Genomic DNA, 57,671 nt, shown 5'->3' with positions numbered 1-57,671 from the left:
AGGAAGGAGGCCGCTGCCTGCTCAAAGCTGATGCTGTCCGGCAGAATTACCAGCCGATCTTCCGCTACATTGTGCAGCTCACTGTAGGCACCCAGCGCGGCCTGGCAATACACCAGGCGATCGCCCGGCTTGAAACGCGAAGCCGCGCTGCCCACTGTTTTCACGATGCCTGCCGCTTCAGTGCCCAGGCCGGACGGCAGCGAGGAGACCGGATACAATCCGCTGCGCACATAGGTATCGATATAGTTAATACCAATCGCCTTGTTCTCCACCTGAACTTCATGGTCGGCGGGATCGGCTAGCGTGTAATCGACCCATTGCAACACTTCCGGGCCGCCGTGCTGGTTGAACTGAATTCGCTTTGCCATTCTGACTCCTGTGATTGTTCATCCTGGGACGGTATACTTGCGCGTCCCTTTCACGATCGGTAATGCATTCACTATGGCAGGAAATAAACCCACCAACAAATCGAACGAACCCCGCGATCGGCTGCTCGAAGGCGTGAAAATGCCGCCGCACTCTCTCGAAGCGGAGCAGTCGGTGCTCGGTGGGTTGATGCTGGATAACGAACGCTGGGATAACGTCTCCGAGCGCGTGGTAGCGGCAGACTTCTTCAACCGTTCGCACCGCATGATTTTTTCCGAAATGCAGCGCCTGCTGGAAGCCGGTCAGCCTATTGATCTGATCACCCTGTCAGAGTCGCTGGAAACGCGCGGTGAGCTGGAGATGGCGGGCGGCTTTGCCTATCTGGCCGAGCTGGCAAAAAATACCCCAAGTGCGGCAAACCTCGGTGCTTATGCCGACATCGTGCGTGAACGTGCGGTGGTGCGTCAGATGATTTCGGTGGCCAATCAGATCGCTGACGCCGGTTACGATCCGCAGGGCCGCAGCAGCGAAGAGCTGCTGGATTTTGCCGAATTTAATGTCTTTAAAATTGCCGAACAGCGCGCCAATAAGGATGAAGGCCCGCAAAATATCGAGCAGATCCTCGAAGCGACCGTATCGCGCATTGAAGCGCTGGTGTCAACGCCGCACGATGGCGTGACTGGCGTCGATACTGGCTATCAGGATCTCAACAAGAAAACCGCCGGTCTGCAGGGCTCAGATCTGATCATTGTCGCGGCGCGTCCGTCGATGGGTAAAACCACTTTCGCCATGAATCTGTGCGAAAACGCCGCCATGCTGACAGACAAACCGGTGCTGATTTTCAGTCTGGAGATGCCCAGCGAACAGCTGATGATGCGTATGCTGGCCTCGCTGTCGCGCGTTGATCAGACGCGTATCCGTACCGGTCAGCTGGAGGATGAAGACTGGGCGCGCATCTCGGCCACCATGGGCATCCTGTTAGAAAAGAAGAACATGTTCATTGATGACTCGTCCGGCCTGACGCCGACCGAAGTGCGTTCACGCGCGCGCCGCGTGTTCCGTGAAAACGGCGGCCTGAGCATGATCATGATCGACTACCTGCAGCTGATGCGCGTACCGGCGCTCTCTGACAACCGTACGCTGGAGATCGCCGAGATCTCACGCTCGCTTAAAGCGCTGGCGAAAGAGCTCAATGTACCGGTGGTGGCGCTGTCGCAGCTTAACCGCTCGCTGGAGCAGCGCGCCGATAAGCGTCCGGTTAACTCGGATCTGCGTGAATCGGGGTCGATCGAGCAGGATGCTGACCTGATCATGTTCATCTATCGTGACGAGGTGTATCACGAAAACAGCGATCTGAAAGGCATCGCCGAGATCATCATCGGTAAACAGCGTAACGGCCCGATCGGCACAGTACGTCTGACGTTCAACGGCCAGTGGTCACGCTTTGATAACTACGCCGGACCGCAATACGACGACGAATAATCGCGCTTCCGCAGCTGCATGCACGATTTGTGCATGCATTTCACGTCATCAGAAAATAGTGTTGGACAACCTCGTCAATTATCAGGTTATCTGTAGCAAAGCGAATCCTATAACGCTGTGGACACAGAATGACTCAGGTAGACGATTACCACCTTAAGATATTGACACTACTACAATCTAACGGCCGCCTTACCAACCAGGAACTCAGTGATTTAGTCGGACTTTCGGCGTCGCAATGTTCACGCCGGCGCATTAATCTCGAACAGGCAAATCTTATCCTCGGCTATCACGCGCGGCTCTCGCCGGATGCGGTAGGGCTGGGCATGGTCGGCTTGATCGAGGTGCGGCTTAAAAATCACACGCCCGATTACGAAGAGAGTTTTCACCGCATGGTGGAGCAGGAAGCGGCGATCGTTGACGCGTTCAAAACCACCGGTGACGCCGACTATCTGTTAAAAGTCGCGGTGGCCGATTTAGCGGCTCTGAGCGCGCTGATCAGTCAGCTCGTCGCTGGCCATCAAAGCGTGGCCCACGTGAAAACTTCGGTGGTACTCAACCGTTTAAAAGAGAACGGCTTGATGATGATCCCCGAGCACAAAGTGCGCCAAAAGAGTGCGTAATGTGCCAGTATGGTGCAACCTTCTGCCATTATTTGCGTAAAACGCGCACCAGAAACCGAATTTGTGCATGAATCGATTATTTTACGGTAGATTGATGCACATAAACCTGCAATAAAGCGCCTTAGTTATCAATTGGATAATCGCTGGCACCTATCGGCGGCGACAGGAAGCCGCCGATGTGGTGCGTTTTTTGCAACTGAACGCCATCATTTGCAAAGAGATCGCGCCATGGATAACGCTGTACAACCTTCCCGCATTCCCCACACCCGTGTAGAAGATGCGCTGGCTATCGTGCTTGGTACGCTGATGATGTCGTTTGGCGTCATTTTGCTGAAACAGGCGGGCGCGCTGACCGGCGGTACGGCGGGCGTGGCTTTTCTCATCAGCTATCTGTCACCGCTCTCGTTCGGCAGCGCCTTCTTTCTGATTAACCTGCCGTTTTACTGGCTGGCCATTCGTCGCATGGGCTGGGAATTTACCCTGAAAACCTTCTGTGCGGTGGGGCTGGTATCGCTGTTCACTCATCTTCATCCGCTGTTTATCCATTTTTCTGCGCTAAATCCGTTTTATGCGACATTGTTCGGTAACGTGGTGATGGGGATTGGGTTTATAGTGTTGTTTCGTCACAAAGCCAGCCTCGGTGGTATCAATATTCTGGCGCTCTGGCTGCAGGATCGCTCTGGTCTGCGCGCCGGCAAACTGCAAATGGCGCTGGATACCTGCGTGGTACTGGCCTCGCTGTTGGTGGTATCGCTGCCGATGCTGCTGGCCTCCATCGCCGGCGCGGTGATGCTCAATCTCATCATCGCCATGAATCACCGTCCCGGCCGCTATTTTGTTTGATGACGTCGACCCACACATTTATGAATAATCATGGATATCTGCACCGTGTTTCAAAACGTTGATGCCTATGCTGGCGATCCGATTCTGTCGCTGATGGAAACCTTCAAACAGGACCCGCGTGACCACAAGGTGAATCTGAGCATCGGCCTCTATTACAACGAAGCCGGCATCATTCCTCAGCTGCAGGCCGTGGCCGCCGCGGAAGAGCGTTTGCAGGCGCAGCCACATCAGGCTTCGCTCTATCTGCCAATGGAAGGGCTGGGTCCGTATCGTAACGCCATTACGCCGCTGCTGTTTGGTAAAGAGCACCCGATGCTGCAGGCGGGACGCATTGCTTCCATCCAGACGCTGGGCGGCTCCGGCGCGCTGAAAGTGGGCGCAGATTTCCTGAAGCGTTACTTCCCGGACGCCAGCGTATGGGTAAGCGATCCGACATGGGAAAACCATGTGGCGATCTTTAACGGTGCCGGTTTTAACGTTAACACCTACCCGTGGTACGACGACGCCACCAACGGCGTGAAGTTCGACGCCTTCATCGCCAAACTGAAAACGCTGCCGAAGCAATCCATCGTGTTGCTGCATCCGTGCTGCCACAACCCGACCGGTGCGGATCTGACTAACGCGCAGTGGGATCAAACCGTTGAGGTCCTGAAAGCGCAGGAGCTGATTCCGTTCCTCGATATTGCCTACCAGGGCTTTGGTGCCGGCATGGAAGAGGACGCTTACGCGATTCGCGTGATTGCCGCGGCGGGCCTGCCGGCGCTGGTAAGCAACTCCTTCTCGAAAATCTTCTCGCTGTACGGTGAGCGCGTTGGCGGCCTGTCGATCGTCTGCGACAGCGCAGAAGAGTCAGCACGCGTGCTGGGTCAGCTGAAAGCGACCGTACGTCGCAACTACTCCAGCCCGCCGAACTTCGGTGCTCAGGTGGTTTCCTGCGTGCTGAACGACGAAGCGCTGCTGAACAACTGGCTGGCGGAAGTGGAAGCGATGCGCCTGCGCATCATCGAAATGCGCCAGGTGCTGGTCAATGTACTGAACAGTAAACTGCCCGGCAAAAACTTTGATTATCTGCTGAAGCAGCGTGGCATGTTCAGCTATACTGGCCTGAGCGCGCAGCAGGTGGACCGCCTGCGCGAAGAGTTCGGCGTGTACCTGATCGCCAGCGGCCGCATGTGTGTCGCCGGTCTCAACAGTCGCAACGTCAATCAGGTAGCTGAGGCGTTTGCTGCCATAATGTAACCGACGCAGTGCCTGTCAGCCGCGCTGCTGGCAGGCACCCGTTTCAGTCATCCACGGATTGGCTGTTCCCGCTGTACTTCCACCCGCACCCTGCTTTTTCACGCTTTTCCTAGCCGGCCATGCTGGCTGGCGGCCGCATTCCTGCTGGGTATAACACCTTAGCCCCGGGTAATCGGGACGGGTCTTATGTGTTCCTGTTAGTGAGGGCGCTATTTTTTGCCGGCGCGCTTTGGCGCACTGCCAGAGCGCTCGCCAATCACAATAAGGAACCGCCCATGAGCTATTTCCTTTCCGCACTGAAACCCCTCTGCATTGCCATGACGCTGGCGCTCGCACTGCCTGCTGCGGCCGTTGAGCTGACGCGTGATAATGGCGCGCCGGTCGGTGATAACCAGAATTCACAAACTGCCGGTGCTAATGGCCCGGTGCTGTTACAGGACGTGCAGCTGATTCAAAAGCTGCAGCGCTTTGATCGTGAACGTATTCCGGAGCGTGTCGTACACGCGCGCGGCACCGGTGCGCATGGTGAATTTCGCGCCAGCAAAGATATCAGCGATCTGACTATCGCTGAGGTGTTTAAACCGGGAACGGTGACGCCGGTCTTTGTGCGCTTCTCCAACGTGGTGCACAGCAAGCATTCGCCGGAAACGCTGCGCGATCCGCGTGGTTTTGCCACCAAATTCTATACCAGCCAGGGCAACTGGGACTTGGTTGGCAACAATCTGCCGGTGTTCTTCATCCGCGATGCGATCAAGTTCCCTGATATGGTGCACGCGTTTAAACCGGATCCGCGCACTAACCTCGATAACGATGCGCGCACCTTCGACTTCTTCTCCCACGTACCGGAAGCCACGCACGCGCTCACCATGCTGTTCTCCAACATGGGCACGCCGGCGACCTATCGCGAAATGGACGGTAACAGCGTGCACGCCTACAAGTTTGTGAACAGCAAAGGCGAAGTGCACTACGTGAAGTTTTACTGGAAAACGTTGCAGGGCGAACGCAACCTCGATCCTGCTGAATCGGCAGCGATCCAGGGCCGCAGCTACAGCCACATGACAGAAGATCTGGTGGCGGTGATTAACCGCAAAGCGTTTCCGAAGTGGGATCTCTACATTCAGACCATTAAAGCCAGCGAAGTGGATAAGTTCGATTTCAATCCGCTCGACTCCACCAAAATCTGGCCGAATGTGCCCGAGGTGAAAATCGGGCAGATGGTGCTGAATCGCAACGTCGACAACTTCTTCCAGCAAACCGAGCAGGTGGCGATGGCACCGTCCAATCTGGTGCCGGGCATTGAGTCGTCTGAAGATCGCCTGCTGCAGGGCCGCCTGTTCTCCTATGCTGATACCCAGCTGTACCGCGTGGGCGCTAACGGCCTCAGCCTGCCGGTGAACGCGCCGCGCGTACCGGTCAGCAACGGCAATCAGGATGGCCTGATGGACAGCGGTAACGCCGATAACAAGGGCGTTAATTACCAGCCAAGCCGCATCTATCCGCGTGAAGAGCTGCAAAGCGCGCGTTACAGCCATACGCCGCTTAGCGGCAGTACGCAGCAGGCGATGATCGCCAAACCGCAGAATTTCTGCCAGGCAGGGGAACTGTATCGTTCCTTTAACGCGAAAGAGCGTGGCGATCTGATCACCTCGCTCGGCGGCGCGCTAAAAGCGCCGACGCGCAAAGCCGGCTGGCGATGCTCTCCTTTTTTATATAAGGCCGATAGCGAGTACGGCACGCGTCTGGCGGCGGTAACGCAGGATGATATCACCACGGTAAAAGCGCTGGCTGACAAGCTGAGCGACTGATACGCCGGCGGCAGAGCAAGCGCTCTGCCGCTTTTTCCCGCTGAAGGGTTTACCTTTCGCCGACATGCTGCACACTTAAGTAAACGGTTTAACCTAGGAATGTGGCATGTGGCAGCAACAAACTCTCACGCTGAGCGCGAAGGCGCGCGGCTTTCATCTGATCACCGACGAGATTGTCGGCCAGCTTAATGGCTTAACGGATCTGCGTATCGGCCAGCTGCATCTGCTGTTGCAGCACACCTCAGCGTCGCTAACGCTCAATGAAAATTGCGATCCTACGGTGCGCAGCGACATGGAGCAGCACTTTCTGAAGCACGTTCCAGAGGATGCGCCCTACCAGCACGACTATGAAGGCGCTGACAACATGCCCGCGCACATCAAATCGTCACTGCTTGGCGTATCGCTGCTGATCCCGGTCAGCCGCGGCAGACTCCTACTCGGCACTTGGCAGGGTATCTGGCTGGGCGAACATCGGGTACACGGCGGCGCGCGGCGCATCGTCGCCACCTTACAAGGGGAATAAAACATGAACACGTCGGATTTACTGACCTACTGCATGAGCAAACCGGGCGCTTCACAAAGTTATAAAGATGAGTGGGACGCAACCCAGGTGAAAAGCGATGGCGTGCTGTTTGCCATGGTGCATGACGTTGAAGGGCGACCGGCGTTGTCGCTGAAGACCTCGCCCGCGCTGGCGGAGTTGTTGCGCGATGAACACCACGATGTGTTTCTCAGTGAACATCTCAATAAGTCGCACTGGAGCCACGCTGTGGCTGGATGGATCGCTAAAAGATTCGCAGATTTACTATCTGGTTAATGCATCGTGGCAACAGGCTGACGCCACGCGCGCGGCGGGCGTCAGCCATGATGATGAGACGCGCTGATTAAGCCGCAGACTCTTCACGCAGGGTGTTGATATCAATCACGAAGCGATACTTCACGTCGTTTTTCAGCATGCGCTCGTAGGCGTCGTTGATTTGGTTCATGGCGATCAGCTCGATATCCGAAGTGATACCGTGCTTGCCGCAGAAATCCAGCATCTTCTGGGTTTCGGCGATACCGCCAATCAGTGAACCGGCAATGCTGCGACGCTTGAGGATCAGGTTAAACACCTGTGGCGCCGGGTGATCGTGCTCCGGAGCGCCGACCAGCGTCATGTTGCCGTCGCGCTTCAGCAGGGCGATAAACGGGTTAAGATCGTGCTGCGCGGCGACGGTATTTAAGATGAAGCCGAAGTTGTTGGTATGTTGTGCCATCTGGTCAGCATCTTTCGAAATCACCACTTCGTCAGCACCGAGGCGTTTGCCATCTTCAATTTTTGACGGTGAAGTGGTGAACAGCACCACGTGCGCTCCCATAGCATGCGCGATCTTCACGCCCATATGGCCGAGGCCGCCCAGACCAACGATACCGACTTTTTTGCCGGGACCGACATTCCAGTGACGCAGCGGTGAATAGGTGGTGATACCGGCGCACAGCAGAGGCGCAACGCCTGCCAGTTCGAGGTTTTCCGGTACGCGCAGCACAAAGCTTTCATCAACCACCATGCTGGTGGAGTAGCCGCCGTAGGTGATGGCGCCGGTTTCACGATCCTGGCCGTTGTAAGTGCCAACAAAGCCGTTTTCATAGTACTGCTCGAGTCCTTCCTGACAGCTTGGGCAGCTGCGGCAGGAGTCGACTATACAGCCGACGCCGACTAAATCGCCCACTTTATATTTGTGCGTGTGCGCGCCAACGGCGGTGACGCGACCAACAATTTCATGACCTAGCACCACCGGGTATACGGTGGTGCGCCATTCGTTGCGCGCCTGGTGCAGGTCCGACAGTACAACACTTCAATCTGCACATCATGAGCGCGCAGTTCGCGCGGCTTACAATCGAACGGGGCGAGTTTGGCTTTCGCGTCCTGTGCGGCATAGGCATGCGTAATATTCATGGTGTCTCCAGTCAGATGTGTCGTGGGTATTTTTTGCGAGGGGTCCGTTCAGTGATGACACTGAAGGACAGAGGCGCGTCAGCGGCGCCAAAAGGAACGCAGTAAGAATAGTCAGCGGGACGCGATGCGTATATGCCTGAAGTTGTCTGTTTCTTGCCTGTTTCTGCATTTGCTAAGGCATTCAGACAATTGCACCGGCTTGCGAGCAACCGGAGCGGTGAGCCGTGGAGAAATCAGAAAAAACGCGGCGCAACAGCGGGTGCGCCGCGTTAAACCTACTTTTTCAGCATCGGCTTGAGGAAGCGTGCAGTATGCGATTTTTCGCACTGTGCAACGGTTTCCGGCGTGCCGGCCACCAGGATTTCACCACCGCCGCTGCCGCCTTCCGGACCGAGATCCACAATCCAGTCTGCGGTTTTGATCACGTCGAGGTTGTGCTCAATCACCACAATAGTATTGCCCTGATCGCGCAGCTGATGCAGCACTTCCAGCAGCTGCTGGATGTCGGCAAAATGCAGGCCGGTGGTCGGTTCATCGAGAATGTACAGCGTCTGACCGGTACCGCGCTTCGACAGCTCACGCGCCAGTTTAACCCGCTGCGCTTCACCGCCGGACAGCGTGGTTGCCGACTGGCCAAGACGAATGTACGACAGGCCGACATCAATCAGCGTCTGCAGCTTACGCGCCAGCGCAGGTACCGCATCAAAGAACTCATGCGCCTCTTCGATGGTCATCTCCAGCACTTCGTGAATGCTCTTGCCTTTGTATTTAATCTCCAGCGTTTCGCGGTTATAGCGTTTGCCTTTGCACTGATCGCACGGCACATAAATGTCCGGCAGGAAGTGCATTTCGACCTTAATCACGCCGTCGCCCTGACAGGCTTCACAGCGCCCGCCGCGCACGTTAAAGCTGAAGCGGCCCGGATTGTAGCCGCGCGAACGCGCTTCCGGCACGCCGGCAAATAGTTCACGCACCGGCGTAAAAATACCGGTGTAGGTGGCCGGGTTTGAGCGCGGCGTCCGGCCGATCGGGCTCTGATCGATGTCGATCACTTTATCGAAATGCTCCAGCCCGGCGATCTCGCGATACGGCGCAGCTTCACCGCTGGTGGCACCATTCAGCTGGCGCTGCGCAATCGGGAACAGCGTATCGTTAATCAGCGTTGATTTGCCGGAACCGGACACGCCGGTGATACAGGTAAACAGCCCAACCGGAACCGTCAGCGTGACATCCTTCAGGTTGTTACCGCGCACGCCGCTCAGTTTCAGTACTTTGGACGGATCGCCTTTCACCCGCTCTGCCGGCACCGCGATTTCACGCTTGCCGCTGAGGAACTGACCGGTGAGAGAATCTTCGTGCGCCACGATGGCATGCACATCGCCCTCGGCTACCACCTGGCCGCCGTGCACGCCAGCGCCCGGACCGATATCGATAATATGGTCAGCGGCGCGAATCGCGTCTTCATCGTGCTCAACCACGATCACGGTATTACCGAGATCGCGCAGGTGAATCAGCGTCGACAGCAGGCGCTCGTTGTCGCGCTGATGCAGACCGATGGACGGTTCATCCAGTACGTACATGACGCCAACCAGACCGGCACCAATCTGGCTCGCCAGACGAATACGCTGTGCTTCACCGCCGGACAGCGTTTCCGCTGAACGCGACATCGACAGATAATTCAGGCCGACGTTAACCAGGAAGCTCAGGCGGTCGCCAATTTCCTTCAGCACTTTCTCGGCGATTTTGGCGCGCTGGCCGCTCAGCTTCAGATTGCGGAAGAAGTCCATGGCGTGGCCGATGCTCATATCCGAGATGGTCGGCAGGTTGGTGTCTTCCACAAACACATGGCGCGCTTCACGACGCAGGCGCGTACCTTCACAGCTGGCGCAGGCGCGGTTGCTGATAAATTTCGCCAGCTCTTCGCGTACCGCGTTGGATTCCGTCTCTTTGTAGCGGCGCTCCATGTTATGCAGCACGCCTTCGAACGGATGACGACGCACCGAGGTATCGCCACGATCGTTGATATATTTGAACTCAATGTTCTCTTTGCCGGAGCCGTACAGAATTACCTCGCGCGCTTTGTCGCTCAGGCTATTGAACGGGGCTTCGACATCGAAATCCAGATGTTCCGCCAGTGAGCGCAGCATCTGGAAATAGTAGAAGTTACGGCGATCCCAGCCGCGAATGGCGCCACCGGCCAGCGACAGCTCCGGATTTTGTACCACGCGATCGGGATCGAAATATTGCTGAACGCCGAGGCCGTCACAGGTCGGGCAGGCACCGGCCGGGTTGTTGAACGAGAACAGACGCGGCTCCAGCTCACGCATGCTGTAACCGCACACCGGGCAGGCAAAGTTGGCCGAAAACAGCATCTCTTCGGTATCGGGATCGTCCATATCCGCGACGATCGCCGTGCCGCCACTCAGTTCCAGCATCGTTTCAAAGGATTCGGCCAGACGCGTCGCCAGATCGTCACGCACGCGGAAACGATCGATCACCACTTCAATGGTGTGTTTCTTCTGCAGCTCCAGCTTCGGCGGATCCGACAGATCGCACACTTCGCCATCGATACGTGCGCGGATGTAGCCCTGCGCCGCCAGATTTTCCAGCGTTTTGGTGTGCTCGCCTTTGCGATCTTTTACCACCGGCGCCAGCAGCATCAGGCGCCGACCCTCTTCCTGCGCTAGGACCTGATCGACCATCTGGCTGACGGTTTGCGCCGCCAGCGTGACGTTATGATCCGGACAGCGCGGCTCACCCACGCGGGCAAACAGCAGACGCAGGTAGTCATGAATTTCAGTGATGGTGCCGACGGTCGAGCGCGGGTTGTGCGACGTCGATTTCTGCTCAATGGAAATGGCAGGCGACAGCCCCTCGATGTGGTCTACGTCCGGTTTCTCCATTAAGGAAAGAAACTGGCGCGCATAGGCAGAAAGCGATTCAACATAGCGGCGCTGGCCTTCGGCATACAGCGTATCAAACGCCAGCGAAGACTTACCGGAACCCGACAGACCGGTCACTACAATGAGCTTGTCGCGTGGGATAATCAGGTTGATATTCTTCAAATTATGGGTGCGAGCACCGCGCACTTCAATCTTATCCATTCACCTTTCCCGGATTAGGCAACGCTCGCCATGCCTTGCCAGCACGACCAGCAGAAACGCATCATTATGGCACAAAAAATAAACTGAATAAATATCCAGTGTTTGTTGCTATCCTGTCACGGTCGAAAAACTGGAATCCCGCTTGAAAGTGGGAAGCGTCATTGTGACGTGATACAATTTTTCGCTTAGACTTTTAGCATCAACTCATCGGGAGACAGAAACATGGCCAGTCGTGGCGTAAACAAAGTGATTCTTATCGGGAATCTGGGTCAGGATCCGGAAGTGCGCTACATGCCGAATGGTGGCGCGGTAGCCAACATTACGCTGGCCACGTCAGAGAGCTGGCGCGACAAGCAAACCGGTGAAAACAAAGAGATCACCGAGTGGCACCGCGTCGTGCTGTTCGGCAAGCTGGCTGAAGTCGCCGGCGAATATTTGCGTAAAGGTTTGCAGGTCTACATTGAAGGCCAGCTGCGCACCCGTAAATGGCAGGACCAGAGCGGCCAAGACAAATATACCACCGAAGTGGTGGTTAACGTGGGCGGCACCATGCAGATGCTGGGTGGCCGTCAGCAGGGCGGCCAGGGCGGCGGCAACAATAACGGCTGGGGCCAGCCGCAGCAGCCGCAGGGTGGGAGTAACCAGTTCAGCGGCGGCGCGCAGCAGCGTCCACAGCAGCAGAACGCACCGGCGAACAACGAACCACCAATGGATTTCGACGACGATATCCCGTTCTGATTGGCGTACCGATCAACTCTCTATCCAGCCCTCGCCTGTGCGAGGGCTCCATTTCAAAAGCTATTGTCCAACAAAACTTTCTCTCTGCACGTTCATACAACGACGTTAATGCGCGCGCCACTCCCGCAGTAATTCTTCCGTGGTTTTAACCCGCACCGGATTGCCCGGCATGATCAAATCCGCCCATACTTCGTTGTGCTGATTAATAAGCTGCTGCGCCGACACATAAGTGCGATCGGCGGTGGTGTGGGCGTCGGCCGCCACGGTGATGTGATAGCCAAGGCTGGCCCCGACTTTGATGGTGGTATCGACACAATAATCGGTGGTGCAGCCGCAAATGACGAAGCTTTCAATCTGATGCTGTTCAAGCTGCGCCGCGAGCCCGGTTTGCCAGAAGCTGTCGCAGGCGGTTTTGGTGATGTAAAGCGCGTCGGCGGGTTGTTCCAGTTCGGCGACCATTTGCCAGTCTGCGGAGTCGACGGCTAAATCCGGCCCACTATGCTGAATAAAAATGACCTGATCGGCGGCGGCCATCAGCTGATTAATGCGCGCGCAGCGTCCGGCGCGGTCGTAACGCGGCGTTGCCAGCACGCCATTTTGCATATCCACTACCATTACCACCCGTTGTGCCATTGTCGCCTCCTTTATAGGTCAGGCCCCAGTGTCGCGCTGAAGGGTAGGCGCGTAAAGCGATTGGGCTTTGCTTTTTTTGTGCGCGCCGCGCATGCTTACTGCCTGATAGCGTATGGAGGTGTGTGGTGACGGTGGTTCCCGAAGTCTTTCCCTGTGAGCAGGATCGTACGCAGTTTCAGCACTTTGCTGAGCTGCCGGGCATTGAGCTTTATCAGGCGCACATCTCCCGCTACGCTTTTGAGCCCCATATCCACGAAGCCTTCGGGATTGGCACTATCGAATCCGGCGCGCAGCGCTTTCGCTACCGCGGCACGAATTATGTCGCGCCGGTGCATTCGCTGGTGATGATTAATCCCGACGAACTGCACACCGGTGAATCGGCCTGCGCCGAAGGCTGGCGTTATCGCATGATCTATATCGATCCGGCGGAGATGGATCGGCTGACCGGCGATCGCAACTGGTGGTTCAGCGATGCGCTGCGCACCGATGCGCGCCTAGCGCAACCTTTCTCCCACGCGCTGGCACAGATGTGGCAGGCGCAAAGTGCGCTGGAGCGGCAGGGCGCGCTGCTGGATCTGCTGGAGTGGCTGCGTCCGCTGGCGTAGCAGGGCGTAGCGCGGCCGCGCGAAGGCGCCCACCGGTTTGATGTGGTAAAAGCCTGGCTGCGCGATAACCTGGCAGAGCCGGTGCGGCTGGTATCGCTGTCGCCGTGGCATTTTCTGCGCAGTTTCAAACAACACTTTCACGTCACTCCCCATCAAATGCTGATGGCCTTCCGCCTGTTCGAAGCCAAGCAGCGGCTGGCGCAGGGCGAGAGCGCCGCGAGCGTGGCGGCGGCGGTTGGCCTCACCGACCAGGCGCATCTGACGCGGGCGTTTGCCCATCGCTACGGTATCACGCCGGGACGCTATCAAAAGCAGGTGTTCAGCGGACGTTAACCGCAATCTGCTACAAGCCTTTCATCTTTTCCTGCGCCACACTGTGGCGGATTAAAGATAAAGGAAAGGTGTATGTTTGCAGGAATAGTGTTTGCCCTCGCGGCGGGGCTGATGTGGGGCATGATTTTTGTCGGGCCGCTGCTGATACCCGATTATCCGGGCATGTTGCAATCGGCGGGTCGCTATGTTGCCTTTGGCCTGGTGGTGCTGCCGCTGGCGTGGCTCAGCCGCCGTCGGCTAAAACAGCTGACGCGCCCGGACTGGACGGAGGCGGTGAAGCTGTCGCTGGTGGGCAATCTGCTCTATTACGCCTGCCTTGCCAGCGCGATTCAGCGCACCGGCGCACCGGTCTCCACCATGATCATCGGCACGCTGCCGGTGGTGATCACCGTCACCGCTAACCTCTGTTACGGCCATCTCGAAGGGCGCCTGCCATGGCGCCGGCTGATGCCCGCGCTGGTAATCATTGCTGCCGGTCTGGGCTGCGTCAACGCGGCGGAACTGCACGGGCAGGGGCCGGCATTTGATCTCTGGGACTACCTGAGTGGCCTGCTGCTGGCGGTGCTGGCAGTGGTGTGCTGGACATGGTATCCGCTGCGCAATGCGCGCTGGCTGCGCGAACATCCCCAGCATAAACCGTCGAGCTGGGCCACCGCGCAGGGGCTGGTGACATTGCCGCTGGCGCTGGTGTTTTATGGGCTGGTGAGCCTGCAGATTCACTGGCAGCAGCCCGATTTCGCTTTGCCGTTCGGCCCGCAGCCGGCGCGCTTTATCTGGCTGATGCTGGCGATTGGTTTGTTCTGCTCATGGCTGGCGGCACTGTGCTGGAATGCCGCCAGTCAGCGTTTGCCAACGGTGGTGATGGGGCCGCTCATCGTATTCGAAACGCTCTCTGGCCTGCTGTGGACCTTTATTTACCGCCAGAGCTGGCCACCGCTGCTCACCAGCATCGGTATCGGCTGTCTGATTGTTGGCGCGATCTATGCCATGCGCATTAAACCGCAGCGGCTGACCGCACTTCCTTAACCCAGCCTTGCTGCTGGGTCATCCACTCAGCAGCGTTTTCCCCTGATATTTTAGGTATTTGACCAGCCGACAATTCCGCCTCAGCGACCTGATACTGGCCGGAACGCGCACGCTATATAACCGACGAGCGGTACAGCCACCCGGTTTTCATTCTCTTCCGCTATAAAACTCATTGCCATCAGCACGGTAAAAGGTCGACTCTTGCTGCCTTTTAGCGTTCCGGATGGATGAAAAAAGCGCGTATCGGGCAACAATTCGCCGGTTTAGCGCGTAAAAAAGCCTTCGCTAGGCGGATTTTTACCCGGCTGTGGCACTGAAAATCCAGCGGGAGAAGCCACCTTAGCCTTAAGCGTTACCGTCATAGCTAAGAATGATTCCCAACAGGTGCCAGAAAAAAATATTAAAGATGACGATGGATTTAAGCGCAGTATTTACCGTGGATAACCGTTTTCGGCTTTATAGTTTGAATATCATAACGTTTTTGAACCGGAGTATTCCTGGTGTGGTTTAAGAGTTAGCCGACTAGCGCTGATCGCCAAAGAGATCATAAACGCAGCGGCCAGATCCAGTTTAAAACTGAGCCAATGTCTGAGCGGTTACACCGTGTTGTTCATTAACGCTTAACAGAATTGTCTGTGATCAGGTCTGATTATTAGTAATCGTGAAGTAATAGACTAAGCGCCAATCTCACCAAAATGAGATTGGGCTAAGTCTAAATGGCTTGAAACGCGAGGCTTTTGCTGGTGTGAATCAATTTTACCGCAAAAAAGGAAGTGATTCCGTGATGGCATTCATCAGGAAAAAGTGGTTCAAATTGTTATGTAGCGAATGCCGAATTTAATGATCTTCATCTCTTCTGGTAAGAACAAATCTCAGCATTAAGTCATATAACATCGGCCTCAATGGTATTAGCGATTATCGGAACCGGAAGGGTAATGATAAACGCTACGGCTAATATCCAGTAAACGACAGCTGCGACGGGTACCGATGTCGAAAGTGGTTTGCAGGAAGTTGACCGCCTGACGCTTTTCATTCGTAGTGAAGAAGTTTTTCAGCACGCTTTGCAGCATCTCCTTGTCGGAGCTCAGGGTCTGCAGCTCGCGCGTAAGGTTCTGCAGTTTATCCTCCAACTCCTTGATTTTTCGACCATCCTCTGAAGAAAGCCCGGAGAACTTCTTCTTCCAGCTGTAGAAGGTGGCCTCGGAAATGCCCAGCTCCTCACAAATATCCCTGACTTTCACTCCCGTTTCAGAAGCTTTAATGGCATTTGTGATTTGCTCTTCGCTATATCGTGACTTTCTCATAAATGCTCTTACCTTTCTTATCAATTAGTGGATGAGAATTACTGTATTAATATCTGGTACTGCAAAAACAGTATTAATGCAGTATTAAAGTGCGCGATTAGAATTGCGAGGGTTAAATTAAGTTATTTAGAATAAATATCATCATGGGATAAATCTTATTTTATTCTGAATGCCATTGAACGCCTTCCTGGTGCTGGGTTTTTGATATAGATTTATTCCATCCCAAATGCAGAAAAATACGACAATCATTGGACATTCGGCATAGCCTGATTGCAAAAAACTCAGGATATGCCTGTGAAATTTTGTCCTGAATTCGGGTTGAAATCGTTTACATCCATCGGGCTTCGCACCAAGTTTAATCGGAATTTTCCTGAATTTAATCGCTAAACTCTGACGCGAGTCTCATTTTTCGGACCAGCCTGGTTTGAAGTTATTAAATTGTGTCATGCCCACTGAGCGCTTGTTAATTCATTTCAAGGACGTTGTACCGAAAGGCAGTTGCTGTACGTAATACTAAGGACCAGTCAATGAAATTGAGCGTAATGTCTAATGCCGCTTGGATGATGTCTGAGAAGATCGTCTCGGTATTCGGCATCATATTTGTGACCTCCTACGTGGCAAAATCCTTTGGCCCAACGGTGTTTGGTCAAATGGCGTTTTCGACCTCGCTGTTCTCCATGGTGCAAACCGTGGCGATTTTTGGTACCGAAACCATCCTGTTCAAGTGCATCAGCAAAAGTGCGCCGAAAGGCCTGCGGTTGATGGCCGTAGCGCGGACAATGCGCTTGGTGCTGCTGTTGCTGACGTCAATCCCGGTGTTGATTTGGGTCTGGTACAACATGCAGGAAAACTTTCTTGCGTTTGCACTGGCCTCGTTTATCTCGTCGGTGTTTGTCACCCAGGACACGTTCAGCGTTTATAACAATGCGCGGCTGGCGTCGCGGCTCAATACTATTGCCAACTCGGCCGGCTTGCTGCTGGGCTTTGCCATGAGCTTCACTATCGCCTGGCTGCACCTCAATCCACTATGGCTCACGGCCTCGATTGTGGCCGTCACGCTGGTGCCGTACGCCATCAAGCGCGTCAATTTCTATCGCGAACATCAGGATCTGGCACCGCCGCAGGACAAGCGCACCACCTACCTGCGCTACCTGATGTATGCCGGCCTGCCGCTGGCGATCTCCAGCATCTTTATCTCGGTGCAGGTGAAAGCCGCACAGATGTTCCTCGCGGGCATCGCCTCAGCGCGCGACCTTGGCCTGTTCGCCGCCGCGAATACCATTTCGGCTTCCTGGATTTTTATCCCGGTTGCCATCATCACTTCCTGCTTCTCGGAGATTTTCCGCGAGCGTGGAGCAGCCGCGATCAAGTGAAGTGGCACACTAAATTTGGCCACCTGAACAGAGGTGATATGCTCACCTCAGAACAACACAGGTGCCATAATGAAAAAAAGAAATTTCAGCGCAGAGTTTAAACGCGAAGCCGCTCAACTGGTCCTTGATCAGAACTACACCGTTGCAGCTGCGGCCAATGCTATGGATGTGGGTCTTTCTACCATGACGCGATGGGGAAAACAGTTGCGGGATGAACGACAGGGCAAAATACCTAAAGCCTCCCCTATAACCCCGGAACAGATTGAAATACGCGAGCTGAAGAAAAAGCTACAACGTATTGAAATGGAAAACGACATATTAAAAAAGGCTACCCACCGGTATAAACGTGGTGGTCATGAACACATCGTTATCCCGAATCGCCTTGAGCGACAGTTCGCAGTGACAGAGCCTAATCAGGTGTGGTGCGGCGATGTGACGTACATCTGGACAGGCAGGCGTTGGGCTTACCTCGCTGTTGTTCTCGATCTGTTGGCAAGGAAACCGGTAGGCTGGGCAATGTCATTCTCACCGGACAGCAGGCTGACCATCAAAGCGCAGGAAATGGCGTGGGAAACTCGCGGTAAACCAGCCGGAGCGATGTTCCACAGTGACCAGGGTAGCCACTATACAAGCAGGCAGTTACTGTGGCGTTGCCGGATCAGGCAGAGTATGATCCGACGTGGAAACTGTTGGGACAACAGCCCGATGGAACGCTTCTTCAGAAGTCTGAAAAACGAGTGGGTGCCAGTGACAGGTTATATAAACTTTAGCGAAGCTGCACATGCGATCACAGACTATATCGTCGGATATTACAGCTCGCTAAGGCCGCATGACTATAACGGTGGGTTACCCCCAAACGAATCGGAAAACCGATACTGGAAAAACTCTAAAGCGGTGGCCAGTTTTAGTTGACCAATTCATTTTTCTCCGGCGGAAGTTCTTAACGAAGCTTCCTGTCTACACCGCATTCCGTGAGTCGTTGTGCCGTGTCGATGGAGTCGCATTATAGGGAGTTGTTCGGTACGCGCAACCGCTAAATTCAATAAAAACAATCGTTCGCTGCATTCCACAGCAAAACCCCGCCTTATACCCGGTTACACACAAAGTTATCCACATCTGCAGCCGGTAATAAATTTAGGCGAGCATCGCGCAAACGTTTTCGCTACAATGCCCCGCGACGTCAAGGATGCCCCTTTTGGGGCGTTACCTGAGGTAAATGTTCTCTTCTATGATATAGAGAGAGAAAGTTAAGCCTGATGTAACACTCTTATTTACGCGAAACAAAGCCAAGGGATAAAACCACCATGCAACAACTTCGTCCTGTACGCCGCGCTCTGCTCAGTGTCTCTGACAAAGCCGGCATCCTCGAATTTGCTCAGGCCCTCTCCCATCGTGGTGTTGAGCTGCTCTCCACAGGTGGCACCGCGCGCCTGCTGGCAGATGCCGGCCTGCCCGTCACGGAAGTTTCTGACTACACCGGTTTCCCGGAAATGATGGATGGACGCGTCAAAACGCTGCACCCAAAAGTGCACGGTGGCATTCTGGGCCGTCGCGGCACCGATGATGCCATCATGGCCGAGCACGCCATCAATCCTATCGACATGGTGGTGGTGAACCTCTATCCCTTTGCCCAGACCGTGGCGAAAGCCGACTGCAGCCTGGAAGATGCCGTTGAGAACATTGATATCGGCGGTCCCACCATGGTGTGCTCGGCAGCCAAGAACCACAAAGACGTGGCGATCGTGGTGAAGAACAGTGACTACGACGCGATCATCGCGGAGCTCGATGCCAACGAAAACTCCCTGACGCTGGAAACCCGTTTCGATCTGGCAATCAAAGCCTTTGAACATACCGCCACTTACGACAGCATGATTGCCAACTACTTTGGCAGCCTGGTACCGGCCTATCACGGCGAAAGCACCACGCCGGCCGGCCGCTTCCCGCGCACCCTGAACCTCAACTTTATTAAAAAGCAGGATATGCGTTACGGCGAGAACAGCCATCAGGACGCTGCTTTCTATATTGAAGAGCATGTCACCGAAGCGTCGGTCGCCACCGCACAGCAGCTGCAGGGCAAAGCGCTGTCCTACAACAATATTGCCGATACCGATGCGGCACTGGAGTGCGTCAAGGAGTTCAGCGAGCCAGCCTGCGTTATCGTCAAGCACGCTAACCCATGCGGCGTAGCCGTAGGCGATTCAATCCTTGCCGCCTACGAGCGCGCTTATAAAACCGATTCTACCTCGGCATTCGGCGGCATCATCGCCTTTAACCGCGAGCTGGATGAAGCGACCGCGCAGGCGATCATCAGCCGTCAGTTCGTGGAAGTCATTATTGCGCCATCGGCCAGTGAAGCGGCACTGCGCGTGACCGCAACCAAACAGAACGTCCGCGTTCTGGTATGCGGCCAGTGGCAGCGCCGCGTTGCCGGTCTCGACTTCAAACGCGTCAACGGTGGCCTGCTGGTTCAGGATCGCGATCTCGGTATGGTCGATGCCAGCCAGCTGCGCGTTGTCAGCCAACGTCAGCCGACCGAACAGGAACTGCGTGACGCGCTGTTCTGCTGGAAAGTGGCGAAATTCGTTAAATCCAACGCCATTGTGTATGCACGCGACAACATGACGATCGGTATTGGCGCTGGCCAGATGAGCCGAGTTTACTCTGCCAAAATTGCCGGAATCAAAGCCGCTGACGAAGGACTGGAGGTGAAGGGTTCCGCCATGGCTTCCGACGCCTTCTTCCCGTTCCGCGATGGCATTGATGCTGCGGCGGCAGTGGGCATCACCTGTGTGATCCAGCCGGGCGGTTCCATCCGCGATGATGAAGTGATTGCTGCCGCCGACGAGCACGGCATCGCGATGATCTTCACTGACATGCGTCATTTCCGCCATTAATAGCCTGGAGCCGTAACGATGAAAATTTTAGTGATTGGTAATGGTGGACGTGAACACGCGCTGGCGTGGAAAGCAGCACAGTCGCCGCTGGCAGAAACCGTATTTGTTGCGCTAGGCAACGCCGGTACCGCGCTGGAGCCGGCCCTGCAGAACGTGGCCATCAGCGCCACCGATATTCCGGCACTGCTGGCGTTTGCGCAGCAGGAAAACATTGACCTGACCATCGTCGGGCCGGAAGCGCCGCTGGTGATTGGCGTAGTCGATGCGTTTCGCGCTGCCGGCCTGAAAATCTTTGGCCCGACGCAGGCTGCCGCGCAGCTGGAGGGCTCAAAAGCCTTCACCAAAGATTTCCTTGCCCGCCAGCAGATCCCGACGGCGGAATACCAGAACTTCACCGACGTGGAACCCGCGCTGGCTTACCTGCGTGAGAAAGGCGCGCCGATCGTCATCAAAGCGGACGGTCTGGCCGCTGGTAAAGGCGTTATCGTCGCCATGACGCTGGCCGAAGCGGAAGCGGCAGTGCAGGACATGCTGGCCGGCAATGCGTTTGGCGATGCCGGTCACCGCATCGTCATCGAAGAGTTTCTTAATGGTGAAGAAGCCAGCTTCATCGTGATGGTGGACGGCGATAATGTCCTGCCAATGGCCACCAGCCAGGATCACAAACGTGTTGGCGACGGCGACACCGGCCCTAACACCGGTGGCATGGGCGCTTACTCACCGGCACCGGTAGTGACCGATGAGATCCACCAGCGCGTGATGGATCAGATCATCTGGCCAACGGTAAACGGCATGAAAGCTGAAGGTAACACCTACACCGGTTTCCTGTATGCCGGTCTGATGATCGACAACGCCGGTCAGCCGAAGGTGATCGAATTCAACTGCCGCTTCGGCGATCCGGAAACGCAGCCGATCATGCTGCGCCTGCAGTCGGATCTGGTCGCGCTGTGCCTCGCCGCCGTCGATGGCAAGCTCGATCAGCAGCAGTCACAGTGGGATCCGCGCCCGTCACTCGGCGTGGTGCTGGCCGCTGGCGGTTATCCGGGCAACTATAACACTGGCGATCAGATCCACGGTCTGCCACTGGAAGACGTCGCGGACGGGAAGGTATTCCATGCCGGCACCACCCTGAAAGATGATCTGGTGGTGACCAGCGGCGGTCGCGTACTGTGCGTGACCGCGCTGGGTGAAGATGTGGCGGCAGCGCAGAAGAATGCCTACGCGCTGGCGCAGCACATCTCATGGAACGGCAGCTTCTGCCGTAATGATATCGGTTACCGTGCGATTAACCGCAAGGTAAGCCCCCGGCGGCGGCCAGCCGGTCGCCGCTAAAAATCGGCCTCTTTCGGCTGCCAGCGGCACTCATCTTCCGGCGTGACACGCAGCAGCTGAATCCCCTCTGGCGCTTCCAGCCACGACAGGGTAGGCTGTTGCTGGCCCTGCTGCTGTCGATACAGCGTCGCCAGCGTGTCGCGATCGAACGCCACATTCACCTGCTGACCCTCACAGTCACGGACCTGTGTACCGCCCTGCCAGTGCCCCTGCCACAACAATACCCGACCACTCAGCAGTGCATTGCTCTGCGCCAGCATGCGCTGCGCGTCAAACCGGTACAGCTCGACGCTGTCGGCGCTGACGGCTTCACGCCGGCCAGCCAGCTGTCGCTGCATAAAATTGAGGTTGCCCTGATGGTCGAAACGCAGGGTAACGTCGTCCGGCTGCTGGCCAGTGACGTGCCGTTCCACGCTCAGCAGTTTATCCGCCTGCCAGATATAGTCGGTGGTTTCCCGGCTATCGCCATTGAAAGGGGTGTAGACAGTACGCAGATGGACGGCTTCGTGGTCGCCGTTTTTACGCCAGATTCGCACCGTGCCACGGTCAGACAGATAGCCGCTGGCGGTGAAAGCCGGAAGATCGGGAGTGGCACTGCAGCCGGTGAGTAATAGCCCGAGGAGGATGGCGCAGAGGCGCTGAGGAGAGATGTTCAGCATAGCAGGCCCCGGTAACAAAAAGGGGCGAAATCGCCCCTCTTTTAAAGCTAAACCGCGATGCGGAAAACTTACTTAACAGCGTCTTTCAGTGCTTTACCAGAGACGAACGCTGGCACGTTAGCTGCAGCGATTTTGATCTCTTTGCCAGTCTGCGGGTTGCGACCGGTACGCTCAGCGCGGTGGTTCACTTTAAAAGTACCAAAACCAACCAGTTGTACTGCATCACCTTCTTTCAGAGACTCAGTGATCGCAGCCAGGGTAGATTCCAGCGCAGCTTTAGCCTGGGTTTTAGACAGGTCCGCTTTCTCTGCGATCACATCAATCAGTTGAGTCTTGTTCATAAGTTATCCTTAAAGTGTATTTATCGCTTGCTAAGCAACGAGTGCGAGGGAAAAGCCATATTCTGGCACTCTTCAGCCTGCACGCACCGATAGCCACAATTTTCAGCCCCCCAAATGTAGACTAGACAGGGGGCTGATGTGAAGCCTCCAGGCGCGGTAATTCGGGCCTGAAGTCACGTTTTCTCGCCTTATTGCTGAAAATTTATACCGATGTTACTGATTCCGGCTTCACGCAGGTCTGCACGTAATCCTTTGATTAGCTCTAGGTCCCGTTCTTCGCACTCTGCCAGCAGGCGAAAAATCTCCCACTGCATGTCCCATTCGTCAATTACCGCCTGGTTGTCACGCAGCTCTTCGTCGCTCATTTCACGACCGGCCTGGGTCATTTCGAGGATGGCCACGGTGGTGATCGACGTGCGGCTGACTTCGATGGCGTGCTCCAGCGTTTCACCGCTCAGCTGCGCGTGCAGGAGTTCACTCAACGCCACGCAGGCGTCAATCGTCGGGTGCACGCCGTAAACGTCAAAGTCGTCACCGTTTGGGATCGCCGCTTCCAGTTTCTCCAGCTGGCTGTCGAAATTGATTTTGGCATCCTTCACCGTCAGGCTTTCCCACACCAGGTCGAGAATGCGGCGATAAAGCTGCGGATCGGCAAACTCGGTCTGCTGACAGAAGGCCCAGTAATTGGGGAACATCCGCTCGCACAGACAGACCATAAAGGTCATGTGCTGCCAGCTTTCCAGCTTCGCCAGACGCAAATGGACGGGATTCTGTAACATCAAACTTACTCTCGGTAGATTAGCTGGCGGCAGTGTACCGCAAAAGCCGCACACAAACAGCGTTAGCGCGCATTTTGCCACTTCACAAAAGCGGGACGGCCAGACGCCACGGCATCAGCCCAGCGCGTTGGCTCCGGCAAGCGGTAGCCGGCCATGCAGGCCTCAACCCAGTGCAGTGCGCTGTCGAGGCTGACGCGGTGGCCGGTCGAGACAAACAGTGGGTTACAGCGCGTCTTGCTGCGCCACACCCAGGCAATCTGCTCGCCTTTATCCATCAGCGGCTGACGACTGCCCGGTGCCGCATCCAGCTCAGCGAAACGACCGCACAGGCGCTTTTTTGCTACGCCGATGGTCGGCACATCCAGCAGCGAGCCGAAATGCGCGGCAACGCCCAGCCGGCGGGGATGAGAGATGCCATGGCCGTCGACGAACAGCAGATCGGGCCGCTGCGACAATTGCTGCCACGCCGCCTGCAGGGCTGGAACTTCGCGAAACGAGAGAAAACCGGGGATGTAAGGCATGGTGGTCGCGACACGCGCGATGCGATGCTCCACCAGCGTTAATGAAGGGTATTCGAGGATCACCAGGGCGGCGCGCGTTACCTCGCCGCCCTGTTCAAAACCGACATCGGCGCCGCCAATGAAGCGCGGCGGCAGTACGTCAAAATCATCCTGCCGCACCACGCTGGCGGCGAGCTGTACCTGTTGCTGTCGTAGTGCGGCTAAATTCATGCTTATCCCTGATGATATGGTCGTGATAACCGATGCACCGCCTCCACAAACGCGCCAGCGTGCTCTGGCGGAACATCCTGATGAATCCCGTGACCGAGGTTGAACACGTGGCCTTCGCCTGCGCCAAAGCCTTCCAGAATCCCCGCCACTTCCTGCTCAATTCGTGCAGGGGGTGCATACAGCATAGACGGATCCATGTTGCCCTGCAGCGCGACTTTATCGCCCACGCGGCGCCGCGCTTCGCCAATATCGGTGGTCCAGTCAAGGCCCAGCGCATCACAGCCGGTGGCCGCCATCTCTTCCAGCCACTGGCCGCCACCCTTGGTAAACAGGGTGATGGGCACGCGTCGTCCTTCGTTCTCATGCAGCACGCTGTCGACGATTTTGTGCATGTAATAGAGCGAAAACTCGCGATAGTCGCGCCCGGTCAGCACGCCGCCCCAGGTATCAAACACCATCACCGACTGCGCACCCGCTTTAATCTGCGCGTTGAGGTAGAGGATCACGCTCTCTGCCAGCTTATCCAGCAGCGCGTGCAGCGTCTGCGGCTCGGCGTACATCATCTTCTTGATTTTGGTGAAAGCCTTGCTGCTGCCGCCTTCTACCATGTAGGTTGCCAGCGTCCACGGGCTGCCGGAGAAACCGATCAGCGGCACTTCGCCTTTGAGGTTGTGACGGATAGTGCGCACCGCATTCATCACGTAATTCAGCTCCTGCTCCGGATCCGGCACCGGCAGTTTATCCACATCGGCACGGCAGGCGATTGGGTGGGAGAAACGCGGGCCTTCGCCGGTCTCAAAGTAGAGCCCCAGGCCCATCGTATCCGGAATGGTGAGGATATCGCTGAAGAGGATCGCGGCATCCAGCGCATAGCGGCGCAGCGGCTGCAGGGTGACTTCGCACGCCAGCTCAGCGTTCTTACACAGAGACATAAAATCACCGGCCTCAGCGCGCGTGGCTTTGTATTCCGGCAGGTAACGCCCGGCTTGTCGCATCATCCATACCGGGGTGATATCCACCGGCTGGCGTAACAGGGCGCGCAGATAACGATCGTTCTTCAGTTCACTCATAATGGGCTCTCTCATGCTAAGGCCGGCAGTGTAGCATTTTCACGCCGCGCTGGCGCGACACAGCGCAACCGTATCTTCAATCAGACGGCGCGCCACGGTGCCCGGCGGCGGCAACAGGGGCAGATCGTCGTAGCGATACCAGCCAGCATCCAGCAGCTCTTTACCATCGTGCTGCAGCTCGCCGCGATCGTACTCCGCCATGAACGCCATCATCAGCGAGTGCGGGAACGGCCACGGCTGCGAGGTCACGTAACGCACATTTTTTACCCGCACGTTGCTCTCTTCCATCACCTCGCGGGCCACCGCCTGCTCCAGCGTTTCGCCGACTTCGACAAAACCGGCTAGCACGGTGTAGATGCTGTTGCGATGGCGCGCATGGTTCGCCAGCAGGATCTCCTCACCGCGACGAATCGCCACAATGATGCAGGGGGCAATTTGCGGATAGTAGCGCTCGCGGCAGTGGCTGCACAGGCAGGCAAATTCGCGCTTGCTGTGCTGCATTTCATGGCCGCAATAGCCGCACCAGCGATGCGAACGGTAGAACTCTGCCAGCTGCACGCCGCGCCCGGCGAGCTGAAACAGACCGACATCTTCGTCAATCAGCTGGCGCACCGAGGCCATATTGTCCGGACGCGCTTCGCATACCAGCCAGACGTTTTCGCCCTGCCACTCGCCAATCACTCTGCCGCTGCTGCCGGTCAGGCCAAACTCGCCGGATAAGCCATGCGGCAACTCGCCTTCCGGCAACCAAAGTTTCTGCGCGGAGCAGACAATCCACCAGCCAGCGTCTACGCTTGAGATCTCACGTTGCATCTTAATCGTTGTCCTTAGCGTCAAAAGCGTCAAATGGCACGCTGAAATCCTGATGTTAAGTGTGTAATAAACAACTATAACTCACTTGGAGCCCCGTATGCTTACCCAGTTAGATAACCTGACCGAGCGTGTAGGTGGCGGTAATGAATTAGTCGACTAATGGTTGCGCGCCCGTCGACAGCTGCTCGTCACCGATTACGAGTTAATTGGCATGAAGCCGAACAAAGAAGCGCTGACCGCGCTGGATGAACAGGCGCTGGATGCGTTTTGCCATTGTCTGGTGGACTATCTCTCCACCGGCAACTTCAGCGTTTACGAGCGCATTATCAGCGAGATCTCCGGCGACAGCCCGATGATTGCGGCGGCGCAGATTTATCCGGCGCTGAAAGGCAATACAGAACGTCTGATGCAACTGTATGACAGCCATCTGCAAGCAGGCCATTAATGACGACAACTGCGTGGATTTCCAGCAGGCGCTGTCAGAAGTGGGCGAAGCGCTGGAGTCACGCTTTACGCTGGAAGACAAACTGGTTCAGCTCGCCTGGGATAACCAGCTGGCGCGCCCGCCGGTGGCCAATGACAGCACCATTGCTCGTCCGGCCTGAATCGCTGCAGTTGTAAAAGACTTGTTATTCAGGAAAAGCCCTTTTATGCTGAATGGGCTTTTTTATTGTCTTTTTTAACGACAATCCACAATCAAACTTTGCAATATAAGCGCAGCGTGCAACAGTCAGCAAAGTCGCTTATAGCGTAAAACGTAAACTTGTCGGAGTGCCCTTAGGAGCTGAGACCGTTAATTCGGGATCCGCGGAACCTGATCAGGTTAGTACCTGCGAAGGGAACAAAAGTAGATGTTATCAGCACGGTGCAGTCAGGCGCCCGGCACCGTTTCTGTTACTCCTTCCGGACTCCGGACAAGCAGCTTCCCCCTTGTTTTCAGGAAACTTGCTATGTCTGATGCTAAAACCTCACGTCGTGAACAACGCGCGCAGGCGCAAAAATTTATCGATTCACTACAGGGAACCGCCTTCCCTAACTCAAAACGGATCTGGATCAGCGGCAGCCGCGCGGATATCCGCGTCCCGATGCGCGAAATTCAGCTCAGCCCAACGCACACTGGCGGCAGCAAAGATCATCCGCAATACGCAGACAATGAACCGGTGCCGGTGTATGACACCGCCGGTGCCTATGGCGATCCCCACGCGACCATCAATGTGCATCAGGGTCTGGCAAAGTTGCGCGCCGACTGGATCGCCGAACGCAACGACAGCGAAACCATCAGCGCACTTAGCTCAAACTACAGTCAGCAGCGGCTGGCGGATGACGGGCTGGATCATCTGCGTTTTGAACACCTGCCGCTGCCGCGCCGGGCCAAAGCGGGTCGCCGCGTCACGCAGCTGCATTATGCACGTCAGGGCATCATCACGCCGGAAATGGAGTTCATCGCGCTGCGCGAAAACATAGGACGTGAGCGTATCCGCAGTACAACGCTGTTGCAGCAGCACGCCGGTCACGGCTTTGGTGCGCAGCTGCCAGAGAATATCAGCGCCGAATTCGTGCGCGCCGAAGTGGCCAGCGGCCGCGCCATCATTCCTGCCAACATCAATCATCCGGAATCAGAGCCGATGATTATCGGCCGCAATTTTCTGGTGAAGGTCAACGCCAACATCGGCAACTCGGCGGTAAGTTCGTCGATTGAAGAGGAAGTGGAAAAACTGGTGTGGGCCACGCGCTGGGGTGCAGATACCGTGATGGATCTGTCGACCGGTCGCTATATCCATGAAACGCGTGAGTGGATTTTGCGCAACAGTCCGGTGCCCATCGGCACGGTGCCAATATATCAGGCGCTGGAAAAGGTCAACGGCATCGCAGAAGATCTTAACTGGGACATTTTCCGCGATACCCTGCTGGAACAGGCTGAGCAGGGCGTTGATTACTTTACCATTCACGCGGGCGTGCTGCTGCGCTATGTGCCGATGACCGCACAACGGCTGACCGGTATCGTGTCACGCGGCGGCTCAATCATGGCGAAGTGGTGCCTGTCACATCATCAGGAAAACTTCCTCTACCAGCATTTCCACGAAATCTGTGAAATCTGCGCCGCCTATGATGTCGCGCTGTCGCTCGGTGATGGTTTACGTCCCGGCTCGATTCAGGACGCCAACGACGAAGCCCAGTTTGCCGAACTGCGTACCTTAGGCGAGCTGACGCAAATCGCCTGGCAATATGATGTGCAGGTCATGATTGAAGGCCCCGGTCACGTGCCGATGCAGATGATCCGCCGCAATATGACCGAGCAGCTGGAACACTGCCATGAAGCGCCGTTTTATACGCTGGGCCCGCTGACGACCGATATCGCGCCGGGCTACGATCATTTCACCTCCGGGATTGGCGCCGCCATGATCGGCTGGTTTGGCTGCGCGATGCTGTGCTACGTCACGCCGAAAGAGCATCTTGGCCTGCCGAATAAAGAGGATGTTAAGCAGGGGCTGATTACCTACAAGATCGCGGCGCATGCTGCCGATCTGGCTAAAGGCCATCCCGGCGCGCAGATCCGCGACAACGCCATGTCGAAAGCTCGCTTCGAGTTCCGCTGGGAAGATCAGTTTAATCTGGCGCTCGATCCGCATACCGCGCGGGCCTATCACGACGAAACCCTGCCGCAGGAATCCGGCAAAGTGGCCCACTTCTGCTCCATGTGCGGCCCCAAATTCTGTTCAATGAAAATCACCCAGGAAGTGCGCGAATTTGCGGCCCGCCAGCAGGCTGAAGCCCAGCCGATAGCGCTGGGCATGGCGCAAATGCCTGACGCCTTCCGTAGCCGTGGCGGCGCGCTGTATCACGCCGCCGATGCCCTGAAAGAGGAAAAATGATGACTGAAGCCTTCCCTGCCACCGCGCCAAAACTGGGGCTCTATCCGGTTGTCGACAGCGTGTTGTGGATTGAACGCCTGCTGGCTGCCGGCGTGCGCACCCTCCAGCTGCGGATTAAAGATGGCGATGATCGCCAGATCGAAGCCGCAGTGCGCGATGCCATCGCCCTTGGCAAACAGTACGGCGCGCGGCTGTTTATCAACGATTACTGGCGCTTAGCGATTAAGTACAACGCCTATGGTGTACATCTTGGTCAGGAGGATCTGGATGTGGCCGACCTGGACGCTATCCGCCACGCCGGCTTACGCCTGGGTCTGTCGACACACGATGACGCCGAGCTGGATCGCGCGCTGGCGCTGCGTCCGTCCTATATTGCGCTCGGTCACATCTTTCCGACACAAACCAAAGAGATGCCCTCTGCGCCACAGGGCATAGCCGAGCTGAAGCGCCATCTGGCCCGGCTGCAGCATATTCCTACCGTGGCGATTGGCGGCATTTCGCTGGCACGCGTGCCGGAGGTGCTGGCGACCGGTGTCGGCAGCATTGCCGTGGTCAGCGCGATTACCCAAGCGGAAGACTGGCAGGCGGCCACCCGCCAGCTGCTGGCGCTGGTGGAATCTCCAGCCCATGCCGCAAAAGCGTTGTAACTGACTGCAACCACGGTATAAATCCGCGAATACGGCGCGCAAACGGCAGCAGTCAGGGCTGGCACGACCGGGGACAATCGCTAAAGTGAGCCTGCCCGCTGTCGCTTGCAGCGGGCCAGGGCTGGCTTCCCCGACTCTCTGCCCTGCCTTTCCACCGTTATTCTGTCAGGGAGATGATATGGCGCGTTTCCGCACTGCAGGCCTGCATGGCACGCTCCACGGCTGCGCCGAGGCTGGCAATCGCCTGCTCGGTTTGCTCATTCATTGGCAGACCATAATTGAGGCGCAGGCAGTTGCGATATTTACCCGCCGCCGAAAACAGCGAACCGACGGCTACTTGGATTTTCAGCTCCCGCAGCTCCGCATTCAGCCGCACCGCATCGAAGGCTTCCGGCAGCTCAATCCACATAAGGAAACTGCCCTGCGGCCGCGAGACGCAAATGCCGCAGGGAAAATAGTGGCGCACCCAGCAGCTAAACGTCTCATAGTTACGCTGATACACTTGGCGCATGCGGCGCAAATGCGGCAGGTAATGACCCTGACGAATAAACTCCGCGACCGCATACTGCGGCTGCGTTGCCGTCGAACCGGTGCCAATATATTTCATGTGCAGGACGCGATCGCGATAGCGTCCCGGCGCGACCCAGCCCACGCGCAAGCCGGGCGCCAGGGTTTTGGAAAACGAACTGCACAGCAGCACGCGGCCATCCATATCCAGCGATTTGATCGTGATCGGACGCGGATACTCCCACGCCAGCTCGCCGTAAACATCATCTTCAATGATCGCCGCGTCAAAGCGCTGCGCCAGCGTCAACAGCGCGCGCTTACGCGCTTCCGGCATGATAAATCCGAGCGGGTTATTGCAGTTGGGTACCACTACCACCGCTTTGATTGGCCACTGCTCAAACGCCAGCTCCAGCGCCTCAATGCTGATCCCGCTGACCGCATCGGTAGGGATTTCAATGGCGCGGATGCCCAGACCGCGCAGCGTCTGCATGGTGCCGTGAAAAGCCGGCGACTCGACCGCAATGATATCGCCTAGCTCACACACGGCGCGAATCGACACCGACAGCGCTTCATGGCAACCGGTGGTGATGACAATATCTTCCGCCGTCAGCTGACAGCCGCTGTCAATCGTCAGCCGTGCAATCTGCTCGCGCAGCGCTGCCACGCCGAGCAGGCTGTCGTAGTTGAGCTGCTCAATGTCCTGCTTCTGCGCCATGCGGCCCATGATTTTCCACAGCGGTTTAAGCGTCGGCTGGGTCAGGTCCGGCATGCCGCTGCCCAGCTGCAGCACGTCGCCATTAATGCGGCTGCTCAGCAGCTCCAGCACCGATTCCCACTGGGTGATCTCAACCGGACGCTGTACAGGGCGGGTCATCGCGGGCACCGGCGGCGTGGCTTTACGGGGTAACGACAAAATAGCCGGAACGCGGCTGCGGCAAGATAAGCTGCTTCTCTTCCAGCAGATGATAAGCCTGCTGCACGGTGCTGATGCTGACGCCGTGCTCAATGCTGAGCGTACGCACCGAGGGCAAGCGTTCGCCGCTGCGATACAGCCCTTGCTCAATACGGTCTGAAAGCAGACAGGCCAGATGTTGATAGCGCGTCATTGTGTGCCTCGCTGCGTTAACGGTGATAAAAAATCAGTACAGATGACGCCTATTTCTACCATTCAGATCGGTACGGGCGCAATCTGTATGTTAAATATAAGTGATTTTTGAATCTGTATTGAATTCGCCATCAGAGGGAAAATGTTGTTCAGACATCATACTGAGGGCTGGGATTATGGAATTCGATCAGAACCGGGCGGCAAAACCGTTCAGCGTGACCTTACTCGATATCTTTCGTGGCGGTGTGCGCGCAATAAAACGCTGGCAGGCCAGACGTGAAACGCGGGAGATTCTTTCGCACCTGAGTGACATCGGGCTGACGCGTCAGGATATCAATCAGAAATAACGCGGATTTCAGACGAAAAAAAACCCTGCCTCGGCAGGGTTTTTACATGGTCAGCAGAGCTGACGATTATTCGTCGTCGCTACCGCCCAGACCGGCGTTCAGCAGCTCAGCCAGGCTGGCAGAGGCTTCATCCGCAGTCACCTGCGGTGCAACCGGTGCTTCACCTGCCTGACGGCGACGCATACGATCCTGGTGGTAAGCATAACCGGTACCGGCCGGGATCAGACGACCCACGATAACGTTCTCTTTCAGGCCGCGCAGTTCGTCGCGCTTGCCTGCTACCGCTGCTTCGGTCAGGACACGGGTGGTCTCCTGGAACGATGCCGCAGAGATGAACGATTCGGTTGCCAGCGAAGCTTTGGTGATACCCAGCAGGTCACGCATGTACGTCGCGCCGATTTTGCCGTTCGCTTCCAGATCGCGGTTGGAGATCTTGATACGAGAGACTTCCGCCTGCTCGCCTTCCAGGAACTCCGAACTACCCGCGTTCGTGATGGTCGCTTTACGCAACATCTGACGCACGATGACTTCGATGTGCTTATCGTTAATCTTAACGCCCTGCAGGCGGTAAACTTCCTGCACTTCGTTAGTGATGTAACGGGTCACAGCATGGACGCCACGCAGACGCAGGATGTCGTGCGGAGACTCTGGGCCGTCGGATACGACGTCACCACGTTCTACACGTTCACCTTCGAATACGTTGAGCTGACGCCATTTCGGAATCATCTCTTCATACGGATCGCTACCGTCAACCGGGGTGATCACCAGACGATGCTTGCCTTTGGTCTCTTTACCGAAGGAGATGATACCGCTGATCTCCGCCAGGATAGCTGGCTCTTTCGGACGACGCGCTTCGAACAGGTCGGCAACGCGTGGCAGACCACCGGTGATGTCCTTGGTACCGCCAGATTCCTGCAGAACACGCGCCAAGGTATCACCCGAGCTGATCTTCACGCCATCTTCCAGCTGCACAATCGCTTTACCTGGCAGGAAGTACTGTGCCGGCATGTCGGTGCCCGGGATCAGTACGTCGTTGCCGTTGGCATCAACGATTTTCAGTGCCGGACGCAGGTCTTTACCACCCGCAGTACGCTCTGCAGAATCCAGTACCACCAGCGATGACAGACCGGTCAGGTCGTCAGTCTGACGGGTAATGGTCTGACCGTCGATCATGTCGGTGAAGCGGATGAAACCGCCCACTTCGGTGATAACCGGCATGGTGTGTGGATCCCAGTTTGCAACGGTTTCGCCCGCGGCAACCTGCTCGCCATCACCTTTCGCCATGACCGCACCGTAAGGCACTTTATAGCTCTCTTTGGTACGACCGAACTCGTCGATCATCTTCAGCTCAACGTTACGCGAGACGATAACCAGCTTCCCGGAGGAGTTGGTTACTGACTTGGCGTTGGTCAGCTTGATAGTACCTTTGTTCTTCACCTGAATGCTGGATTCAGCTGCCGCACGCGATGCCGCACCACCGATGTGGAAGGTACGCATGGTCAGCTGGGTGCCTGGCTCACCGATGGACTGTGCTGCGATAACGCCGATGGCCTCACCTTTGTTGATGATGTGACCACGTGCCAAATCGCGACCGTAGCAGTGTGCACACACACCGAAGTCGGTTTCACAGCTCACCACGGAACGCACTTTAATCGCATCCACGGAGTTCAGTTCAACCACGTCACACCAGTGCTCATCGATCAGGGTGTTACGCGGGATCAGGATGCCCGCAGTGCCCGGCTTCAGCACGTCTTCTGCCGTCACACGACCCAGTACACGCTCACGCAGCGGCTCTTTAACGTCGCCACCTTCGATGACCGGCGTCATCATGATGCCTTCGAATGTGCCACAGTCATCTTCGGTAACCACCAGGTCCTGCGCCACGTCAACCAGACGACGGGTCAGGTAACCGGAGTTCGCCGTTTTCAGTGCGGTATCGGCCAGACCTTTACGCGCACCGTGGGTCGAGATGAAGTACTGGAGTACGTTCAGACCTTCACGGAAGTTCGCGGTGATCGGCGTCTCGATGATGGAGCCATCTGGCTTCGCCATCAGACCACGCATACCTGCCAGCTGACGAATCTGTGCCGCAGAACCACGCGCACCGGAGTCGGCCATCATGTAAATGCTGTTGAACGAAACCTGCTGCTCTTCTTCGCCGTGACGGTTGATCACGGTTTCGGTCTGCAGGTTATCCATCATCGCTTTGGATACGCGTTCGTTAGCCCCAGCCCAGATATCGATGACTTTGTTGTAACGTTCACCCGCGGTAACCAGACCAGACTGGAACTGCTCCTGAATCTCGGCCACTTCCGCTTCTGCTTCCGCAATGATTTCTGCTTTCTTGGCAGGAATCACCATGTCGTCGATACCGACTGAGGCACCTGAACGGGCTGCATAGGCAAAGCCGGTGTACATGGTCTGGTCAGCAAAGATAACGGTCGGCTTCAGGCCCAGGATGCGGTAACAGGTGTTCAGCATCTTGGAGATCGCTTTCTTACCCAGCGCTTGGTTGACGATGGAGTAAGGCAGACCTTTCGGTACGATCATCCACAGAATCGCACGACCAATGGTGGTGTCGATCAGGTTGGTTTTCGCAACGAGCTCTTCCTGCTCATTTTTGCTGTACTCAGTGATACGCACTTTAACGCGTGCATGCAGCTCGGCCTGGCCAGCGCGGTAAACACGCTCAGCTTCTTTCGGGCCGGTCAGCACCATGCCTTCGCCTTTGGCGTTCACTTTGTCACGGGTCATGTAGTACAGACCCAGAACAACGTCCTGTGAAGGAACGATGATTGGCTCGCCGTTCGCTGGAGACAGAATGTTGTTGGTAGACATCATCAGCGCACGCGCTTCCAGCTGGGCTTCCAGCGTCAGCGGTACGTGAACAGCCATCTGGTCACCATCGAAGTCGGCGTTATAGGCCGCACACACCAGCGGGTGCAGCTGGATCGCTTTACCTTCGATCAGTACCGGTTCAAACGCCTGGATACCCAGACGGTGCAGGGTTGGTGCACGGTTCAGCAGTGCCGGGTGTTCGCGAATCACTTCATCCAAGATATCCCAGACGACCGCTTCTTCGCGCTCAACCATTTTCTTGGCCGCTTTAATGGTGGTCGCGAGGCCACGCAGTTCCAGCTTGCCGTAGATGAACGGTTTGAACAGCTCCAGTGCCATTTTCTTCGGCAGACCGCACTGATGCAGACGCAGGTATGGACCTACGGTGATAACCGAACGACCGGAGTAGTCAACACGTTTACCCAGCAGGTTCTGACGGAAACGACCCTGCTTACCTTTGATCATGTCGGCCAAAGATTTCAGAGGACGTTTGTTAGAGCCGGTGATGGCACGACCGCGACGGCCGTTATCCAGCAGGGCATCTACCGCTTCCTGCAGCATACGTTTTTCGTTACGTACGATGATATCTGGCGCAGCCAGATCCAGCAGACGCTTCAGACGGTTGTTACGGTTGATAACGCGACGATACAGATCGTTCAGATCCGACGTAGCGAAACGACCGCCGTCCAGCGGTACCAGCGGACGCAGATCTGGCGGCAGCACCGGCAGAACGGTCAGGATCATCCACTCTGGCTTGTTGCCAGACTGCACGAACGCTTCCAGCAGCTTGATACGCTTGGTCAGCTTTTTACGTTTGGTCTCGGAGTTGGTTTCGTTCAGCTCTTCACGCAGCTGCTCGCACTCCTGCTCCAGATCCATATTTTTCAGCAGCGCCTGGATAGCTTCCGCACCCATCTTCGCGTCGAATTCGTCACCGAACTCTTCCAGCGCGTCAAGGTACTGCTCTTCGGTCAGAATCTGACGTTTTTCCAGGTTGGTCATGCCGCCTTCGACCACAACATAAGATTCGAAGTACAGCACGCGCTCGATGTCACGCAGCGGCATATCCAGCAGCAAACCGATGCGGGACGGCAGTGATTTCAGGAACCAGATATGCGCGGTCGGCGAAGCCAGCTCGATGTGGCCCATACGCTCACGACGCACTTTGGTCTGCGTGACTTCAACGCCACACTTCTCACAGATCACGCCACGGTGTTTCAGACGCTTGTACTTACCGCACAGGCATTCGTAATCTTTTACCGGTCCGAAAATACGGGCACAGAAAAGACCGTCACGCTCCGGCTTGAAGGTACGGTAGTTAATGGTTTCCGGCTTTTTAACTTCACCGAAAGACCAGGAACGGATCATGTCTGGCGAGGCCAGCGCAATTTTGATCGCATCAAACTCTTCGGTTTTAGTTTGCGCTTTCAGAAACTTAAGTAAGTCTTTCACGGATTAGCTCCCGTCGGAGTGGAACTCTCAGGGACGCGCCTGGCGCGTCCCATAACCAGTACTTGCGAGTGCTTACTCGTCTTCCAGCTCGATGTTGATACCCAGCGAGCGAATCTCTTTCAACAGTACGTTGAAGGATTCCGGCATGCCCGGTTCCATCTGATGGTTGCCGTCAACGATGTTTTTATACATCTTGGTACGGCCGTTGACGTCATCAGACTTAACGGTAAGCATTTCCTGCAGGGTATACGCGGCACCGTATGCTTCCAGTGCCCACACTTCCATCTCACCGAAGCGCTGACCACCGAACTGCGCCTTACCACCCAGCGGCTGCTGAGTAACCAGGCTGTAAGAGCCGGTAGAACGGGCGTGCATCTTGTCGTCGACCAGGTGGTTCAGTTTCAGCATGTACATGTAACCTACGGTTACCTGACGCTCAAACTGCTCACCGGTACGGCCGTCGAACAGGGTGATCTGACCGGAAGAAGGCAGACCGCCGAGCTGCAGCAGCTCTTTGATTTCGCTCTCTTTCGCACCGTCGAACACTGGCGTCGCGATTGGCATACCTTTTTTCAGGTTCTCTGCCAGACGCAGCACTTCGTCGTCCGAGAAGGTGTTCAGGTCAACTGTCTGACGCACATCGGTGCCCAGATCGTAAGCACGCTGGATGAACTCACGCAGTTTGGCGACTTCTTCCTGCTTCTTCAGCATCGCATTGATCTTCTCACCAATGCCTTTCGCCGCCATACCCAGGTGGGTTTCCAGAATCTGACCGATGTTCATACGCGATGGTACGCCCAGCGGGTTCAGTACGATGTCGACCGGCGTACCGTTCTCATCGTATGGCATGTCTTCGATTGGGTTGATCTTCGAGATAACACCTTTGTTACCGTGACGACCCGCCATTTTGTCACCAGGCTGAATCTGACGCTTAACGGCCAGATACACCTTGACGATTTTCAGCACGCCCGGTGCCAGATCGTCGCCCTGGGTGATCTTACGACGCTTCGCTTCGAGTTTCTTCTCAAACTCGTGCTTCAGCTCGTCATACTGCTCAGCCAGCTGCTCCAGCGCGTTTTGCTTCTCTTCGTCGGTCAGACCGAGTTGCAGCCAGCGCTCACGTGGCAGCTTGTCCAGTTTCTCCGCTTCCACGCCACCTGAAATCAGGACGGCCTGGATACGGCTGAACAGGCCCGCTTCGAGGATCTGCAGTTCTTCAGACAGGTCTTTTTTCGCCTGCTTCAGCTGCATCTCTTCGATTTCCAGCGCGCGCTTGTCTTTTTCCACGCCATCGCGGGTGAAGACCTGTACGTCGATAACCGTACCGGAAACGCCGTTCGGCACGCGCAGTGACGAGTCTTTCACGTCAGAGGCTTTTTCACCGAAGATCGCACGCAGCAGTTTCTCTTCTGGCGTCAGCTGGGTTTCACCTTTCGGCGTGACCTTGCCCACCAGAATGTCGCCACCGGTCACTTCCGCACCGATATACACGATGCCGGATTCATCCAGTTTGGAGAGCGCAGCTTCACCCACGTTCGGGATGTCAGCGGTGATCTCTTCCGGCCCCAGTTTAGTGTCACGCGACACGCAAGCCAGTTCCTGAATGTGGATGGTGGTGAAACGGTCTTCCTGCACTACACGCTCAGAAACGAGGATGGAGTCTTCGAAGTTGTAACCGTTCCATGGCATGAACGCCACGCGCATGTTCTGACCCAGCGCCAGCTCACCGAGGTCGGTAGACGGGCCGTCAGCCAGCACGTCGCCACGCTCGATAGGTTCACCCAGAGAAACACACGGCATCTGGTTGATGCAGGTGTTCTGGTTAGAACGGGTGTACTTGGTCAGGTTATAGATGTCGATACCTGCTTCGCCCGGATACATCTCGTCTTCGTTAACTTTGATAACGATACGTGACGCATCGACGTACTGCACGGTACCACCACGTTTCGCGACGGCAGTTACACCGGAGTCGACCGCAACAGCACGTTCCATACCGGTACCAACCAGCGGCTTGTCAGCACGCAGGGTAGGTACAGCCTGACGTTGCATGTTCGCACCCATCAGGGCGCGGTTAGCATCATCGTGCTCTAGGAACGGGATCAGTGACGCACCGACAGAAACCACCTGCTGGGTGGAAACGTCCATGTAGTCAACCTGATCGCGGCTGAACAGGCTCGATTCACCTTTGCTACGGCAGGTGACGAGATCGTCAACAAAGCTGCCGTCATCTGCGAGGTTGGTGTTCGCCTGAGCGATAACGTAGTTACCCTCTTCGATTGCAGAGAGGTAATGAATTTCATCACTCACTTTACCGTCAACCACGCGGCGGTACGGCGTTTCGAGGAAGCCGTATTCGTTAGTCTGCGCGTAAACAGAGAGTGAGTTGATCAGACCGATGTTCGGACCTTCCGGGGTTTCGATTGGACATACGCGACCGTAGTGAGTCGGGTGTACGTCACGCACTTCGAAGCTGGCGCGTTCACGGGTCAGACCGCCTGGGCCCAGAGCAGAGATACGACGTTTGTGCGTAATCTCAGACAGCGGGTTGTTCTGGTCCATAAACTGAGACAGCTGGCTGGAACCAAAGAACTCTTTCACCGCGGCCGAAATTGGCTTGGCGTTGATCATGTCCTGTGGCATCAGCGTGTCGAGGTCGCCCAGAGACAGACGCTCTTTCACGGCACGCTCTACACGCACCAAGCCAACGCGGAACTGGTTTTCCGCCATTTCGCCGACGGAACGGATACGCCGGTTGCCGAGGTGGTCGATATCATCCACTTCGCCAATACCGTTACGGATACCGATGAGCTTCTTCATCACTTCGATGATGTCGTCTTTGCTCAGGATACCGGAACCTTCGATCTCGTCACGCAGCAGAGAACGGTTGAACTTCATGCGGCCAACGGCCGACAGATCGTAACGTTCTTCGGAGAAGAACAGGTTCTCAAACAGGTTTTCTGCGGCTTCACGCGTTGGCGGCTCGCCAGGACGCATCATGCGGTAGATCTCAACCAGCGCGCTCAGGCGATCGTTGGTTGGGTCAACGCGCAGCGTCTCAGAAATGTACGAGCCGTGATCCAGGTCGTTGGTGAACAGGGTTTCGATGCGCTTGTGACCGGACTGGCTCAGTTTAGCCAGCAGATCCAGTGACAGCTCCATGTTCGCAGGCACGATCAGCTCACCGGTGTTCAGATCGATGTAATCTTTCGCGACCACTTTGCCCGCGATGTACTCGACCGGCACTTCGATGTGCTGAATGTTGTCTTTTTCCAGCTGACGGATGTGGCGCGCAGTAATGCGACGACCTTTCTCAACGTAGACCGTGCCGTTGGCTTCGATGTCGAAGGAGGCGGTTTCACCACGCAGGCGCTCAGGCACCAGTTCCATCTGCAGCTTGTTGTCGCGGATTTCAAAGACCACTTTTTCGAAGAACAGATCGAGAATCTGCTCAGTGGTGTAATCCAGCGCGCGCAGGATGATACTGGCCGGCAGCTTACGACGACGGTCAATACGGACGAACAGGTTGTCTTTCGGGTCAAACTCGAAGTCGAGCCATGAACCGCGGTAAGGGATAATACGTGCGTTATACAGCACTTTACCGGAAGAGTGCGTTTTACCCTTATCGCTGTCAAAGAATACGCCAGGACTACGATGCAGCTGAGAAACGATAACACGCTCAGTACCGTTGATGACAAAGGTACCGTTGTCGGTCATGAGCGGAATTTCGCCCATGTACACTTCTTGTTCTTTGATGTCTTTTACGGTGCCTTCCGGCGCTTCGCGCACGTAGATCACCAGACGCAGTTTAACGCGCAGCGGTGCGGAGTACGTCACGCCACGGATCTGACATTCTGTCACGTCAAACACCGGCTCACCCAGACGGTAGCTGACATACTGCAACTCAGAGTTGCCGCTGTAGCTCGCGATTGGGAACACGGAACGGAAGGCTGCTTCCAGACCGTACTGGCCTTCTGGATCTTGCTCGATAAACTTCTGGAACGAGTCAAGCTGGATAGAAAGGAGATAAGGCACATCCAGTACTTGTGGACGTTTACCAAAATCCTTACGAATACGTTTTTTCTCGGTATAGGAGTAAACCATAGGGTTCCTCAGCTAGCTGACAAGTCGACCCACGCTGTCCGTCCTGAAGGGACAGTTCATGCAACACTATTTTGTTTTTCATGCGATGCGCGGCACCCCATGCAATACATCTTTCTATCACTCTTAAATCATTTCATCGCCGTTGCGCAGGCAGGGAACCCTCACAGGAAAGCGGTATATTAAGTCGTCGATAGAAAAAGATATTGAAGAGGAACAATGGACAAACAGTGCGAAACGCCATCGTTCCCCTGTAGCGCAAAAAGGCTGGTGACCAAAAAGTCACCAGCCATCAGTCTGTTTACGCAGACTGCAACCCGAGGGTTGTCTTACTTAACTTCAACTTCAGCGCCAGCTTCTTTCAGAGTAGCTTCAAGTGCAGCTGCGTCCTCTTTGCTGATGCCTTCTTTGATTGCAGCTGGAGCAGCTTCAACCAGGTCTTTAGCTTCTTTCAGACCCAGACCAGTTGCGCCACGAACGGCTTTGATTACAGCAACTTTGTTCGCGCCAGCAGCTTTCAGGATAACGTCGAATTCAGTTTTCTCTTCAACAGCTTCAGCCGGGCCAGCAGCAACAGCTACAGCAGCAGCAGCAGCAGAAACGCCGAATTTTTCTTCCATAGCAGAAACCAGCTCAACTACTTCCATTACGGACATAGCTGCAACGGCTTCCAGGATTTGATCTTTAGTGATAGACATGACAATTGTTCCTAAGAATCAGTAAAAGTTTATACGTTAGCAAGTACGAAGAAAAAGAATCTGGCCTTAAGCCGCTTCTTTCGCGTCGCGAACAGCAGCCAGAGTGCGGACCAGCTTGCCAGCAGCAGCTTCTTTCATGGTCGACATCAGACGTGCCAGTGCTTCTTCGTAAGTCGGCAGCGTTGCCAGACGGTCAATTTGTGCCGCCGGGATCAGCTCACCTTCAAAGGCTGCAGCTTTGACCTCAAAGTTTGCATTCGCTTTCGCGAACTCTTTGAACAGACGAGCAGCAGCGCCCGGGTATTCCATAGAGTATGCAATCAGGGTCGGACCAACAAACGTGTCTTTCAGGCACTCGAATGGAGTACCTTCAACGACGCGGCGCAGCAGGGTGTTACGAACAACACGCATGTAGACGCCAGCTTCACGACCTGCTTTACGCAGTTCAGTCATTTTATCAACGGTAACGCCACGGGAATCCGCAACAACCGCTGAAAGCGCGCCTTTGGCTACTTCGCTAACTTCAGCAACAATTGCTTGTTTGCCTTGAAGATTTAATGCCATTAGCTTTGCTCCTAGATTTGACCGGGAAAATTTTCCGGAACTCACTTCACTTACACACCCGAAGGCCGTAAGCGCGTTACACGGTGAGCAGAATCCAGTGAAGAAAAAATTCTTTTTGGTTCTGTCACCGTCTACGCAGGATATTAAGCATCACTTCCGAAGAGGTTCTGCTCCTGCGGTCTTAGACGGAGGCTAGGATCAGGCCTGGCTCCAACCTTAGTCGCTGAATGACAAGGTGTTTAGACCTGTGCACTCCGCGACTATGAATTTGGGTTCTGGATTGACGGATCAACCAGAACAACGGGCGTAAGATTCTAGATAAATTTTTCGCCCGTTACAAGCAGCAATTAGTTTGCTGCTGCGTTCAGACCAGCTTGGTCAACGGTAACGCCGGCGCCCATGGTGGTAGAGATGCTGACTTTCTTGATGTACACGCCTTTCGCCTGAGCAGGTTTGGCTTTTTTCAGCGCAACCAGCAGAGATTCCAGGTTTTCTTTCAGTTTGTCAGCATCGAAGTCTACTTTACCGATGGTGGTGTGGATGATGCCGTTTTTGTCGTTACGGTAACGAACCTGACCCGCTTTAGCGTTTTTCACAGCTTCAGCAACGTTAGGGGTTACGGTACCGACTTTCGGGTTTGGCATCAGACCACGTGGGCCCAGAACCTGGCCCAGCTGGCCAACAACGCGCATTGCATCCGGAGAGGCAATAACAACGTCAAAGTTCATTTCGCCTTTCTTGATCTGATCAGCCAGATCTTCCATACCTACCAGCTCAGCGCCAGCTGCTTTAGCAGCTTCAGCGTTTGCGTCCTGGGTAAAGACGGCAACACGTACTGAACGACCAGTACCGTGTGGCAGAACGGTCGCGCCGCGCACGTTCTGGTCAGATTTACGTGCATCAATGCCGAGGTTAATAGCAACGTCCACGCTCTCTACGAATTTAGCGGTAGCCAGTTCTTTCAGCAGAGCAACAGCTTCGTTGATGTCATACTGTTTAGTCGCATCAACTTTGTCACGGATCACGCGCATGCGCTTGGTCAGCTTAGCCATTTCTTAGTCCTCCACTACCAAGCCCATGGAACGAGCAGTACCTTCGATAGAGCGAGTCATCGCTTCTACGTCAGCACCAGTCATGTCCGCAGCTTTGGTTTCTGCGATTTCACGTACCTGAGCACGAGTTACTTTACCGACTTTATCTTTGTTCGGCTTACCAGAACCAGACTTGATGCTTGCTGCTTTTTTCAGCAGAACGGCAGCCGGAGGCGTTTTGGTAACGAAGGTGAAAGAACGGTCGCTGTATACGGTGATAACAACTGGCGTCGGCAGACCCTTTTCCAATGATTCTGTTTTGGCGTTGAACGCTTTACAGAATTCCATGATGTTAACACCCTGCTGACCCAGAGCCGGACCAACCGGTGGGCTCGGGTTAGCCATACCAGCTGCAACCTGCAGCTTGACGTAGGCTTGTACTTTCTTGGCCATGATATTTCCTCTATTGGGTATAGCGCCTGGCGAACAGGCTCCCCGTGATAACGATTTACACGCTGTTGCCAGCGCAAAAACAAAAGGCGCGAAATTATAGGTAAATTTCGCGCCTTCCGCAAGAGCTAAAAAGTGAACAAAAGGCTTAGCCTTTCTCCACCTGAGCAAAGTCGAGTTCTACCGGCGTTGCACGGCCGAAGATAGAAACAGAAACCTTCAGGCGGCTCTTCTCGTAATCCACTTCTTCGACCACACCGTTGAAGTCGGCAAACGGGCCGTCGTTGACACGCACCATCTCGCCTGGCTCGAACAGCGTTTTCGGACGCGGCTTATCACCCACCTGCTGCAGGCGGTTCATGATCGCATCCACTTCTTTATCACTGATCGGTGCCGGACGGTCAGAGGTACCACCAATGAAGCCCATTACACGCGGTACACTGCGCACTAAGTGCCAGCTGGCGTCATTCATCACCATCTGGACCAGTACGTAACCAGGGAAGAATTTGCGTTCGCTTTTGCGACGCTGGCCGCCACGGATTTCCACGACTTCTTCAGTCGGCACCATGACTTCGCCAAACAGTTCTTCCATGTTGTGCAGTTTGATATGCTCTTGCAGCGACTTGGCTACGCGGGCTTCAAAACCGGAAAACGCCTGAACGACGTACCAGCGTTTTTTTGGAGCTTCAGACATCTCAGAACCTCAGGCCAGTGATAAACGATACCAGACGGACCAGGATACCATCCAGCCCCCACAAAATCAGTGACATCACGGCAGTGACCGCGGCAACGATTAACGTGGTGTGCAATGTTTCCTGGCAAGTTGGCCAGATGACCTTACGCATTTCGGTTCTTGCTTCACGTACAAAAGCCACGGTTGCTTTGCCTTTGGTAGTCAGCAACGCAATGCCGCCCGCCGCAGCGATCAACACCACGACAGCCAGCGCGCGTAAAGGCAGTGTCACATCGCGATACAGGTAGTTACCGACGATTGCTACCAGCAGCAATGCGATCACAACTACCCACTTTACCGCTTCTAGGCCGCGCCCGCTCCCTTGAGCTTCGGTATTCGCACTCATAAACCAACCTGCCACAATAATTCAGAAACTATTCTGCCCCGCAGAGCGAGGCATCCAAACCGAATGCGCTTTTGGGCATAACTCGGTATCCAGCGCCGTAATACAGAGCCTGTCTCAGCAATGATTATGATCGAAAATCACTGATGAGCCAAGTTCTGGTTAACAGCGTACAAAAAGGGCATCAAATGATGCCCTTTCCGTGTGCATTGCGTCAAATATTATCGCTATTACGCGATAACTTTAGCAACAACGCCCGCGCCAACGGTACGGCCGCCTTCGCGGATAGCGAAGCGCAGACCTTCGTCCATTGCGATTGGATGGATCAGGGTAACAACCATTTTGATGTTGTCGCCTGGCATTACCATCTCAACGCCCTCTGGCAGCTCTACTGAACCGGTTACGTCAGTGGTACGGAAGTAGAACTGTGGACGGTAGCCTTTGAAGAACGGAGTATGACGGCCGCCTTCGTCTTTAGACAGAACGTAAACTTCTGACTCGAACTGGGTGTGTGGCTTGATAGTACCTGGCTTAGCCAGAACCTGACCACGCTGGATCTCTTCACGCTTGATACCGCGAAGCAGAACACCACAGTTCTCGCCTGCCTGACCCTGGTCCAGCAGTTTGCGGAACATTTCAACACCGGTACAGGTAGACTTGGCAGTCGCTTTGATACCCACGATTTCTACTTCGTCGCCCACTTTCACGATGCCGCGCTCAACACGACCGGTAACAACGGTACCACGGCCAGAGATTGAGAATACGTCTTCGATTGGCAACAGGAACGGCAGGTCGATAGCACGTACTGGATCCGGGATGTAGTTATCCAAGTGCTCAGCCAGCTCAACGATTTTCGCTTCCCACTCAGCGTCGCCTTCCAGCGCTTTCAGTGCAGAACCACGTACGATTGGGGTATCGTCGCCAGGGAAGTCGTAAGCAGACAGCAGGTCACGCACTTCCATCTCAACCAGTTCCAGCAGCTCTTCGTCATCAACCATGTCGCACTTGTTCAGGAACACGATGATGTAAGGAACGCCAACCTGACGACCCAGCAGGATGTGCTCACGGGTCTGAGGCATTGGGCCATCAGTCGCCGCAACAACCAAGATCGCGCCGTCCATCTGCGCAGCACCGGTGATCATGTTTTTCACATAGTCGGCGTGGCCTGGGCAGTCAACGTGTGCGTAGTGACGGGTCGGGGTTTCATATTCAACGTGAGAGGTGTTGATGGTGATACCACGAGCCTTCTCTTCTGGCGCGTTATCGATCTGATCGAATGCACGCGCCTGGCCGCCGTAGGTTTTAGCCAGAACGGTGGTGATTGCAGCAGTCAGAGTGGTTTTACCGTGGTCGACGTGACCGATGGTGCCCACGTTTACGTGCAGTTTGTTACGTTGAAATTGCTCTTTAGCCATCGCTTGTCCCTCTAAGACACGGATATATCAAAGATATCGTCACATTAACTAGGCAAAACCTGATGTTAGTTTTACAGAGAGAGAATCAGGAGAGAGATAAAGGAAGTGGTGCTGATACCCAGAGTCGAACTGGGGACCTCACCCTTACCAAGGGTGCGCTCTACCAACTGAGCCATATCAGCACATCTGGAGCGGGCAGCGGGAATCGAACCCGCATCATCAGCTTGGAAGGCTGAGGTAATAGCCATTATACGATGCCCGCATCCTGGAACTTGGCTACCTGTTCTTTCTGTAGCTTATGAATAATAAAAGAAGACCTTCTATTATTCGAGCCAGTCAGAGTTTCTGACTGACGGTGATCACGCTACTGCGCAATCTGAATTCGAAGGTGAGAGAGTTGAACTCACCCATCAGATAAGCCTTTATCTGACGCTCAACCGAGAGGTTGAGATGGTGGTGGGAGAAGGATTCGAACCTTCGAAGTCTGTGACGGCAGATTTACAGTCTGCTCCCTTTGGCCGCTCGGGAATCCCACCGATGGTGCCGGCTACCGGAATCGAACTGGTGACCTACTGATTACAAGTCAGTTGCTCTACCAACTGAGCTAAGCCGGCATCAAGTGACGCGCATTCTAGGAAGACCGGGTTCAGGATGCAACAAAAAAATTGCTAAATTTGCACTACCGCTTACTATTTGTGCAAATCCTCGCAAAACGCCCCGCCAGCGCAGCAAAAAGCAGCAAACATGGTGTGTTTTTCCGCCAGCCCACGGCCTGATTATTCTTTAATACCGCATCAGCCTAATGCTATGATCATAAAAATGCGGGCCTGCTTACGAAAGCGTGCTCAGGTTTATCATTTTGCTTCTTTTTAAAGTCACACTGGTGTTACCCTCCTGCCCATTGTTCTCGTTAAATTACCCCTGTGACGTGCAACTGAGTTCGGCACATCGCTGTATGCCTGTTGCTGCAAGGTGTTGATGAGCCAGAATTTGCGGCCAGATGCATGCTTATGAGTAAAAAAACGACGCCACTGACGACGCCCTACCTGCAGTTTGATCGCCAGCAATGGGCTGCGCTGCGAGATTCCGTACCGATGACGCTGGCCGCCAGCGAAATTGAACGGCTGCGCGGTATTAATGAAGATCTTTCGCTGGAAGAAGTTGCCGAGATCTACCTGCCGCTATCACGTCTGCTGAACTTCTATATCAGCTCGAATCTGCGCCGTCAGGCGGTGCTGGAGCAGTTCCTCGGCACCAATGGCCAGAAGATCCCTTACATTATCAGTATTGCCGGCAGTGTCGCCGTCGGTAAAAGCACCACCGCGCGCGTGTTACAGGCGCTGCTTAGCCGCTGGCCCGAGCACCGCAAGGTGGAACTCATCACCACCGATGGCTTTTTGCACCCTAATGCGGTGCTGAAAGAGCGCGGCCTGATGAAAAAGAAAGGCTTCCCGCAGTCGTATGATATGCATCGACTGGTGAAGTTCGTATCGGATTTGAAATCGGGCGCCAGTCAGGTCACCGCACCGGTGTATTCACACCTGATTTACGATGTCATCCCGGATGGCGATAAGGTGGTGCAGCAGCCAGACATCCTGATTCTGGAAGGGCTGAACGTCCTGCAGAGCGGTATGGATTATCCGCACGATCCGCATCATGTATTTGTCTCAGATTTCGTCGACTTTTCAATATATGTCGATGCGCCAGAAAACTTATTAGAGCGCTGGTACGTTAATCGCTTTCTTAAATTCCGCGAAGGGGCATTTAGCGACCCGGACTCTTATTTCCACCACTATTCTCAGCTGCCCGAAGAGGAAGCAGAGAATATTGCACGCGGGTTATGGAAAGAGATTAACTCGCTGAATTTAAAAGAAAACATCTTACCCACGCGTGAGCGGGCCAGCTTGATCATGACGAAGTCTGCTGACCATGCCGTGCAAAGCGTGCGGTTGCGAAAATAGTATTTATAAACGCCCTGCTTTATCAGGGCGTTTAATGCGTCATTGTTTACCGTGTTAATTAGCTGGGCGTAATGAGATCTCGCCACCGACCCAGGATTTAATCTCACCATCCTGTTCCAGCAATAAACCGCCCTGCTTATCAATCCCGCGCGCAATGCCATGCGCTTCACGATCGCCAATCAGCAGTTTTACCGGACGATGGATAAAGTTATCCAGCGCTTCCCAGCGGCCGACAAACGGCGCCAGACCATCCCGTTCAAACAACGGTAAAGCTTCACGCAGACGGTTTATCAACCTAGCGGCGAGTTCGTTACGATTGATCTCGATGCCCGCTTCCTGCAGATTGATCCAACCCTGATTGATTTCCGCCGTGCCTTCGCTCCGCATCACCAGGTTGATCCCCGCGCCCATGACAATTTGCGCCGCATCGCCGGTTTTACCTGTGAGCTCAACCAGAATACCCGCCAGCTTACGATCCTGCAGATAGAGGTCATTTGGCCACTTAACGCGAACGTCTGCCGCGCCCAGCGACTGGATAACCTCTGCCATCACGATACCAATCACCAGACTCAGGCCCATTGCCGCAGCTGGCCCCTGCTCCAGTCGCCAGTACATGGACATGTAGAGATTGGCCCCAAACGGCGAGAACCATTTACGTCCGCGCCGGCCGCGCCCGGCCTGTTGATATTCCGCGATAGACGCATAGCCGGAGTTCAGTTGGTCCATGCGATCGAGTAAATACTGATTCGTTGAGTCAATAACCGGAATCACCGCCAGATCCGCCTGATGCAGATGCGCCAGTATCGCCTCTTCATTCAGCAGCTGAATGGGCGCTGGCAGGCTGTAACCTTTCCCTGTCACGGTGTAAACATCCAGGCCCCAGCTTTTCAGCGTCTGAATATGTTTATTCACGGCAGCGCGGCTCATACCGAGCGCTTCACCCAGCTGTTCGCCAGAGTGGAATTCGCCATCGGCCAGCAGGGCGACCAGTTTTAATGGAACGCTATGATCTTTCATGAAATCACCTCGACGGCGTTACGCTCGCCCTGCGCGCCAATAAAGCGCACCTCTGGCTCCAGCCACACGGCAAATATTTTCCCCACCTCCTGACGCACATGATGGGCCAGGGCGACAATATCCTGCGGTGTGGCATTCTCTTCATTGATCAGTACCAGTGCCTGCTGACGGTGCACCGCCGCGCCACCGAGACGATAGCCTTTCAATGCACACTGATCGATCAACCAACCCGCGGCCAGCTTGACCTCACCATTCTGCTGTGGATAGTGCGGCATAGCAGGATAGTGCGTGAGCAATGCCTCTGCCTGCTGAATGGAAATCAGGGGGTTTTTAAAGAAACTGCCCACGTTGCCTGTTACGCGCGGATCGGGCAGCTTACTTTGCCGCATGTGGCACACCGCATTGAATACGTCCCACGCGCATACTGTGGCGGGATTGAGCTTCGCCAGATCGCCATAGCTCAGCACCGGTTTCCACTGCTTGGCCAGACGCAGCCCGACGGCCACAATCACATAGTCGTGCTTCATCGCGTGTTTGAAGATGCTGTCGCGATAGCCAAACTGGCACTCATCACGGTGCAGACGCGTGACTTTGCTATCCGGCAGGAGTAAAACCTCGACGTACTGGCAAATATCTTTAAATTCAACACCGTAAGCGCCAATGTTCTGGATGGGTGCCGATCCCGTCACGCCTGGAATCAGCGCCAGATTTTCCAGCCCGGTGAGGCCTTTCTTTAGAGTGTGCTCAACCAACTGATGCCAGTTTTCGCCAGCACCAACGTGCAGATGCCAGGCTTCGTCGTGCTCTTCCAGGGTGATGCCTTTAATCGCGTTAATCACCACGCAGCCGGCAAAATCCCCGAGGAACAGGACGTTACTGCCCTCGCCAAGCACCATAAACGGCTGATTATTTTGCTGGCTGGCGTGCCAGGCTGAGGAAATGGCTTCTGCGCTATCCGCAACAACAAGCTTTTCAGCCGCGATTGCAAGACCCAGTGTGTTGAACGCTTTCAGGGAAGTCTGAGGGCTGGACATGTTACGGCCTTTACTGATTAATCTGGCCGTAGTTTACCCGATTACACGGTTTTACAGTGGGGAGTTTTCGCGTTTTTAGCGGGAAATTTGCTGAAGTACAGACGTAAAAAAGCCCCGAACGAAGGTTCGGGGCTTCTTTACTTGTTTGATGCCTGGCAGTTCCCTACTCTCGCATGGGGAGGCCCCACACTACCATCGGCGCTACGGCGTTTCACTTCTGAGTTCGGCATGGGGTCAGGTGGGACCACCGCGCTGTTGCCGCCAGGCAAATTCTGGTGCTCGAAACGAATATTTTTCACTGATGCTGCGTTGCCTCAGCGCAAAATCTTTCGTTTCCGCTAATTTTATCCGTCACAAACTGAAAATTCTTTCTGTCTCTCAGCTTAAAACGCCTCTGGCGTTGTAAGGTTAAGCCTCACGGGTCATTAGTACCGGTTAGCTCAACGCATCGCTGCGCTTACACACCCGGCCTATCAACGTCGTCGTCTTCAACGTCCCTTCAGGACCCTCAAGGGGTCAGGGAGAACTCATCTCGGGGCAAGTTTCGTGCTTAGATGCTTTCAGCACTTATCTCTTCCGCACTTAGCTACCGGGCAGTGCCATTGGCATGACAACCCGAACACCAGCGGTGCGTTCACTCCGGTCCTCTCGTACTAGGAGCAACCCCCCTCAATTCTCCAGCGCCCACGGCAGATAGGGACCGAACTGTCTCACGACGTTCTAAACCCAGCTCGCGTACCACTTTAAACGGCGAACAGCCGTACCCTTGGGACCTACTTCAGCCCCAGGATGTGATGAGCCGACATCGAGGTGCCAAACACCGCCGTCGATATGAACTCTTGGGCGGTATCAGCCTGTTATCCCCGGAGTACCTTTTATCCGTTGAGCGATGGCCCTTCCATTCAGAACCACCGGATCACTATGACCTGCTTTCGCACCTGCTCGAGCCGTCACTCTCGCAGTCAAGCTGGCTTATGCCATTGCACTAACCTCCTGATGTCCGACCAGGATTAGCCAACCTTCGTGCTCCTCCGTTACGCTTTGGGAGGAGACCGCCCCAGTCAAACTACCCACCAGACACTGTCCGCAGCCCGGATTACGGGCCTACGTTAGAACATCAAACATTAAAGGGTGGTATTTCAAGGTTGGCTCCACGCAGACTGGCGTCCGCGCTTCAAAGCCTCCCACCTATCCTACACATCAAGGCTCAATGTTCAGTGTCAAGCTATAGTAAAGGTTCACGGGGTCTTTCCGTCTTGCCGCGGGTACACTGCATCTTCACAGCGATTTCAATTTCACTGAGTCTCGGGTGGAGACAGCCTGGCCATCATTACGCCATTCGTGCAGGTCGGAACTTACCCGACAAGGAATTTCGCTACCTTAGGACCGTTATAGTTACGGCCGCCGTTTACCGGGGCTTCGATCAAGAGCTTCTCCTTGCGGATAACCCCATCAATTAACCTTCCGGCACCGGGCAGGCGTCACACCGTATACGTCCACTTTCGTGTTTGCACAGTGCTGTGTTTTTAATAAACAGTTGCAGCCAGCTGGTATCTTCGACTGGCCTCGGCTCCGGGAGCAAGTCCCTTCACCTACGCGCCAGCGTGCCTTCTCCCGAAGTTACGGCACCATTTTGCCTAGTTCCTTCACCCGAGTTCTCTCAAGCGCCTTGGTATTCTCTACCTGACCACCTGTGTCGGTTTGGGGTACGATTTCGTGTTACCTGGAGCTTAGAGGCTTTTCCTGGAAGCAGGGCATCAGTTACTTCACCGCCGTAGCGGCTTGTCGTCACGCCTCAGTGTTAAAGAAGACCGGATTTGCCTGGTCTTCACACCTGCCCGCTTAAACCGGGACAACCGTCGCCCGGATAACCTAGCCTTCTCCGTCCCCCCTTCGCAGTAACACCAAGTACAGGAATATTAACCTGTTTCCCATCAACTACGCTTTTCAGCCTCGCCTTAGGGGTCGACTCACCCTGCCCCGATTAACGTTGGACAGGAACCCTTGGTCTTCCGGCGAGCGGGCTTTTCACCCGCTTTATCGTTACTTATGTCAGCATTCGCACTTCTGATACCTCCAGCGTGCCTCACAGCACACCTTCAGCGGCTTACAGAACGCTCCCCTACCCAACAACGCATAAGCGTCGCTGCCGCAGCTTCGGTGCATGGTTTAGCCCCGTTACATCTTCCGCGCAGGCCGACTCGACCAGTGAGCTATTACGCTTTCTTTAAATGATGGCTGCTTCTAAGCCAACATCCTGGCTGTCTTTGCCTTCCCACATCGTTTCCCACTTAACCATGACTTTGGGACCTTAGCTGGCGGTCTGGGTTGTTTCCCTCTTCACGACGGACGTTAGCACCCGCCGTGTGTCTCCCGTGATAACATTCTCCGGTATTCGCAGTTTGCATCGGCTTGGTAAGCCGGGATGGCCCCCTAGCCGAAACAGTGCTCTACCCCCGGAGATGAGTTCACGAGGCGCTACCTAAATAGCTTTCGGGGAGAACCAGCTATCTCCCGGTTTGATTGGCCTTTCACCCCCAGCCACAAGTCATCCGCTAATTTTTCAACATTAGTCGGTTCGGTCCTCCAGTTAGTGTTACCCAACCTTCAACCTGCCCATGGCTAGATCACCGGGTTTCGGGTCTATACCCTGCAACTTAACGCCCAATTAAGACTCGGTTTCCCTTCGGCTCCCCTATGCGGTTAACCTTGCTACAGAATATAAGTCGCTGACCCATTATACAAAAGGTACGCAGTCACCTAACAAGTAGGCTTCCACTGCTTGTACGTACACGGTTTCAGGTTCTGTTTCACTCCCCTCGCCGGGGTTCTTTTCGCCTTTCCCTCACGGTACTTGTTCACTATCGGTCAGTCAGGAGTATTTAGCCTTGGAGGATGGTCCCCCCATGTTCAGACAGGATACCACGTGTCCCGCCCTACTCGTCGGACTCACAACTTATGCATCTTCGTGTACGGGGCTGTCACCCGGTATCGCGCGACTTTCCAGACGCTTCCACTGATGCACAAGCTGATTCAGGTCCTGGGCTGCTCCCCGTTCGCTCGCCGCTACTGGGGGAATCTCGGTTGATTTTTTTTCCTCGGGGTACTTAGATGTTTCAGTTCCCCCGGTTCGCCTCGTTAACCTATGTATTCAGTTAACGATAATGCACAAGTGCATTGGGTTTCCCCATTCGGACATCGACGGCTGTAGCGGTTCATAATCACCTTACCGTCGCTTTTCGCAGATTAGCACGTCCTTCATCGCCTCTGACTGCCAGGGCATCCACCGTGTACGCTTAGTCGCTTAACCTCACAACCCACAGGCGTTTATCTGTCTGCCATAACGGCATCACAGTTGCTTGTAAGCTGTAAGCTTTTGAGAGACTCGAACGCATCGCCACTTCATTCTTATTACGGAGAATGAACGCGACGCGTCGTTTCAAATTTTCAGCTTGTTCCTGATTGTTAAAGAGCAAATACTTCGCAGCATGCTTAATCAGCACACTGTGAAGTATTATCGGTAACGCCTTTCACTCATTACCAGCAAGTGGCGTCCCCTAGGGGATTCGAACCCCTGTTGCCGCCGTGAAAGGGCGGTGTCCTAGGCCTCTAGACGAAGGGGACACTGAAGTCTCTTTCGTAAGACGCTTTGCTCATTACTTTTTCATCAGACAATCTGTGTGAGCACTTCGCGGGAGGGTATCTTCAGGTAAGGAGGTGATCCAACCGCAGGTTCCCCTACGGTTACCTTGTTACGACTTCTGAAGTGGCACACTAAATTTGGCCACCTGAACAGAGGTGATATGCTTACCTCAGAACAACACAGGTGCCATAATGAAAAAAAGAAATTTCAGCGCAGAGTTTAAACGCGAAGCCGCTCAACTGGTCCTTGATCAGAACTACACCGTTGCAGCTGCGGCCAATGCTATGGATGTGGGTCTTTCTACCATGACGCGATGGGGAAAACAGTTGCGGGATGAACGACAGGGCAAAATACCTAAAGCCTCCCCTATAACCCCGGAACAGATTGAAATACGCGAGCTGAAGAAAAAGCTACAACGTATTGAAATGGAAAACGACATATTAAAAAAGGCTACCCACCGGTATAAACGTGGTGGTCATGAACACATCGTTATCCCGAATCGCCTTGAGCGACAGTTCGCAGTGACAGAGCCTAATCAGGTGTGGTGCGGCGATGTGACGTACATCTGGACAGGCAGGCGTTGGGCTTACCTCGCTGTTGTTCTCGATCTGTTGGCAAGGAAACCGGTAGGCTGGGCAATGTCATTCTCACCGGACAGCAGGCTGACCATCAAAGCGCAGGAAATGGCGTGGGAAACTCGCGGTAAACCAGCCGGAGCGATGTTCCACAGTGACCAGGGTAGCCACTATACAAGCAGGCAGTTACTGTGGCGTTGCCGGATCAGGCAGAGTATGATCCGACGTGGAAACTGTTGGGACAACAGCCCGATGGAACGCTTCTTCAGAAGTCTGAAAAACGAGTGGGTGCCAGTGACAGGTTATATAAACTTTAGCGAAGCTGCACATGCGATCACAGACTATATCGTCGGATATTACAGCTCGCTAAGGCCGCATGACTATAACGGTGGGTTACCCCCAAACGAATCGGAAAACCGATACTGGAAAAACTCTAAAGCGGTGGCCAGTTTTAGTTGAACACTTCAACCTGTTCGATAAAGACTACGAGACAGTGTATGGCTATCAAACTCCAGGAACGGAGTACTATCTCAGCGCCAGCTACAGCTTCTGATCTGCGTCCCACCGTGCTGGTGTTTGACTCCGGCGTCGGTGGGCTCTCCGTCTATGATGAGGTCTGGCAACTGCTGCCGGGCCTGCACTATCTCTATGCCTTCGATAATGCCGGCTTCCCTTACGGTGAAAAAAGCGAAGAGTACATTGTTGAGCGGGTCGTGGCGGTGGTGGATGCTATCGTGCAGCGCGTGCCGCTGGCGTTAGTGGTCATCGCCTGTAACTCCGCCAGTACCGTATCCCTGCCAGCGTTGCGTCAGCGCTTTGAATTCCCGGTCGTCGGCGTCGTGCCTGCTATTAAACCAGCGGCCCGTCTGACGCGTAACGGCGTGGTCGGCCTGCTGGCCACGCGCGGCACGGTGAAACGGCCTTACACCCATGAACTGGTGGCGCAGTTTGCGCGCGAATGTAAAATCGAAATGCTGGGCTCGGCGGAACTGGTCGAACTGGTGGAAGCCAAACTGCACGGAGAAACGGTGTCGCTGGACGATGTGCGTCGCGCAGTGCAACCGTGGCTGCGAATGAAAGAGCCGCCGGATACCGTGGTGCTGGGTTGTACCCATTTCCCGCTGTTACGTGAAGAGCTGCAGCAGGTGTTGCCGGACGGCACCCGGCTGGTGGATTCGGGCGCGGCCATAGCATGGCGCACCGCCTGGTTGTTAGAGCACGAAGCTCCTCAGGTGCGCTCCAGCGGACAGAATGTGGCATTTTGTACGCGTATGGATGACGAAGTGGTGCAATTATCACCGGTTTTGCAGCGTTATGGCTTTCCGCTGCTGGAAAAACTGGCGATTTGACGGGGTTTCGCCGAAAAAAACAGCACTCGAAAATTAATTTGCATTTAGCCCTTGTCAGCCCGAAAGAACTCCCTATAATGCGCCTCCACTGACACGGCACAACGGCTTACGAAGCGCCCTGTTAGTGAGGTGACCCTTCACGGCAACCTTCAGAAAAGCAAAAATAAATGCTTGACTGAGAAAACGGAAAGCGTAATATACGCATCCCGCGCCGCTTGAGAAATCGCGGCACCGCTCTTTAACAATTTATCAGACAATCTGTGTGGGCACTCGCAGGATTGATATCGCAAGCCTGCGGGCTTTAAAAAATATCAAGTCTTTGCTGAGTGAACACGTAATTCATTACGAAGTTTAATTCACAGAGCATCGCTGCACTGGTTGCAGCAAATCAAACTTTAAATTGAAGAGTTTGATCATGGCTCAGATTGAACGCTGGCGGCAGGCCTAACACATGCAAGTCGAACGGCAGCACAGAAGAGCTTGCTCTTTGGGTGGCGAGTGGCGGACGGGTGAGTAATGTCTGGGAAACTGCCCGATGGAGGGGGATAACTACTGGAAACGGTAGCTAATACCGCATAACGTCGCGAGACCAAAGTGGGGGACCTTCGGGCCTCACACCATCGGATGTGCCCAGATGGGATTAGCTAGTAGGTGGGGTAATGGCTCACCTAGGCGACGATCCCTAGCTGGTCTGAGAGGATGACCAGCCACACTGGAACTGAGACACGGTCCAGACTCCTACGGGAGGCAGCAGTGAGGAATATTGCACAATGGGCGCAAGCCTGATGCAGCCATGCCGCGTGTATGAAGAAGGCTTTCGGGTTGTAAAGTACTTTCAGCGGGGAGGAAGGCGGTGAGGTTAATAACCTCGCCGATTGACGTTACCCGCAGAAGAAGCACCGGCTAACTCCGTGCCAGCAGCCGCGGTAATACGGAGGGTGCAAGCGTTAATCGGAATTACTGGGCGTAAAGCGCACGCAGGCGGTCTGTTAAGTCAGATGTGAAATCCCCGGGCTTAACCTGGGAACTGCATTTGAAACTGGCAGGCTTGAGTCTCGTAGAGGGGGGTAGAATTCCAGGTGTAGCGGTGAAATGTGTAGAGATCTGGAGGAATACCGGTGGCGAAGGCGGCCCCCTGGACGAAGACTGACGCTCAGGTGCGAAAGCGTGGGGAGCAAACAGGATTAGATACCCTGGTAGTCCACGCCGTAAACGATGTCGACTTGGAGGTTGTGCCCTTGAGGCGTAACTTCCGGAGCTAACGCGTTAAGTCGACCGCCTGGGGAGTACGGCCGCAAGGTTAAAACTCAAATGAATTGACGGGGGCCCGCACAAGCGGTGGAGCATGTGGTTTAATTCGATGCAACGCGAAGAACCTTACCTGGCCTTGACATCCAGAGAACTTAGCAGAGATGCTTTGGTGCCTTCGGGAACTCTGAGACAGGTGCTGCATGGCTGTCGTCAGCTCGTGTTGTGAAATGTTGGGTTAAGTCCCGCAACGAGCGCAACCCTTATCCTTTGTTGCCAGCGGCTCGGCCGGGAACTCAAAGGAGACTGCCGGTGATAAACCGGAGGAAGGTGGGGATGACGTCAAGTCATCATGGCCCTTACGGCCAGGGCTACACACGTGCTACAATGGTGCATACAAAGAGAAGCGACCTCGCGAGAGCAAGCGGACCTCATAAAGTGCGTCGTAGTCCGGATTGGAGTCTGCAACTCGACTCCATGAAGTCGGAATCGCTAGTAATCGTAGATCAGAATGCTACGGTGAATACGTTCCCGGGCCTTGTACACACCGCCCGTCACACCATGGGAGTGGGTTGCAAAAGAAGTAGGTAGCTTAACCTTGGGAGGGCGCTTACCACTTTGTGATTCATGACTGGGGTGAAGTCGTAACAAGGTAACCGTAGGGGAACCTGCGGTTGGATCACCTCCTTACCTGAAGATACCCTCCCGCGAAGTGCTCACACAGATTGTCTGATAGAAAAGTAACGAGCAGAAAAAACCTCTACAGGCTTGTAGCTCAGGTGGTTAGAGCGCACCCCTGATAAGGGTGAGGTCGGTGGTTCAAGTCCACTCAGGCCTACCAGATTTCTTCTCATTCTGCGTTATGTTTCCGGCTCGCATAGTTCACTATGCTTCGCGAAAACATGCCTTGCCTGAGATGAAATCACATTTCCCGTGCTAGAAACGTGACTCCTGGTGAGTGGATGTAGATGGTCTCTGCAGTGACTGTATGGGGCTATAGCTCAGCTGGGAGAGCGCCTGCCTTGCACGCAGGAGGTCAGCGGTTCGATCCCGCTTAGCTCCACTATTACAGTACTGAAACTTAATTCAGAGTATACCGGCGACGGTGTGCTGCGAAGTATTTGCTCTTTAACAATCAGGAACAAGCTGAAAATTTGAAACGACGCGTCGCGTTCATTCTCCGTAATAAGAATGAAGTGGCGATGCGTTCGAGTCTCTCAAAAGCTTACAGCTTACAAGCAACTGTGATGCCGTTATGGCAGACAGATAAACGCCTGTGGGTTGTGAGGTTAAGCGACTAAGCGTACACGGTGGATGCCCTGGCAGTCAGAGGCGATGAAGGACGTGCTAATCTGCGAAAAGCGACGGTAAGGTGATTATGAACCGCTACAGCCGTCGATGTCCGAATGGGGAAACCCAATGCACTTGTGCATTATCGTTAACTGAATACATAGGTTAACGAGGCGAACCGGGGGAACTGAAACATCTAAGTACCCCGAGGAAAAAAAATCAACCGAGATTCCCCCAGTAGCGGCGAGCGAACGGGGAGCAGCCCAGGACCTGAATCAGCTTGTGCATCAGTGGAAGCGTCTGGAAAGTCGCGCGATACCGGGTGACAGCCCCGTACACGAAGATGCATAAGTTGTGAGTCCGACGAGTAGGGCGGGACACGTGGTATCCTGTCTGAACATGGGGGGACCATCCTCCAAGGCTAAAT

General features: G+C 55.0%; 37 protein-coding genes, 7 tRNA genes, 4 rRNA genes, 7 pseudogenes and 1 riboswitch (2 of these 56 only partly in view). Of the genes and pseudogenes, 25 read left to right on the top strand and 30 right to left on the bottom strand.

Annotated features, from left to right (window positions below):
- A pseudogene (locus tag AC6I8M_RS13410) lies at positions 1 to 368 on the bottom strand (quinone oxidoreductase); it reaches 616 nt to the left of the window's first position.
- A gap of 73 nt (positions 369 to 441) precedes the next feature.
- On the opposite strand from AC6I8M_RS13410, the gene dnaB reads away from it, so the two are divergent.
- The 7 genes and pseudogenes from dnaB (at position 442) to AC6I8M_RS13375 (ending at position 7,239) form a co-directional block, all read left to right on the top strand.
- Complete coding sequence (gene dnaB, locus AC6I8M_RS13405) at positions 442 to 1,848, top strand: replicative DNA helicase (RefSeq protein ID WP_010616606.1); 1,407 nt, start codon at positions 442 to 444, stop codon at positions 1,846 to 1,848.
- 128 nt (positions 1,849 to 1,976) lie between these two features.
- The gene (locus AC6I8M_RS13400) at positions 1,977 to 2,468 is read left to right on the top strand and encodes an Lrp/AsnC family transcriptional regulator (protein ID WP_022547070.1); all 492 of its coding nucleotides are present in this window, start codon (positions 1,977 to 1,979) and stop codon (positions 2,466 to 2,468) included.
- A 228-nt stretch (positions 2,469 to 2,696) separates the two neighbouring features.
- Entirely contained in the window at positions 2,697 to 3,311 is a 615-nt protein-coding gene (locus AC6I8M_RS13395) for a YitT family protein (RefSeq protein ID WP_010616604.1), read from the top strand.
- 45 nt (positions 3,312 to 3,356) lie between these two features.
- Positions 3,357 to 4,550, top strand: a complete 1,194-nt coding sequence (locus tag AC6I8M_RS13390) for an amino acid aminotransferase (protein WP_010616603.1) — start codon at positions 3,357 to 3,359, stop codon at positions 4,548 to 4,550.
- A gap of 275 nt (positions 4,551 to 4,825) precedes the next feature.
- Complete coding sequence (locus AC6I8M_RS13385) at positions 4,826 to 6,355, top strand: catalase (RefSeq protein ID WP_498013418.1); 1,530 nt, start codon at positions 4,826 to 4,828, stop codon at positions 6,353 to 6,355.
- Positions 6,356 to 6,461: 106 nt separating this feature from the next.
- Positions 6,462 to 6,878 (top strand): secondary thiamine-phosphate synthase enzyme YjbQ, encoded by a 417-nt coding sequence (locus tag AC6I8M_RS13380; RefSeq protein ID WP_010616601.1) that lies wholly within the window; start codon positions 6,462 to 6,464, stop codon positions 6,876 to 6,878.
- A 3-nt stretch (positions 6,879 to 6,881) separates the two neighbouring features.
- A pseudogene (locus AC6I8M_RS13375) lies at positions 6,882 to 7,239 on the top strand (MmcQ/YjbR family DNA-binding protein).
- On the opposite strand, the pseudogene AC6I8M_RS13370 reads toward AC6I8M_RS13375, so the two are convergent.
- Positions 7,240 to 8,291 (bottom strand): annotated as a pseudogene (locus tag AC6I8M_RS13370) (NAD(P)-dependent alcohol dehydrogenase).
- Positions 8,292 to 8,566: 275 nt separating this feature from the next.
- A complete protein-coding gene (uvrA, locus tag AC6I8M_RS13365) occupies positions 8,567 to 11,395 on the bottom strand; it encodes an excinuclease ABC subunit UvrA (protein ID WP_010616598.1) in 2,829 nt (942 codons plus the stop codon).
- 222 nt (positions 11,396 to 11,617) lie between these two features.
- Between uvrA and ssb1 the strand changes: the two genes are divergently transcribed.
- Complete coding sequence (gene ssb1, locus AC6I8M_RS13360) at positions 11,618 to 12,133, top strand: single-stranded DNA-binding protein SSB1 (protein ID WP_010616597.1); 516 nt, start codon at positions 11,618 to 11,620, stop codon at positions 12,131 to 12,133.
- 105 nt (positions 12,134 to 12,238) lie between these two features.
- On the opposite strand, the gene AC6I8M_RS13355 is transcribed toward ssb1, so the two are convergent.
- Positions 12,239 to 12,766 carry an isochorismatase family protein gene (locus tag AC6I8M_RS13355; protein ID WP_010616596.1) on the bottom strand — a complete coding sequence of 176 codons (528 nt, stop codon included), beginning with the start codon at positions 12,764 to 12,766 and terminating at the stop codon, positions 12,239 to 12,241.
- Between the two features lie 125 nt (positions 12,767 to 12,891).
- On the opposite strand from AC6I8M_RS13355, the pseudogene AC6I8M_RS13350 reads away from it, so the two are divergent.
- A pseudogene (locus tag AC6I8M_RS13350) lies at positions 12,892 to 13,704 on the top strand (AraC family ligand binding domain-containing protein).
- A gap of 72 nt (positions 13,705 to 13,776) precedes the next feature.
- Complete coding sequence (locus AC6I8M_RS13345; RefSeq protein ID WP_022547074.1) at positions 13,777 to 14,730, top strand: DMT family transporter; 954 nt, start codon at positions 13,777 to 13,779, stop codon at positions 14,728 to 14,730.
- 908 nt (positions 14,731 to 15,638) lie between these two features.
- Here the strand turns inward: AC6I8M_RS13345 and AC6I8M_RS13340 are convergent.
- Complete coding sequence (locus AC6I8M_RS13340; protein ID WP_498013417.1) at positions 15,639 to 16,034, bottom strand: transposase; 396 nt, start codon at positions 16,032 to 16,034, stop codon at positions 15,639 to 15,641.
- A gap of 527 nt (positions 16,035 to 16,561) precedes the next feature.
- Here AC6I8M_RS13340 and AC6I8M_RS13335 point away from each other — a divergent pair.
- The 4 genes and pseudogenes from AC6I8M_RS13335 to purD all read left to right on the top strand — a co-directional run.
- Positions 16,562 to 17,404, top strand: a pseudogene (locus tag AC6I8M_RS13335) (oligosaccharide flippase family protein); the annotation flags it as partial.
- Between the two features lie 72 nt (positions 17,405 to 17,476).
- Positions 17,477 to 18,319 (top strand): IS3 family transposase, encoded by an 843-nt coding sequence (locus AC6I8M_RS13330; RefSeq protein WP_022537112.1) that lies wholly within the window; start codon positions 17,477 to 17,479, stop codon positions 18,317 to 18,319.
- Between the two features lie 392 nt (positions 18,320 to 18,711).
- Positions 18,712 to 20,301 carry a bifunctional phosphoribosylaminoimidazolecarboxamide formyltransferase/IMP cyclohydrolase gene (gene purH / locus AC6I8M_RS13325; protein WP_010616892.1) on the top strand — a complete coding sequence of 530 codons (1,590 nt, stop codon included), beginning with the start codon at positions 18,712 to 18,714 and terminating at the stop codon, positions 20,299 to 20,301.
- Positions 20,302 to 20,319: 18 nt separating this feature from the next.
- On the top strand, positions 20,320 to 21,633 hold the full coding sequence (gene purD, locus AC6I8M_RS13320) for a phosphoribosylamine--glycine ligase (protein ID WP_498013416.1): 1,314 nt from the start codon (positions 20,320 to 20,322) through the stop codon (positions 21,631 to 21,633).
- Here the strand turns inward: purD and AC6I8M_RS13315 are convergent.
- The 6 genes from AC6I8M_RS13315 to nudC form a co-directional block, all read right to left on the bottom strand.
- Positions 21,630 to 22,292: a DUF1481 domain-containing protein gene (locus AC6I8M_RS13315; RefSeq protein WP_010616894.1), complete on the bottom strand. Its 663-nt coding sequence runs from the start codon at positions 22,290 to 22,292 to the stop codon at positions 21,630 to 21,632. The genes purD and AC6I8M_RS13315 overlap by 4 nt on opposite strands.
- 68 nt (positions 22,293 to 22,360) lie before the next feature.
- The gene (hupA, locus tag AC6I8M_RS13310; protein ID WP_006121511.1) at positions 22,361 to 22,633 is read right to left on the bottom strand and encodes a nucleoid-associated protein HU-alpha; all 273 of its coding nucleotides are present in this window, start codon (positions 22,631 to 22,633) and stop codon (positions 22,361 to 22,363) included.
- Between the two features lie 188 nt (positions 22,634 to 22,821).
- Complete coding sequence (locus AC6I8M_RS13305; RefSeq protein ID WP_010616895.1) at positions 22,822 to 23,412, bottom strand: YjaG family protein; 591 nt, start codon at positions 23,410 to 23,412, stop codon at positions 22,822 to 22,824.
- Between the two features lie 62 nt (positions 23,413 to 23,474).
- On the bottom strand, positions 23,475 to 24,143 hold the full coding sequence (gene nfi / locus AC6I8M_RS13300; protein WP_010616896.1) for a deoxyribonuclease V: 669 nt from the start codon (positions 24,141 to 24,143) through the stop codon (positions 23,475 to 23,477).
- 2 nt (positions 24,144 to 24,145) lie between these two features.
- On the bottom strand, positions 24,146 to 25,213 hold the full coding sequence (gene hemE / locus AC6I8M_RS13295) for a uroporphyrinogen decarboxylase (protein ID WP_010616897.1): 1,068 nt from the start codon (positions 25,211 to 25,213) through the stop codon (positions 24,146 to 24,148).
- A 39-nt stretch (positions 25,214 to 25,252) separates the two neighbouring features.
- Positions 25,253 to 26,026 carry an NAD(+) diphosphatase gene (gene nudC / locus AC6I8M_RS13290; protein ID WP_498013415.1) on the bottom strand — a complete coding sequence of 258 codons (774 nt, stop codon included), beginning with the start codon at positions 26,024 to 26,026 and terminating at the stop codon, positions 25,253 to 25,255.
- A 97-nt stretch (positions 26,027 to 26,123) separates the two neighbouring features.
- Here nudC and rsd point away from each other — a divergent pair.
- From rsd to thiE, 3 genes and pseudogenes are all read left to right on the top strand, one after another.
- A pseudogene (gene rsd / locus AC6I8M_RS13285) lies at positions 26,124 to 26,631 on the top strand (sigma D regulator).
- A gap of 152 nt (positions 26,632 to 26,783) precedes the next feature.
- A riboswitch (TPP riboswitch) is annotated at positions 26,784 to 26,884 on the top strand.
- Positions 26,885 to 26,976: 92 nt separating this feature from the next.
- Positions 26,977 to 28,899 (top strand): phosphomethylpyrimidine synthase ThiC, encoded by a 1,923-nt coding sequence (gene thiC / locus AC6I8M_RS13280; protein ID WP_010616899.1) that lies wholly within the window; start codon positions 26,977 to 26,979, stop codon positions 28,897 to 28,899.
- Positions 28,899 to 29,546, top strand: a complete 648-nt coding sequence (thiE, locus tag AC6I8M_RS13275; RefSeq protein WP_010616900.1) for a thiamine phosphate synthase — start codon at positions 28,899 to 28,901, stop codon at positions 29,544 to 29,546. Before thiC ends, thiE begins: the two co-directional genes overlap by 1 nt.
- Positions 29,547 to 29,703: 157 nt before the next feature.
- Here the strand turns inward: thiE and AC6I8M_RS13270 are convergent.
- Positions 29,704 to 31,159: pseudogene (locus AC6I8M_RS13270) on the bottom strand (aminotransferase-like domain-containing protein).
- Positions 31,160 to 31,334: 175 nt separating this feature from the next.
- Between AC6I8M_RS13270 and AC6I8M_RS13265 the strand changes: the two are divergent.
- Positions 31,335 to 31,505 (top strand): DUF1127 domain-containing protein, encoded by a 171-nt coding sequence (locus AC6I8M_RS13265; protein ID WP_010616901.1) that lies wholly within the window; start codon positions 31,335 to 31,337, stop codon positions 31,503 to 31,505.
- A gap of 66 nt (positions 31,506 to 31,571) precedes the next feature.
- On the opposite strand, the gene rpoC is transcribed toward AC6I8M_RS13265, so the two are convergent.
- The 13 genes from rpoC to AC6I8M_RS13200 form a co-directional block, all read right to left on the bottom strand.
- Positions 31,572 to 35,795 (bottom strand): DNA-directed RNA polymerase subunit beta', encoded by a 4,224-nt coding sequence (gene rpoC / locus AC6I8M_RS13260; protein ID WP_010616902.1) that lies wholly within the window; start codon positions 35,793 to 35,795, stop codon positions 31,572 to 31,574.
- 72 nt (positions 35,796 to 35,867) lie between these two features.
- A complete protein-coding gene (gene rpoB, locus AC6I8M_RS13255; protein WP_010616903.1) occupies positions 35,868 to 39,896 on the bottom strand; it encodes a DNA-directed RNA polymerase subunit beta in 4,029 nt (1,342 codons plus the stop codon).
- Between the two features lie 326 nt (positions 39,897 to 40,222).
- Positions 40,223 to 40,591 carry a 50S ribosomal protein L7/L12 gene (gene rplL / locus AC6I8M_RS13250; protein ID WP_010616904.1) on the bottom strand — a complete coding sequence of 123 codons (369 nt, stop codon included), beginning with the start codon at positions 40,589 to 40,591 and terminating at the stop codon, positions 40,223 to 40,225.
- Between the two features lie 66 nt (positions 40,592 to 40,657).
- Entirely contained in the window at positions 40,658 to 41,155 is a 498-nt protein-coding gene (gene rplJ, locus AC6I8M_RS13245) for a 50S ribosomal protein L10 (protein WP_010616905.1), read from the bottom strand.
- Between the two features lie 347 nt (positions 41,156 to 41,502).
- Positions 41,503 to 42,207 (bottom strand): 50S ribosomal protein L1, encoded by a 705-nt coding sequence (rplA, locus tag AC6I8M_RS13240; protein ID WP_010616906.1) that lies wholly within the window; start codon positions 42,205 to 42,207, stop codon positions 41,503 to 41,505.
- Positions 42,208 to 42,210: 3 nt separating this feature from the next.
- Positions 42,211 to 42,639, bottom strand: coding sequence for a 50S ribosomal protein L11 (gene rplK / locus AC6I8M_RS13235; protein ID WP_010616907.1), 429 nt, complete (start codon positions 42,637 to 42,639; stop codon positions 42,211 to 42,213).
- Between the two features lie 145 nt (positions 42,640 to 42,784).
- A complete protein-coding gene (gene nusG, locus AC6I8M_RS13230) occupies positions 42,785 to 43,330 on the bottom strand; it encodes a transcription termination/antitermination protein NusG (RefSeq protein ID WP_010616908.1) in 546 nt (181 codons plus the stop codon).
- 1 nt (position 43,331) lies between these two features.
- A complete protein-coding gene (gene secE, locus AC6I8M_RS13225; RefSeq protein ID WP_010616909.1) occupies positions 43,332 to 43,715 on the bottom strand; it encodes a preprotein translocase subunit SecE in 384 nt (127 codons plus the stop codon).
- Positions 43,716 to 43,942: 227 nt separating this feature from the next.
- Complete coding sequence (tuf, locus tag AC6I8M_RS13220; protein WP_022547082.1) at positions 43,943 to 45,127, bottom strand: elongation factor Tu; 1,185 nt, start codon at positions 45,125 to 45,127, stop codon at positions 43,943 to 43,945.
- Between the two features lie 106 nt (positions 45,128 to 45,233).
- Positions 45,234 to 45,309 (bottom strand) — tRNA-Thr (locus tag AC6I8M_RS13215).
- Between the two features lie 5 nt (positions 45,310 to 45,314).
- Positions 45,315 to 45,389, bottom strand: a tRNA-Gly gene (locus tag AC6I8M_RS13210).
- Positions 45,390 to 45,578: 189 nt separating this feature from the next.
- Positions 45,579 to 45,663, bottom strand: a tRNA-Tyr gene (locus AC6I8M_RS13205).
- Between the two features lie 2 nt (positions 45,664 to 45,665).
- Positions 45,666 to 45,741 (bottom strand) — tRNA-Thr (locus AC6I8M_RS13200).
- A gap of 396 nt (positions 45,742 to 46,137) precedes the next feature.
- Here AC6I8M_RS13200 and coaA point away from each other — a divergent pair.
- The gene (coaA, locus tag AC6I8M_RS13195) at positions 46,138 to 47,088 is read left to right on the top strand and encodes a type I pantothenate kinase (RefSeq protein ID WP_041387009.1); all 951 of its coding nucleotides are present in this window, start codon (positions 46,138 to 46,140) and stop codon (positions 47,086 to 47,088) included.
- A gap of 54 nt (positions 47,089 to 47,142) precedes the next feature.
- On the opposite strand, the gene birA is transcribed toward coaA, so the two are convergent.
- The 5 genes from birA to AC6I8M_RS13170 all read right to left on the bottom strand — a co-directional run bounded on the left by birA (position 47,143) and on the right by AC6I8M_RS13170 (position 52,763).
- Positions 47,143 to 48,105, bottom strand: coding sequence for a bifunctional biotin--[acetyl-CoA-carboxylase] ligase/biotin operon repressor BirA (birA, locus tag AC6I8M_RS13190; RefSeq protein WP_022547085.1), 963 nt, complete (start codon positions 48,103 to 48,105; stop codon positions 47,143 to 47,145).
- Entirely contained in the window at positions 48,102 to 49,139 is a 1,038-nt protein-coding gene (gene murB / locus AC6I8M_RS13185; RefSeq protein WP_022547086.1) for a UDP-N-acetylmuramate dehydrogenase, read from the bottom strand. Before murB ends, birA begins: the two co-directional genes overlap by 4 nt.
- A gap of 150 nt (positions 49,140 to 49,289) precedes the next feature.
- Positions 49,290 to 49,405, bottom strand: a 5S ribosomal RNA gene (gene rrf, locus AC6I8M_RS13180).
- Positions 49,406 to 49,543: 138 nt separating this feature from the next.
- A 23S ribosomal RNA gene (locus tag AC6I8M_RS13175) occupies positions 49,544 to 52,449 on the bottom strand.
- Positions 52,450 to 52,687: 238 nt separating this feature from the next.
- Positions 52,688 to 52,763: transfer RNA gene (locus tag AC6I8M_RS13170), tRNA-Glu, on the bottom strand.
- A gap of 210 nt (positions 52,764 to 52,973) precedes the next feature.
- On the opposite strand from AC6I8M_RS13170, the gene AC6I8M_RS13165 reads away from it, so the two are divergent.
- The 6 genes from AC6I8M_RS13165 to AC6I8M_RS13140 all read left to right on the top strand — a co-directional run.
- Positions 52,974 to 53,816: an IS3 family transposase gene (locus AC6I8M_RS13165; RefSeq protein WP_022537112.1), complete on the top strand. Its 843-nt coding sequence runs from the start codon at positions 52,974 to 52,976 to the stop codon at positions 53,814 to 53,816.
- Positions 53,817 to 53,854: 38 nt separating this feature from the next.
- Positions 53,855 to 54,706 (top strand): glutamate racemase, encoded by an 852-nt coding sequence (murI, locus tag AC6I8M_RS13160; RefSeq protein ID WP_041387011.1) that lies wholly within the window; start codon positions 53,855 to 53,857, stop codon positions 54,704 to 54,706.
- Positions 54,707 to 55,103: 397 nt separating this feature from the next.
- Positions 55,104 to 56,644 (top strand): 16S ribosomal RNA (locus tag AC6I8M_RS13155).
- A gap of 74 nt (positions 56,645 to 56,718) precedes the next feature.
- Positions 56,719 to 56,795 (top strand) — tRNA-Ile (locus AC6I8M_RS13150).
- 149 nt (positions 56,796 to 56,944) lie between these two features.
- Positions 56,945 to 57,017: transfer RNA gene (locus AC6I8M_RS13145), tRNA-Ala, on the top strand.
- A gap of 224 nt (positions 57,018 to 57,241) precedes the next feature.
- Positions 57,242 to 57,671 (top strand): 23S ribosomal RNA (locus AC6I8M_RS13140) (it continues 2,476 nt past the right edge of the window).

The sequence above is a fragment of the Type-A symbiont of Plautia stali genome, assembly GCF_059731155.1.
The sequence above is the reverse complement of the archived record's forward strand: the minus strand, read 5'-3'. Positions and strand labels throughout refer to the sequence as shown.

What these genes read in the sequence shown, in the direction of transcription:
- murB (WP_022547086.1), bottom strand. Translation starts at nt 49,139, where the DNA reads ATGTCCAGCCCTCAGACTTCCCTGAAAGCGTTCAACACACTGGGTCTT.
- thiE (WP_010616900.1), top strand. Translation starts at nt 28,899, where the DNA reads ATGACTGAAGCCTTCCCTGCCACCGCGCCAAAACTGGGGCTCTATCCG.
- uvrA (WP_010616598.1), bottom strand. Translation starts at nt 11,395, where the DNA reads ATGGATAAGATTGAAGTGCGCGGTGCTCGCACCCATAATTTGAAGAAT.
- rpoB (WP_010616903.1), bottom strand. Translation starts at nt 39,896, where the DNA reads ATGGTTTACTCCTATACCGAGAAAAAACGTATTCGTAAGGATTTTGGT.
- AC6I8M_RS13330 (WP_022537112.1), top strand. Translation starts at nt 17,477, where the DNA reads ATGAAAAAAAGAAATTTCAGCGCAGAGTTTAAACGCGAAGCCGCTCAA.
- rplA (WP_010616906.1), bottom strand. Translation starts at nt 42,207, where the DNA reads ATGGCTAAGCTGACCAAGCGCATGCGCGTGATCCGTGACAAAGTTGAT.
- purH (WP_010616892.1), top strand. Translation starts at nt 18,712, where the DNA reads ATGCAACAACTTCGTCCTGTACGCCGCGCTCTGCTCAGTGTCTCTGAC.
- thiC (WP_010616899.1), top strand. Translation starts at nt 26,977, where the DNA reads ATGTCTGATGCTAAAACCTCACGTCGTGAACAACGCGCGCAGGCGCAA.
- coaA (WP_041387009.1), top strand. Translation starts at nt 46,138, where the DNA reads ATGAGTAAAAAAACGACGCCACTGACGACGCCCTACCTGCAGTTTGAT.
- AC6I8M_RS13340 (WP_498013417.1), bottom strand. Translation starts at nt 16,034, where the DNA reads ATGAGAAAGTCACGATATAGCGAAGAGCAAATCACAAATGCCATTAAA.
- AC6I8M_RS13355 (WP_010616596.1), bottom strand. Translation starts at nt 12,766, where the DNA reads ATGGCACAACGGGTGGTAATGGTAGTGGATATGCAAAATGGCGTGCTG.
- AC6I8M_RS13315 (WP_010616894.1), bottom strand. Translation starts at nt 22,292, where the DNA reads ATGCTGAACATCTCTCCTCAGCGCCTCTGCGCCATCCTCCTCGGGCTA.
- rplJ (WP_010616905.1), bottom strand. Translation starts at nt 41,155, where the DNA reads ATGGCATTAAATCTTCAAGGCAAACAAGCAATTGTTGCTGAAGTTAGC.
- AC6I8M_RS13165 (WP_022537112.1), top strand. Translation starts at nt 52,974, where the DNA reads ATGAAAAAAAGAAATTTCAGCGCAGAGTTTAAACGCGAAGCCGCTCAA.
- AC6I8M_RS13395 (WP_010616604.1), top strand. Translation starts at nt 2,697, where the DNA reads ATGGATAACGCTGTACAACCTTCCCGCATTCCCCACACCCGTGTAGAA.
- hemE (WP_010616897.1), bottom strand. Translation starts at nt 25,213, where the DNA reads ATGAGTGAACTGAAGAACGATCGTTATCTGCGCGCCCTGTTACGCCAG.
- rplL (WP_010616904.1), bottom strand. Translation starts at nt 40,591, where the DNA reads ATGTCTATCACTAAAGATCAAATCCTGGAAGCCGTTGCAGCTATGTCC.
- AC6I8M_RS13380 (WP_010616601.1), top strand. Translation starts at nt 6,462, where the DNA reads ATGTGGCAGCAACAAACTCTCACGCTGAGCGCGAAGGCGCGCGGCTTT.
- tuf (WP_022547082.1), bottom strand. Translation starts at nt 45,127, where the DNA reads ATGGCTAAAGAGCAATTTCAACGTAACAAACTGCACGTAAACGTGGGC.
- nusG (WP_010616908.1), bottom strand. Translation starts at nt 43,330, where the DNA reads ATGTCTGAAGCTCCAAAAAAACGCTGGTACGTCGTTCAGGCGTTTTCC.
- rplK (WP_010616907.1), bottom strand. Translation starts at nt 42,639, where the DNA reads ATGGCCAAGAAAGTACAAGCCTACGTCAAGCTGCAGGTTGCAGCTGGT.
- purD (WP_498013416.1), top strand. Translation starts at nt 20,320, where the DNA reads ATGAAAATTTTAGTGATTGGTAATGGTGGACGTGAACACGCGCTGGCG.
- secE (WP_010616909.1), bottom strand. Translation starts at nt 43,715, where the DNA reads ATGAGTGCGAATACCGAAGCTCAAGGGAGCGGGCGCGGCCTAGAAGCG.
- AC6I8M_RS13265 (WP_010616901.1), top strand. Translation starts at nt 31,335, where the DNA reads ATGGAATTCGATCAGAACCGGGCGGCAAAACCGTTCAGCGTGACCTTA.
- hupA (WP_006121511.1), bottom strand. Translation starts at nt 22,633, where the DNA reads ATGAACAAGACTCAACTGATTGATGTGATCGCAGAGAAAGCGGACCTG.
- birA (WP_022547085.1), bottom strand. Translation starts at nt 48,105, where the DNA reads ATGAAAGATCATAGCGTTCCATTAAAACTGGTCGCCCTGCTGGCCGAT.
- ssb1 (WP_010616597.1), top strand. Translation starts at nt 11,618, where the DNA reads ATGGCCAGTCGTGGCGTAAACAAAGTGATTCTTATCGGGAATCTGGGT.
- nudC (WP_498013415.1), bottom strand. Translation starts at nt 26,026, where the DNA reads ATGCAACGTGAGATCTCAAGCGTAGACGCTGGCTGGTGGATTGTCTGC.
- AC6I8M_RS13400 (WP_022547070.1), top strand. Translation starts at nt 1,977, where the DNA reads ATGACTCAGGTAGACGATTACCACCTTAAGATATTGACACTACTACAA.
- nfi (WP_010616896.1), bottom strand. Translation starts at nt 24,143, where the DNA reads ATGAATTTAGCCGCACTACGACAGCAACAGGTACAGCTCGCCGCCAGC.
- AC6I8M_RS13305 (WP_010616895.1), bottom strand. Translation starts at nt 23,412, where the DNA reads ATGTTACAGAATCCCGTCCATTTGCGTCTGGCGAAGCTGGAAAGCTGG.
- murI (WP_041387011.1), top strand. Translation starts at nt 53,855, where the DNA reads ATGGCTATCAAACTCCAGGAACGGAGTACTATCTCAGCGCCAGCTACA.
- dnaB (WP_010616606.1), top strand. Translation starts at nt 442, where the DNA reads ATGGCAGGAAATAAACCCACCAACAAATCGAACGAACCCCGCGATCGG.
- AC6I8M_RS13345 (WP_022547074.1), top strand. Translation starts at nt 13,777, where the DNA reads ATGTTTGCAGGAATAGTGTTTGCCCTCGCGGCGGGGCTGATGTGGGGC.
- AC6I8M_RS13385 (WP_498013418.1), top strand. Translation starts at nt 4,826, where the DNA reads ATGAGCTATTTCCTTTCCGCACTGAAACCCCTCTGCATTGCCATGACG.